The 57343-nt window shown below is 72.7% G+C and carries 47 protein-coding genes (1 of these 47 cut by a window edge); 19 read left to right on the forward strand and 28 right to left on the reverse strand.

Annotated elements, in window-relative coordinates; genetic code table 11:
- Together ABH931_RS26145 and ABH931_RS26150 are read right to left on the reverse strand one after the other, a co-directional pair.
- The coding region (locus tag ABH931_RS26145; protein WP_370117935.1) for a glycoside hydrolase family 18 protein at positions 1-1952 on the reverse strand (1952 nt) is incomplete at its 3' end.
- A gap of 110 nt (positions 1953-2062) precedes the next feature.
- The gene (locus ABH931_RS26150) at positions 2063-2395 is read right to left on the reverse strand and encodes a tetratricopeptide repeat protein (RefSeq protein ID WP_370117938.1); all 333 of its coding nucleotides are present in this window, start codon (positions 2393-2395) and stop codon (positions 2063-2065) included.
- A gap of 245 nt (positions 2396-2640) precedes the next feature.
- Between ABH931_RS26150 and ABH931_RS26155 the strand changes: the two genes are divergently transcribed.
- Positions 2641-3621, forward strand: coding sequence for an isopenicillin N synthase family dioxygenase (locus ABH931_RS26155; RefSeq protein WP_370117940.1), 981 nt, complete (start codon positions 2641-2643; stop codon positions 3619-3621).
- Between the two features lie 71 nt (positions 3622-3692).
- Here the strand turns inward: ABH931_RS26155 and ABH931_RS26160 are convergent, their stop codons facing one another.
- Complete coding sequence (locus tag ABH931_RS26160; RefSeq protein ID WP_370117943.1) at positions 3693-4415, reverse strand: MgtC/SapB family protein; 723 nt, start codon at positions 4413-4415, stop codon at positions 3693-3695.
- Between the two features lie 88 nt (positions 4416-4503).
- Complete coding sequence (locus ABH931_RS26165; RefSeq protein ID WP_370117946.1) at positions 4504-4863, reverse strand: ArsR/SmtB family transcription factor; 360 nt, start codon at positions 4861-4863, stop codon at positions 4504-4506.
- 100 nt (positions 4864-4963) lie between these two features.
- Between ABH931_RS26165 and ABH931_RS26170 the strand changes: the two genes are divergently transcribed.
- A complete protein-coding gene (locus tag ABH931_RS26170; protein WP_370117949.1) occupies positions 4964-5803 on the forward strand; it encodes a hypothetical protein in 840 nt (279 codons plus the stop codon).
- Between the two features lie 83 nt (positions 5804-5886).
- Complete coding sequence (locus tag ABH931_RS26175; RefSeq protein WP_370117951.1) at positions 5887-6660, forward strand: CDP-alcohol phosphatidyltransferase family protein; 774 nt, start codon at positions 5887-5889, stop codon at positions 6658-6660.
- Positions 6661-6991: 331 nt separating this feature from the next.
- Here ABH931_RS26175 and ABH931_RS26180 read toward each other — a convergent pair whose 3' ends face one another.
- Both ABH931_RS26180 and ABH931_RS26185 read right to left on the reverse strand, forming a co-directional pair.
- Entirely contained in the window at positions 6992-7960 is a 969-nt protein-coding gene (locus ABH931_RS26180; RefSeq protein ID WP_370117954.1) for a pirin family protein, read from the reverse strand.
- A gap of 37 nt (positions 7961-7997) precedes the next feature.
- Positions 7998-8933, reverse strand: coding sequence for a LysR substrate-binding domain-containing protein (locus ABH931_RS26185; protein WP_370118230.1), 936 nt, complete (start codon positions 8931-8933; stop codon positions 7998-8000).
- A gap of 109 nt (positions 8934-9042) precedes the next feature.
- On the opposite strand from ABH931_RS26185, the gene ABH931_RS26190 reads away from it, so the two are divergent.
- Both ABH931_RS26190 and ABH931_RS26195 read left to right on the forward strand, forming a co-directional pair.
- Entirely contained in the window at positions 9043-9597 is a 555-nt protein-coding gene (locus ABH931_RS26190; protein ID WP_370117957.1) for a peroxiredoxin, read from the forward strand.
- Positions 9598-9601: 4 nt separating this feature from the next.
- Positions 9602-10132 carry an alkyl hydroperoxide reductase gene (locus ABH931_RS26195; RefSeq protein WP_370117960.1) on the forward strand — a complete coding sequence of 177 codons (531 nt, stop codon included), beginning with the start codon at positions 9602-9604 and terminating at the stop codon, positions 10130-10132.
- Positions 10133-10373: 241 nt separating this feature from the next.
- On the opposite strand, the gene ABH931_RS26200 is transcribed toward ABH931_RS26195, so the two are convergent.
- From ABH931_RS26200 to ABH931_RS26210, 3 genes are all read right to left on the reverse strand, one after another.
- Positions 10374-11684 carry an AI-2E family transporter gene (locus ABH931_RS26200; RefSeq protein ID WP_370117963.1) on the reverse strand — a complete coding sequence of 437 codons (1311 nt, stop codon included), beginning with the start codon at positions 11682-11684 and terminating at the stop codon, positions 10374-10376.
- 329 nt (positions 11685-12013) lie between these two features.
- The gene (locus tag ABH931_RS26205) at positions 12014-12649 is read right to left on the reverse strand and encodes a transglycosylase SLT domain-containing protein (RefSeq protein WP_370117966.1); all 636 of its coding nucleotides are present in this window, start codon (positions 12647-12649) and stop codon (positions 12014-12016) included.
- Between the two features lie 388 nt (positions 12650-13037).
- Positions 13038-14360 (reverse strand): PhoH family protein, encoded by a 1323-nt coding sequence (locus ABH931_RS26210; RefSeq protein ID WP_370117969.1) that lies wholly within the window; start codon positions 14358-14360, stop codon positions 13038-13040.
- A gap of 212 nt (positions 14361-14572) precedes the next feature.
- Between ABH931_RS26210 and ABH931_RS26215 the strand changes: the two genes are divergently transcribed.
- Positions 14573-15088, forward strand: coding sequence for a SigE family RNA polymerase sigma factor (locus tag ABH931_RS26215; RefSeq protein WP_370117972.1), 516 nt, complete (start codon positions 14573-14575; stop codon positions 15086-15088).
- A complete protein-coding gene (locus ABH931_RS26220; RefSeq protein ID WP_370117975.1) occupies positions 15085-15831 on the forward strand; it encodes a hypothetical protein in 747 nt (248 codons plus the stop codon). The genes ABH931_RS26215 and ABH931_RS26220 overlap by 4 nt, the downstream gene beginning before the upstream one ends.
- 7 nt (positions 15832-15838) lie before the next feature.
- Here ABH931_RS26220 and ABH931_RS26225 read toward each other — a convergent pair whose 3' ends face one another.
- Positions 15839-16630 carry an isoprenyl transferase gene (locus tag ABH931_RS26225; protein WP_370117979.1) on the reverse strand — a complete coding sequence of 264 codons (792 nt, stop codon included), beginning with the start codon at positions 16628-16630 and terminating at the stop codon, positions 15839-15841.
- A gap of 118 nt (positions 16631-16748) precedes the next feature.
- Between ABH931_RS26225 and mgrA the strand changes: the two genes are divergently transcribed.
- The 4 genes from mgrA to ABH931_RS26245 all read left to right on the forward strand — a co-directional run bounded on the left by mgrA (position 16749) and on the right by ABH931_RS26245 (position 22499).
- The gene (mgrA, locus tag ABH931_RS26230; RefSeq protein ID WP_370117982.1) at positions 16749-17789 is read left to right on the forward strand and encodes an L-glyceraldehyde 3-phosphate reductase; all 1041 of its coding nucleotides are present in this window, start codon (positions 16749-16751) and stop codon (positions 17787-17789) included.
- A 160-nt stretch (positions 17790-17949) separates the two neighbouring features.
- Positions 17950-19521 carry a chitinase gene (locus tag ABH931_RS26235; protein WP_370117985.1) on the forward strand — a complete coding sequence of 524 codons (1572 nt, stop codon included), beginning with the start codon at positions 17950-17952 and terminating at the stop codon, positions 19519-19521.
- 120 nt (positions 19522-19641) lie between these two features.
- Positions 19642-20901, forward strand: a complete 1260-nt coding sequence (locus ABH931_RS26240; protein WP_370117987.1) for an amino acid deaminase — start codon at positions 19642-19644, stop codon at positions 20899-20901.
- On the forward strand, positions 20901-22499 hold the full coding sequence (locus tag ABH931_RS26245; protein ID WP_370117990.1) for an amidohydrolase family protein: 1599 nt from the start codon (positions 20901-20903) through the stop codon (positions 22497-22499). Before ABH931_RS26240 ends, ABH931_RS26245 begins: the two co-directional genes overlap by 1 nt.
- A 16-nt stretch (positions 22500-22515) precedes the next feature.
- On the opposite strand, the gene ABH931_RS26250 is transcribed toward ABH931_RS26245, so the two are convergent.
- Positions 22516-23979, reverse strand: a complete 1464-nt coding sequence (locus ABH931_RS26250) for a hypothetical protein (RefSeq protein ID WP_370117993.1) — start codon at positions 23977-23979, stop codon at positions 22516-22518.
- 109 nt (positions 23980-24088) lie between these two features.
- Here ABH931_RS26250 and ABH931_RS26255 point away from each other — a divergent pair, with 109 nt between their 5' ends.
- The 3 genes from ABH931_RS26255 (at position 24089) to ABH931_RS26265 (ending at position 26396) form a co-directional block, all read left to right on the forward strand.
- A complete protein-coding gene (locus tag ABH931_RS26255) occupies positions 24089-24625 on the forward strand; it encodes a hypothetical protein (protein ID WP_370117994.1) in 537 nt (178 codons plus the stop codon).
- Positions 24626-24744: 119 nt separating this feature from the next.
- The gene (locus ABH931_RS26260) at positions 24745-25959 is read left to right on the forward strand and encodes a pyridoxal phosphate-dependent aminotransferase (RefSeq protein WP_370117997.1); all 1215 of its coding nucleotides are present in this window, start codon (positions 24745-24747) and stop codon (positions 25957-25959) included.
- Positions 25960-26003: 44 nt separating this feature from the next.
- On the forward strand, positions 26004-26396 hold the full coding sequence (locus tag ABH931_RS26265) for a hypothetical protein (protein ID WP_370118000.1): 393 nt from the start codon (positions 26004-26006) through the stop codon (positions 26394-26396).
- A 5-nt stretch (positions 26397-26401) separates the two neighbouring features.
- On the opposite strand, the gene ABH931_RS26270 is transcribed toward ABH931_RS26265, so the two are convergent.
- Complete coding sequence (locus ABH931_RS26270; RefSeq protein WP_370118003.1) at positions 26402-28237, reverse strand: phosphoenolpyruvate carboxykinase (GTP); 1836 nt, start codon at positions 28235-28237, stop codon at positions 26402-26404.
- Between the two features lie 199 nt (positions 28238-28436).
- On the opposite strand from ABH931_RS26270, the gene ABH931_RS26275 reads away from it, so the two are divergent.
- From ABH931_RS26275 to ABH931_RS26290, 4 genes are all read left to right on the forward strand, one after another.
- A complete protein-coding gene (locus tag ABH931_RS26275) occupies positions 28437-29129 on the forward strand; it encodes a hemolysin III family protein (RefSeq protein ID WP_370118006.1) in 693 nt (230 codons plus the stop codon).
- 61 nt (positions 29130-29190) lie between these two features.
- A complete protein-coding gene (locus ABH931_RS26280; RefSeq protein WP_370118009.1) occupies positions 29191-30747 on the forward strand; it encodes an MFS transporter in 1557 nt (518 codons plus the stop codon).
- On the forward strand, positions 30744-31391 hold the full coding sequence (locus tag ABH931_RS26285) for a TetR family transcriptional regulator (RefSeq protein ID WP_370118013.1): 648 nt from the start codon (positions 30744-30746) through the stop codon (positions 31389-31391). Before ABH931_RS26280 ends, ABH931_RS26285 begins: the two co-directional genes overlap by 4 nt.
- 198 nt (positions 31392-31589) lie before the next feature.
- Positions 31590-33374 (forward strand): BTAD domain-containing putative transcriptional regulator, encoded by a 1785-nt coding sequence (locus tag ABH931_RS26290; protein WP_370118016.1) that lies wholly within the window; start codon positions 31590-31592, stop codon positions 33372-33374.
- Between the two features lie 225 nt (positions 33375-33599).
- On the opposite strand, the gene ABH931_RS26295 is transcribed toward ABH931_RS26290, so the two are convergent.
- Together ABH931_RS26295 and ABH931_RS26300 are read right to left on the reverse strand one after the other, a co-directional pair.
- Complete coding sequence (locus ABH931_RS26295; RefSeq protein WP_370118018.1) at positions 33600-34100, reverse strand: hypothetical protein; 501 nt, start codon at positions 34098-34100, stop codon at positions 33600-33602.
- Positions 34101-34198: 98 nt separating this feature from the next.
- Positions 34199-34960 carry a 4'-phosphopantetheinyl transferase superfamily protein gene (locus tag ABH931_RS26300; RefSeq protein WP_370118021.1) on the reverse strand — a complete coding sequence of 254 codons (762 nt, stop codon included), beginning with the start codon at positions 34958-34960 and terminating at the stop codon, positions 34199-34201.
- Between the two features lie 191 nt (positions 34961-35151).
- Here ABH931_RS26300 and ABH931_RS26305 point away from each other — a divergent pair, with 191 nt between their 5' ends.
- Positions 35152-36135 (forward strand): TauD/TfdA family dioxygenase, encoded by a 984-nt coding sequence (locus tag ABH931_RS26305; protein WP_370118024.1) that lies wholly within the window; start codon positions 35152-35154, stop codon positions 36133-36135.
- Positions 36136-36264: 129 nt separating this feature from the next.
- Here the strand turns inward: ABH931_RS26305 and ABH931_RS26310 are convergent, their stop codons facing one another.
- The 14 genes from ABH931_RS26310 to ABH931_RS26375 form a co-directional block, all read right to left on the reverse strand.
- Complete coding sequence (locus ABH931_RS26310) at positions 36265-38808, reverse strand: ABC transporter permease (RefSeq protein WP_370118027.1); 2544 nt, start codon at positions 38806-38808, stop codon at positions 36265-36267.
- Positions 38808-39617, reverse strand: a complete 810-nt coding sequence (locus ABH931_RS26315) for an ABC transporter ATP-binding protein (protein WP_370118030.1) — start codon at positions 39615-39617, stop codon at positions 38808-38810. Before ABH931_RS26315 ends, ABH931_RS26310 begins: the two co-directional genes overlap by 1 nt.
- A 289-nt stretch (positions 39618-39906) precedes the next feature.
- Complete coding sequence (locus ABH931_RS26320; protein WP_370118033.1) at positions 39907-40752, reverse strand: 4'-phosphopantetheinyl transferase superfamily protein; 846 nt, start codon at positions 40750-40752, stop codon at positions 39907-39909.
- 124 nt (positions 40753-40876) lie between these two features.
- Positions 40877-42259, reverse strand: a complete 1383-nt coding sequence (locus ABH931_RS26325) for an alkaline phosphatase family protein (protein WP_370118036.1) — start codon at positions 42257-42259, stop codon at positions 40877-40879.
- Positions 42256-43425, reverse strand: coding sequence for a metabolite traffic protein EboE (eboE, locus tag ABH931_RS26330; RefSeq protein WP_370118039.1), 1170 nt, complete (start codon positions 43423-43425; stop codon positions 42256-42258). Before eboE ends, ABH931_RS26325 begins: the two co-directional genes overlap by 4 nt.
- 17 nt (positions 43426-43442) lie before the next feature.
- Positions 43443-44300, reverse strand: coding sequence for a TatD family hydrolase (locus ABH931_RS26335; protein ID WP_370118042.1), 858 nt, complete (start codon positions 44298-44300; stop codon positions 43443-43445).
- 118 nt (positions 44301-44418) lie between these two features.
- A complete protein-coding gene (locus ABH931_RS26340) occupies positions 44419-45099 on the reverse strand; it encodes an EboA domain-containing protein (protein ID WP_370118045.1) in 681 nt (226 codons plus the stop codon).
- The gene (locus ABH931_RS26345; RefSeq protein ID WP_370118047.1) at positions 45096-46049 is read right to left on the reverse strand and encodes a sugar phosphate isomerase/epimerase family protein; all 954 of its coding nucleotides are present in this window, start codon (positions 46047-46049) and stop codon (positions 45096-45098) included. Before ABH931_RS26345 ends, ABH931_RS26340 begins: the two co-directional genes overlap by 4 nt.
- Positions 46050-46137: 88 nt before the next feature.
- The gene (locus tag ABH931_RS26350; protein WP_370118050.1) at positions 46138-47610 is read right to left on the reverse strand and encodes an SCO3242 family prenyltransferase; all 1473 of its coding nucleotides are present in this window, start codon (positions 47608-47610) and stop codon (positions 46138-46140) included.
- Positions 47607-48821, reverse strand: a complete 1215-nt coding sequence (locus ABH931_RS26355; protein WP_370118053.1) for an inositol-3-phosphate synthase — start codon at positions 48819-48821, stop codon at positions 47607-47609. The genes ABH931_RS26350 and ABH931_RS26355 overlap by 4 nt, the downstream gene beginning before the upstream one ends.
- A gap of 33 nt (positions 48822-48854) precedes the next feature.
- Complete coding sequence (locus tag ABH931_RS26360; RefSeq protein ID WP_370118055.1) at positions 48855-49655, reverse strand: Tat pathway signal sequence domain protein; 801 nt, start codon at positions 49653-49655, stop codon at positions 48855-48857.
- 564 nt (positions 49656-50219) lie between these two features.
- Entirely contained in the window at positions 50220-51671 is a 1452-nt protein-coding gene (locus ABH931_RS26365; RefSeq protein ID WP_370118058.1) for an MFS transporter, read from the reverse strand.
- Positions 51668-52645: an ornithine carbamoyltransferase gene (locus ABH931_RS26370; RefSeq protein ID WP_370118061.1), complete on the reverse strand. Its 978-nt coding sequence runs from the start codon at positions 52643-52645 to the stop codon at positions 51668-51670. The genes ABH931_RS26365 and ABH931_RS26370 overlap by 4 nt, the downstream gene beginning before the upstream one ends.
- A gap of 1 nt (position 52646) precedes the next feature.
- Positions 52647-57343, reverse strand: the 3' portion of a protein-coding gene (locus ABH931_RS26375; protein WP_370118064.1) for an amino acid adenylation domain-containing protein. It continues 1963 nt past the right edge of the window; only the last 4697 of its 6660 coding nucleotides appear in the window; its start codon lies beyond the right edge, outside the window — the gene reads right to left on this strand; it ends in the stop codon at positions 52647-52649.

The following is a 57343-nucleotide window of genomic DNA, read 5'->3' on the forward strand; positions in this document are numbered from 1 at the left end:
GCGCTGGGCGTACCGGAGATCAGACCGGACGAGGAGATGCTCAGCCCCGCCGGGAGGCCCGTCGCCGAGTACGTCAGCGACTTGCCCGCCGAGTCAGACCCGGACACCTGCACCGACGCCGCCGTCCCCACCGTCCCCGTCTGGTTGCCCGGGTTGGTGACCGACACCGACTCCGCGCCCTGGGTGTTCACGGTCCAGGTGAAGGAGGTCGAGCCGGACGCGGTACCGGAGGAGGCGGTCACCGTCACGCTGGAGGTGCCCGCCGCGCTGGGCGTACCGGAGATCAGACCGGACGAGGAGATGCTCAGCCCCGCCGGGAGGCCCGTCGCCGAGTACGTCAGCGACTTGCCCGCCGAGTCGGACCCGGACACCTGCACCGACGCCGCCGTCCCCACCGTCCCCGTCTGGTTGCCCGGGTTGGTGACCGACACCGACTCGGTCGGCGTTCCGGTCGGGCTGCCCGAAGGCGAGGGGCAGGTGCTCGCCGAGCCGTTGATGTCGTTGACGGCGTCGTTGAACAGCGTCGCCGACGGGTCGAGGTCGTAGAGCGAGAACATCATGAACCCGCCGAGGCCGTTGCAGTGCGCGTAGTCGGCGCGGGCCTGGATGGACTGGGCGGATTCGCCGCCGTAGAAGTTGTTGCCGTCGTAGAAGTAGGCGGAGTCGGTGACCGGATCCCAGAACGTGTCGGACGCGTTGTTCACGACGCCGCTCAGTTCCTTGTACATGGCCACGCCCGGCACGTTGCCGGAGTCCGTCTGCCCTGGCGAACCGGCGGTCGCCGTCTGGTAGAGACCGTGGTTCGCACCGGCCGCCACACCCGTCCAGCCCCGGTAGTAGAACGGGATGCCGACGGTCAGCTTGCTCGCCGGGAACCCGCCCGGGATGCCGTACGCGCTGTCACCGACGGTCCAGGCGCGGATCGCGTTGTCGATGCTGTACGTCTCGTTGCCGGGAGCGATCTTCGACTCCGGCGAGTTCGGGTTCGCGTAGAGCGGGTCCTGCTCGTCCGTCGGCCCGGTGGCGTTCCACGCGCCGTACATGTCGTACGTCATCGCGTCGGCGAAGTTCAGGTACTGGCCGATCTGGTTGGTCTGGATCTTGCTGATCTTGTCCTGGCCCGACGGCACCGCCGCGGACAGCGAGTAGGTGTGGCCGTCGGCCGCGCCCTGGGCGGTGAGCTCGTTGCGGAACTCGGCGAGCAGCGCGGTGTAGTTCGCGGTGTCGTTGGCCGAGTAGTGGTTGCCGAGGTGGCCGGGCGCGCCCGGGTACTCCCAGTCGATGTCGAAACCGTCGAAGATGCCGGCCCCGGTGCCGGTGCCGCCGTAGCCGCCCTGCGAGGGCAGGTTGCCCTTGATGAACATGTCGATGCAGGAGGAGACGAACTTCTTCCGCGACGCGTCGGTCGCGGCCACGTCCGAGAAGTACTTGGAGTAGGTCCACCCGCCCAGCGAGAGAATGATCTTGAGGTTCGGGTACTTCTTCTTCAGCTCCTGGAGCTGGTGGAAGTTGCCGGCGATGGGCTGGTTGTACACGTCCGAGGTGCCGTCGACGCTGATGCTGGAGTCGAAGCTCTTCTGGTAGTCGGCGAAGGAGTCCTCGGCGCCGTCACCCGCGTTCGGGTCGTTCTCGCCCGCGGGATCGGGGTCGGTGGCCTTGGTCGCCTCGAAGCAGGTGAGGTTGGTCGGATCGATGTTCTCGAAGTCGTAGATCAGGTAGTTCAGCTTCCCCGCGAGCCCCTCGGTGTCGAGGTTCTTCAGGTAGAAGGCGTTCTGGTAGATCGACCACTGGTCGAAGTAGGCGACCTTGATCCCTCCACTGGTCGCCGCGGCGCCCGTGCTGTTACCCACGGCCGCTGCACCGGCGGTACCGCCGAGCAGCGAGGCGGCCAGGCCGAGCAAGGCCGTGGCCGCCCCCGCGAGTGTGAGTCCGAGCCGTCTGGAGCGTGGCATGTGCAACCTCCGTGTGGACGTGTACCCGACACCCCATCACGTTGGTACGTACCAATGCTTCCGTCAAGGGTCTGGACCAATTTGACCTGACGTTAAGTCAGAGTTAGGGCCTAGACGAGGCTTTGGCCCAGCGCCTCGGCGAGACGCAGCTGGGTCGCAGCCTCCTCGGCGCGGCCGCCCTGGCGCTCCAGGGTCCGGCCCAGCATCAGCCGGGCGTAGCCGTCCACCGGGTCGGCGTCGACGACACGACGCAGCTCCTCCTCCGCGCGGCGCAGCTGGGCGGAGTGGTAGTAGGAACGCGCCAGCAGAAGGCGGGCGGCACCGTGGCCCGGCTCGGCCTCGACGATCGGAGCCAGGATCAGCGCGGCGTCGCTGTAGGCCTTGGAGTCGAAGAAGAGCAGTGCGCGGCCGTACTCCTCGGCAAGGTTCTGGATCACGGGCATCCCCTTTCGATAGTTGGGCCCGTTTCTGCTGTCGGCCGCTGTAACGCAGGCTCCGGGCCGGACATTCCCTCCGAAGTGTCGGCTTGCTCACGGTTGCCGACGTGGATCGCCGAGTTACGCTCGATACATGGTCATGCTCGTCTCCCGTCGCCACGTGGACTTCGTCCGCGTCACGAGCATGTCCTGTCGCGCCGAGGCCTGACCCCAGCGTCCCACCCCTCCGCCGCGCCACCCGAAGGACCACCATGTCCGTCGCCACCACCATCGAAGCCCTCCCCGTCATCGATCTCGCGCACGTCGACCGCGAGGCGCTGCACCGCGCCGCCCGTGACGTCGGCTTTTTCCAGCTCACCGGCCACGGCGTCAGCCAGGCCGAGATGGACGAGCTGCTGCGCGTCTCGCGCGCGTTCTTCGCCCTGCCCGAGGCCGACCGCCTGGCCCTGGACAACCGCAACTCCCCGCACTACCGCGGGTACACCCGTGTCGGCACCGAGCTGACCCGGGGCACCCGCGACTGGCGCGACCAGCTGGACATCGGCGAGGAGCTGCCGCCGCACGTGCCCGGCGCCGACGAGCCGGCGTACTGGTGGCTCGAGGGCCCGAACCAGTGGCCCGCCGTCCTGCCGGAGCTGCGCACGACCGCGCTCGACTGGATCGCCCGGCTCAGCACGATCGCCGACCACCTGCTCCACGAGCTGCTGACCGCGATCGGCGCGCCGCCGGACTTCTACGACGACGCCTTCGCCGGCCACCCGCGCAGCCAGCTGAAGCTGATCCGGTACCCGGGACGGCCGGACGTCCACGACGACCAGGGCGTGGGCATCCACAAGGACTACGGCTTCCTGACCCTGCTGCTGACCGACGGTGTGAGCGGACTGCAGGTGGAGGACCCGTCCGGCGAGGGCTACCTCGACGTGCCGCACATCCCCGGCGCCTTCGTCGTGAACCTGGGCGAGCTGCTCGAGGTGGCCACGAACGGGTATCTGAAGGCCACCAACCACCGCGTCGTCGGCACGCCGGGCGAGCGGTACTCGGCACCGTTCTTCTACAACCCGCGCCTGGACGCACGCATCGAGCCGGTTCCCTTCCCGCATGCCGCGCAGGCGACCGGCGTCACCCAGGACCCGAAGAACCCGCTGCACGCGGAGTTCGGCTTCAACGAGCTGAAGGGATGGGTGCGCGCGCATCCGGAGGTCACCTCCAGGCACCACCCCGAGCTGCTGTGAACCCAGGGGCGGGGACCGGGCAGGTCCCGGCCAGGGCGGCCCAGGCCGCCAGGAGGCTCAGGCCAGGAGGCTCAGGCGAGAGAGGCCTGAGCCTCCTCGCCGTCCTCGGTGTGCCAGTGCAGGTCGCGCACGCCCGGCTCCAGGGAGAGCCGGGTGACGACCGCCTCCAACGCCTTGCCCACCTCGCCGTCGACGTCCACGGTGGCGCGCAGGCTGGTCGTGTCCTCCCCCTCCCGGCTGGCCCGCAGCCCCGTCGGGGTGAAGCCGGCCGCAGCCAGGGCCTGGAGCAGCAGCGCCCGGATGTGGGCCTCGTCGCGGCGGCCGCAGCGCAGGTGGATGGTGGCGCGGACGCTGCTGTCCGGGTCGCTGCCCGCAGCGGGCGCCCGGTCGAGCAGGCGCCCGGCCGGCCGCAGCACCAGATGCACGACCAGGACGGCCAGCGCGCCGAGCCAGGCGAGCTGCAGGCGCCCACTGGCCGCCATCACCCCCACCGCGGCCGAGCACCACAGCGTCGCGGCGGTGTTGAGCCCGCGCACGCCGCCACGGTCGCGCAGGATGACCCCACCGCCGAGGAAGCCGATGCCGGAGACCACGTAGGACGCGACACGCGTGGTGCTGCTGTCCCCCGCCGAGACGCTGTACAGGACGAAGAGCGTGGCACCCGTCGCCACCAGCGCGTTCGTCCGCAGGCCCGCCATCCTGGCGCGCCACTGGCGTTCGACGCCGATCAGCGCGCCGCAGCCGACGCCGGTGGCGAGGCGGATCAGGAAGTCGGCGGTGGTCAGGGTCTGCACGGCGCAGTCCTCCTCAGCTGTTCACAGGATGTGCGGGCACCAGCCTCTCGCGCCTTTGTGAACAAACCGGGCAGCGTGAACAGACGACTCAGGCGTGGGGCGGCAGGCCGCGCAGCGTGTGGTCCGCGTGCGCGACGACCTCGTCGAGGAGCCGCCGCAGGTGCGCGCCGCGCAGGCGGTAGAGCCGTGCCCGCCCCTGGGCGCGCTGGTCGACCAGGCCGCTGATCCTCAGCTTGGACAGGTGCTGGCTCGCGGCGGTGGGCGAGCAGCCGGCCGCCTCAGCGAGCGCCGTCACGCCGAGCTCGCCCTCGCGCAGGGCCCACAGCAACCGCAGCCGGGTGGGCTCGGCGAGCATCGCCAGCGCCGCGACGGCCGTCCCCACCTGTGCGTCCGCCAGCGGTTCGCCGGGCGCGGCGTGGCGGTGGGCGGCCTGGTCGATCGGGTCCATGGGCGTCATCCTCCCATCTGCGAAGAGGTGGCAGGTGGGAAGCCAGGGCGTTTGCCTTCCCATCTTCACGCATGCGCAGATGGGACTGTACGGTGAAGGCGTGAACTCGCTCCCCGCGCTCCTGCTCGCCGCCGCAGGCGTCGGCATCGGCCACGCCGTGATGCCCGACCACTGGCTGCCCCTCGCGGTCCTCGCCCGCACCCGGAAGTACCGCACGGGCCGCGTCGTCCGCCTCTCGCTGGCCGCGGGCCTGAGCCACGTCGCGGTCTCCGTGCTGCTCGGCGGCGTGCTGATGTTGGTCGGCCTGCAGTTCCGCGCCACCGTCGCCCGCCACACCGACCTGATCGTCGGCGGTCTGCTACTGGTGACCGGCCTGGTCTTCCTGGCCCTGGACCTGGCAGGCAGGGGCCACGGGCACTCCCACGACGGCGGCGACGGCCACACGCACGGGCACGGCCATGCGCACGGGCATGAACAGGCACACACGCACGGCCACCCGCACGGGCAGGGGCACGCGCACGACCACCCGCACGCGCACCCGCACCCGCACCCGCACCCGCAGGATGTCGAGCACGAGCACCACGGCCACACCCACGCCGCCGCCACCGCCGTGCTGGACCGGCCCCGGACGGCGACAGCGCCGCACGAGGGCCGTGCCCGGCGGCTGGCCGGGCTGCTCATCCCCTTCGGCGCCGCCGCCTCGCCCGATCTCACGATCCTGCCGGTGTTTCTCGCGGCCGGCGCCCTCGGCGCCACGCCCGCGCTGGGCTCGCTCGCCGCCTTCGCCGTGGCGACGGTCGGCACGATGGTCGGCCTGACGACCGCCACAGCCCTCGGGGCACGCCTGTTCACGGCGCCCTGGATCGACCGGCGTGCGAACCTGATCACCGCGCTCACCCTGACGGCGATCGGTGCCCTGGTGGCGGCCGGGATCGTCTGACCACCCCCCGAAGGAGCGGCGACCCCCTCCGGACGAGTACGCTCACGCCCTTGTCGGACAGGACGATTCGAGAAGGGCCCCCCATGCCGGTCGCCACCCCCACGCTGGCCGAGCTGCGCGACGTCTGCCAGCCCCAGGCCAAGCTCCAGAGCCGCAACGGCGAACACTGGGCAGGGCGCCTCTACATGCGCGAGCTTTCACTGCGCGCGACGCGTCATCTCGTCCGCACTTCCGTCACCCCCAACACGCTGACCTGGCTGATGGTCGTGGCCGGGGTGGGCGCCGGTGCGGCGCTGCTGATCCCCGGAGTGGCCGGTGCGCTGCTGGCCGCGCTGCTGTTCCAGGGGTTCCTCTTCTTCGACTGCGTCGACGGCGAGGTCGCCCGCTGGAAGCGGCAGTTCAGCGCGGTGGGCGTGTACGTGGACCGGCTGGGCGCCTACCTCGCCGACGCGGCGCTGCTGGTCGGTGCGGGCTTCCGGGTGGCCGAGACGGCCTCGGTCGCCTGGGTCTCCGTCGGCCTGGCCGCCGCCCTGGGCATTGTGCTGCTCAAGGCCTCGACCGATCTGGTCGACGTGGCCCGCACCCGTGGCGGGCTGGGCACGGCGGCGACGGAGGAGTCCACGGAGATCCGCTCGGCGCGTGTGAACGGCGTGCGTCGCCTGGCGGCCGCGTTCAAGATCCACCGCATCACCAACGGCATCGAGGCATCACTGCTGTTCCTGGTCGCCGCGCTGGTCGAGCTGGGCACGGGCGGCCACGCGCCGACCCAGATCGCCGTGGCGGCCGTCGCCGTCGTCTCCTGGCTGATGGTGCCCGCCCACCTCTTCTCGATCCTCTCCTCCTCGCGCCTGCGCTGAACCCTTCTGAAAAAGTGACCTCCCGGCCGCCGGAGAAGGCCCCGTCCGGGGCTCCGGCGGCCTCGCCGTCATGATCTGACGGTGGCTCGCAAAGCCCCGCGCCACCGTCGTCCCGGCAGGCGGCCACCGCCCCGCAGGCGCCCTTGGCAAACCGGGGCTGAGCTGGAGTTTTCCCCTCCAGCACCTAAGATGTGGACGTCCGTCAGGCATTGCGGGAGGGGACCGCGTGAGCACGGAAGCCACCGGCTGGCTGGACGCCGACCCCGGGCGGGCGACGCTGCTGGCCCGCCTCCGGGGCACTGAGTCGCGCGGCTGAGCAGCGCCGACCGCCTCAGCGCTCCCGGCCGCGCGGCTTGAGCCGCAGGCCGGGCAGCTCCGGGGCCGGGATGGGAGCACCGTCGAAGCCGTGGACCTCACCGAAGCGGTCGCCGGTCATCCAGGCCTCGCGGGCATCGGCGATCTCCTCGTGGGTGCGGCCGACGAAGTTCCACCACATCACCAGCTGCTCGGCGAAGGGCTCGCCGCCGAGCAGCATGACCTGGGCCGGACCGTCGTCGGCACGCAGCGGGAGTTCCCGGCGTCCGCAGCCCAGGTAGAGCAGCGAGCCGACCTCCACGCGGACCCCGTCGACGGTCGCGGCGCCGCTCATGGCGAGCGCGGCGTACTCGAAGTCCGGGTGCAGCGGCAGCCTGGCATCGGCTCCAGCGGCGAGCGAGAGGTCCGCGCCGACCAGCGGGGTGAAGGTCCGCCCCGGGGAGGCCGCCCCGTCGAGGCTGCCGAGGATGACCGTCGCGTCGACGCCCTGGCCCTGGACGCGCGGCAGTTCCGCGTGGTGCTCGAAGGCCGGATCGGTGAACCGGTGCTCGTCGGGCAGGGCGACCCACAGCTGCGCGCCGTGCAGCCACTTGCCGTGGGAGCGCGGGGACTGCTCGGAGTGGGAGATGGCCCGGCCCGAGGTCATCAGCCCGAGCTCGCGTGGGCGGACCGTCTGGAGCGTGCCGAGACTGTCGCGGTGCTCGACGAAACCGTCGTGCAGCCAGCTGACCGTCTGCAGGCCCATGTGCGGATGCGGCGCGACCTGCATCCCGGCCTCGGTCTCGATGTCGTCCGGGCCGTAGTGGTCGACGAAGCACCAGGCGCCGACCATCCGGCGCCCCAGGTTCGGCAGCAGCCGCCGCACCAGCGTGCTCTCCCCCAGCTGCACGTCGCGGCCGGTCAGCAGCTGCCGCACCGGTTCGGCGGAGACACCCTCCCGGCCTCCGCAGACGCTCGGCTGGGGCTTCAGGTCCAGGTTGCTCATGCCCGCCAGCGTAGGACCCGTCGGGCCGTACCGCGGTTCACACACCCACGATGTGTACCGGGAGTTCACAGACCGCTTCGCGCAGCGAGTCGGCGAAGCGCTGGTACTCGGCCGTCCGCGGCGAGGAGGGCCGGTGTGCGAGGCCGACGCGGCGGCCCGGCGCCGGGTCGGCGAAGCGGGTGACGGAGAGGGCGGAGGCCCGGCTCGCCTCGACCGGGACGGCGGTGGCCGGCAGGAGTGTGATCCCCAGTCCGCCCGCGACCAGCTGCACCAAGGTGGAGAGCCCCGCCGCACGCGTGGCGCCCGGCTCCGCGCCGACCTCGCGGCACAGGTCCAGCGCCTGGTCGCGCAGGCAGTGACCCTCTTCCAGCAGCAGCACGTCCAGGTCCAGCAGCACGTCCCTGGGCACGTCCGTGCACCCGGCGAGCTCGTGCTCGGGCGGGGTGACCAGGACGAAGTCCTCGTCGTAGAGGGGAATGCCGACAAGCCCACCACCCGCCGGCAGCGCGAGCAGCAGCAGGTCCAGGCGCCCGGTGCCGAGGCCGTCCAGCAGCTGGTGGGTGCGCTCCTCGTGGACGTGCAGTTCCAGGTCCGGGTACCGGTCCCGGGCCAGCCGCAGCACCGTCGGCAGCAGGTAGGGTGCGATCGTCGGAATGACCCCGAGGTGCAGCGGGCCGGTGAACGGCCGCCGGGAGGCCTCCACCTCCTCGGTCAGCGCGTGCAGCGCGCCCAGCACGGAACGGGCGTGGTCCGCGACCCGCTCGCCGACCGGCGTCAGCAGCACCTTGCGCGTCGTCCGCTCCACCAGCCTGACGTCCAGCGACTCCTCCAGCGCGGCGACGGCGCCGGAGAGCGCCGGCTGGCTGACCCGGAGGGCCGCGGCCGCCTCCCGGAAGTGCAGGTGCTCGGCGACGGCGGTGAAGGCCCGAAGCTGGGCGACGCTGGGAGTGCGGGTGGTGCGGGCCTTACTGATAACTTCCTCCGATCAACTGCTGCGATTGTAGCTATTTCACTGATCAATGTCCGACATGCGAGATTGACCGTGCACACCGCACGTACCCGGATCTCGGAGGACACCCCTCATGCTCACCATCGGTGACCAGTTCCCCGCCTACAAGCTCGCCGGTGTCACCGGCCCGTCCGCCGACAAGCTGGAGATCAAGGACTTCTCCAGCGAGGACGTGAAGGGTTGGTCGGTCGTCTTCTTCTGGCCGATGGACTTCACCTTCGTCTGCCCGACCGAGATCGCCGCCTTCGGCAAGCTGAACGAGGAGTTCGCGGACCGCGACGCCCAGGTCTTCGGCGTCTCCGGCGACTCCGAGTACGTGCACCACGCCTGGCGCCGGGACCACAAGGACCTGGCCGACCTGCCCTTCCCGATGCTGGCCGACATCAAGCACGACCTGATGCGCGCCTGCGGCGTCGAGAACGCGGACGGCACCGCGCAGCGCGCCGTCTTCATCGTGGACCCGAACAACGAGGTCCAGTTCGCGATGGTCACCGCCGGTTCCGTGGGCCGCAACCCCAAGGAGGTCCTGCGGGTCCTCGACGCCCTGCAGACCGACGAGCTGTGCCCGTGCAACTGGAACAAGGGCGAGGCGACGCTGGACGCCGACTCGCTGCTCTCGGGCGAGTGATCGCATGGCTCTCGACGCACTGAAGGCGGCGCTGCCGGAGTACGCCAAGGACCTCAAGCTCAACCTGGGCTCGGTCATCGGCAACTCCGAGCTCCCGCAGCAGCAGCTCTGGGGCACGGTCCTGGCCTGCGCGATCGCCTCGCGCAGCGAGCGGGTCCTCGCGGAGCTGGAGCCGGAGGCCCGTGCCAACCTCAAGCCCGAGGCGTACGACGCGGCGAAGGCCGCGGCGGCGATCATGGCGATGAACAACGTCTACTACCGGACGCTGCACCTGCTCTCCGACAAGGAGTACGGGACGCTGCGGGCCGGTCTGCGGATGAACGTCATCGGCAACCCGGGCGTGGACAAGGTCGACTTCGAGCTCTGGTCCCTGGCGGTCTCCGCGATCAACGGCTGCGGCCAGTGCCTGGACTCCCACGAGCAGGTGCTGCGCAAGGCCGGCGTGGACCGCGAGGTCATCCAGTCCGCGTTCAAGATCGCCGCGATCGTCCAGGCCGTCGGCGTCACGCTGGAGGCCGAAGGCCGCCTGGCCTGAGGCTTCGCTCCCGCAGGTAGGTGCAGCACGTCAGGGGCGCGGGGCCCTGCTCGACACGCGGCTCCTCCCCCAGCCTTCGGCCGGGAGGCGCCCCTGCGTGGGCGCGGCAAGCCACCCACGTGGTGAGCCGCCCAGCGAGCAGGCCATCCGCCCTGGGTGGTTGCTCGCGCGGTTCCCCGCGCCCGTGACGCTTGCAAGGGGCTGTGGCACCACATCGAACCGGCTCGCGCCCCTGTTGTGGCTACTCGCCTGCCGACGCCGCCGTCAACGCCGCGCGGACGTCCTCGTCGACCGCGTGCCGTGCGCGGAGGTAGCCGACCACGGTGTTGGTGACGGCGACGAGCGGGACCGCGACCACCGCGCCGCCGATGCCGCCGATGATCGAGCCGCAGGCGACGGCGAGGATCACCGCGAGGGGGTGGACCCGGACCGCCCGGCCGAGGATCAGCGGCTGCAGCAGGTGGCCCTCGATCTGCTGGACGCCCAGCAGCACCGCGAGTACCAGCAGAGCCGTGACCGGCCCGTGCGTGACCAGGCCGATGAGGACCGCGATCGTGCCGGTGAAGAGCGCGCCCACCAGCGGGACGAACGCGCCCAGGAAGATGATCACCGCGATCGGCGTGGCCAGCGGCACGCCCAGCAGGTAGATGCCGATGCCGATCGACACCGAGTCGATGAAGGCGACCAGCACGGTGCCGCGCACGTATGCCGTGAGCGTGGTCCAGGCGCGCGGACCCGCGCCCGCCGCGGAGATGCGGGAACGGACGGGGAGCAGCCGCAGGCACCAGCCCCAGATCCGCTCGCCGTCGTAGAGCAGGAAGAACGTGCAGAATGCGGCCAGGAACACCCCGGTGACGATCTCCACGACCACGCCGACCGTGGAGAAGCCGAAGGACGTGATCTGGTCGCTGTTGGTACCGATCACCTTGGTCAGTTCACCGGAGAACTGGTTGATCTGCGTGTCCGTGAGGTGCATCGGACCCGTCTCCAGCCAGTTCTTGATCTGGCGGATGCCGTTGTTGACCTGGCTGGTGACCTCGTTGAGGTGGGTGTTGACCTGCCAGACCACGAACCAGGCGACCAGCGCGATACCGAGCAGGCCGGCCAGGAAAGTCAGGGCCGTGGCCAGGCCGCGCGGGACGCCGTGGCGCCTGAGCCAGGAGACGGTCGGCTGCAGCAGCGCGCTGATCAGCAGGGCCGCGACGAAGGCCAGGGCGACGATCCTCAGCGTGCCGACGATCTGCAGCAGCACCCAGATGCCCGCGCCGACCAGCAGCAGCCGCCACATGCCCTCCGCGGCCACCCGCAGCGTCCACGGGACCGCGTCGGCCGGGTGCGCGGGTCGCGCCGGATAGGGCGGCGTCTCGGTCCGGACGGCAGGGACGGCAGGGACGACCGGGGTGGCCTGCGGGGGCACGGTCGGTGGCGGTGCGACGGGCTGCGGCGGCTCGGGGACGTGCACGACCGGCTCCGGCGCCGCTGCCGCGGCGGCCTCGGCGCGCCGGGCCATCCACCCGCGCCACTGTGCCCATGCGTTGCCCACGCCCGCCATGCCGTCCGCCCTCGCCTCTCCCGCAACAGGTCCGGCCCCCGTCGGGTCCGGCTGTGAACTCAGGTCCGGCTGTGAACGCTACCTGCTGGCCGTGACCTCCGGGCCCGCCAGGGCCGGAATCCTTGCAGGTCCGCCACGGGAGGTATCAGATTTTTTTGGGCAAATCAGCAGAAACAGGTTTAGTGCCGGGAGCGCCCGGGGACCGTTCACCACGAGGCCGTCCCGCACACGCGGCCTCTCCGTGGGAGAAGTAGGAAGCCCCCGATCGGACAGGGATCGGGGGCTTCCGCGCGTTCGAGTGCCCGCCTTGGGCGGGCGGCACAGCAGACTCAGTAGTAGTTGTGGGTCTGCCAGAACGCCCAGGCATCACAGGGGCTGCCGTAGCGGGAGTTCATGTAGTTGAGGCCCCACTTTATCTGCGTGGCCGGGTTGGTACGCCAGTCGGCACCGACCGAGGCCATCTTCGAGCCGGGCAGGGCCTGGACCAGGCCGTAGGCCCCGGAGCTCGGGTTGGTCGCGGTGTAGCTCCAGCCGCTCTCGCGCGTGACGATGTGGCTGAAGCAGGAGAACTGGGTGGCGTTCCCGATGATCGACGCGGCCAGGGCCTGCACCGAACCGGGACTGTAGGAAACCAGCTGCTGGCGCTGCTGCGCGGCGGCGGCACGCGAGGCGGCCTCCTGCTTGGCGCGCTGCTCGGCCGCGGCCTTGGCGTGCGCGGCGTCGGCGGCCTTGGTGCGGGCGGCCTGGGCGGCTGCCTTCTGCGCGGTGACCAGTGCGGCGGACTGCTGCGCGTCGCTCTGGCGGACCAGGTTGTCCGCAACCGTCTGCGCCGATCCGCCCGTGGGGACTTCGGCAAGAAGGGTCGAGCCTGCGACATCGGCCTGCTGCGTCGGCTTGGCCTCACCCGAGGCAACACCGACAACGGCACCGACGGCAGTCACGGCGGTGGCGGAGGCCACTGCCATCCCCCGAACCGAGATCCGGTTCACATGGTTTCCTTCCAGCGTCGCCCGCATGATGACCGAACGGACGAACCCCGCCCCTGACGCTGGCCTCCCCCATGCTCTGGTCACGGAAGACGCGGGCCCGCTGCGCCCCGGTCTCCCGGAACGCGTTCTGACCGGGCGGCGTGCGACTCCTTTCGGTGCCACACGCAGGGCCTGACAGACCCCACACACTGCCGCACGCCGATACGCAAGCGCAATTCCCCCTTGCGTGGCGAAGCTCACACAGCCCATCCGGCCGCCGATTCTCGCCAGTCGCTCGCCTATCGTCTGACGAATCGTTACGATGCTGTGCCCTCCCGCGCCGTGAGGCGGCGGGAGGGCACAGATCGAGGCGATTTAGTCCGGTTCAGGCGTGGATGTCCTCCAGCATCTCGGTCACCAGTGCGGCGATCGGAGACCGCTCCGAACGGTTGAGGGTCACGTGGGCGAAGAGCGGATGGCCCTTCAGCTTCTCGACCACCGCGACCACGCCGTCGTACCGACCGACCCTCAGGTTGTCGCGCTGGGCGATGTCGTGGGTCAGCACGACCCGCGAACCCTGGCCGATCCGGGACAGAACGGTCAGCAGCACGTTGCGCTCCAGCGACTGCGCCTCGTCGACGATCACGAAGGCGTCGTGCAGCGAGCGGCCGCGGATGTGGGTGAGCGGCAGCACCTCCAGCATCCCGCGGGAGAGCACCTCCTCGATGACGTCCGGGGTGGTCACCGCGGAGAGGGTGTCGAAGACGGCCTGGGCCCAGGGGCCCATCTTCTCCGCCTCGCTGCCCGGCAGGTAGCCCAACTCCTGCCCGCCCACCGCGTAGAGCGGCCGGAACACCATCACCTTGCGGTGCTGGCGCCGCTCCAGCACGGCCTCCAGCCCCGCGCAGAGCGCGAGCGCCGACTTTCCGGTGCCGGCCCGCCCGCCGAGCGAGACGATGCCGACCTCCTGATCGAGCAGGAGGTCCAGCGCGACCCGCTGTTCGGCGCTGCGCCCGCGCAGCCCGAAGGCCTCACGGTCGCCGCGCACCAGTCGGACCCGTCCGTCGGCGGTGACCCGGCCGAGTGCACGGCCGCGCTCCGAGGTCAGCACGAGCCCGGTGTGAACCGGGAAGTCCCGCGCCTCGGCGATGTTCACGAAGTCACCTGTGAACAGGCCGTCAACCTCCTCGGCACTGACGGCCAGTTCCGACATTCCGGTCCAACCGGACGTGATCGCCAACTCGGCCCGGTACTCCTCGGCCAGCAGGCCGACGGAGGAGGCCTTGACCCGCAGCGGCAGGTCCTTGGAGACGACGGTGACGTCGTACCCCTCGGCCTGCAGGTTCCTGGCCACCGCCAGGATCCGGGTGTCGGCGTCGCCCAGCCGGTAACCGGCCGGAAGGACGGAGAGATCGGTGTGGTTCAGCTCGACCCTGATCGTGCCGCCCAGCTCGCCCACGGGGATGGGCGCGTCGAGCCGGCCGTAACGGACCCGGTAGTCGTCCAGCAGCCGCAAGGCCTGCCGGGCGAAGTAGCCGAGCTCCGGGTGGTGTCGCTTGGCCTCCAACTCGGTCACCACGACCACGGGCAGCACGACCTCGTGCTCCTCGAACCTGGTCATGGCGCTCGGGTCAGCCAGCAGGACACTGGTGTCGAGGACGTACGTGCGCCGGTCGTGCAAACTCCGGCGGCTCTTGGAACTGACCACAGGGCCTCCCGGGCAGGTGGCCCGGTGCCACCCGCGCTCGCCGCGCCCCACGGCCCCGATGGCCGAGGTCACGGTCTGAATCGGATATTCCCCAGGCGTCCCATTCCATGCAGACGTTGCCAAGGCGACGACCAAGATTCATCTTTCGGTGACCGTTCAGGTCGGCCTCCCACCAGGGCAACCTTTCCGCGGAATCCGCACTCTGGAGAGGCATGAACCCCGACCACCCACCGGACTTCCACGAGTTCGCGGCCTCCCGCTGGCCCCGGCTGTTCCGGCTCGCGCTGCTGTTGACCGACGATCAGGGCCTGGCCGAGGACCTCGCCCAGAGCGCGCTGACGGCCGTGTACGCCTCCTGGAACCGCGTCAGGCGGGCCGACGACCCGGACGCCTACGCGCGCCGCATCCTGCTCAACACCCATCTGGGCCGTTTCCGCCGGAAACGCCCCAAGGAGATACCCCTCGTGGCCGAGGACGGTCCCGCCGTTCCCGATCCCGCCGGGGCCGTGGACACCCGCCTCGCCCTGAACGCCGCCCTCGCCTCGCTGCCGCCCCGGCAGCGCGCGGTGGTGGTGCTGCGCTACTGGTCGGACCTGACCGAGGAGCAGACCGCGGCCAGCCTCGGCTGCTCCGTCGGCACGGTCAAGAGCCAGGCCTCGAAGGCGATGGCCAAACTGCGCGTCCACCCGGCGCTCGCGCACGCTCCCGAGGAGGTCCACAGCCGATGAACGCGTTCGACGAAGCCGTCCTGCACGAGGCGCTCGAGGAGCGGGTCGCCCCGGTCCTGGTGCCACCGCTCCCCTTGGAGTCGATCGTCGGCGCCGGCACGCGCCGCCGCCGGGCCCGTCGCGCCCTGGGGAGCGCCTGCGTGGCCATGGCTGCGGCAGCGGTCTGCGTCCTCTCGGTGACGGCCGGCTCCACGCCCTCCCAGGTGGTCACGCCACCTGCCCGTACGCTCCCGGCCTCCCCGGTGCCCGGTGCATTGGCCTCGGGGGTGCTGCGCGGATCCTCGTGGTCGGTCCGGCTCGACAACTACGCGACCAACGGTGGGTACTGCTCGTACTGGCAGCTGGTCGTGGACGGCCGGACGAATCCGACGGCGGCCGGCGGCTGCGAGCCCCATGCCGCGTCACAGAGCGACCTGTCCTTCGAGGAGGCCGAGGTACTGCGCGATCCCGCCAACTTCTCCTCCCCGCAGATCGGCGTGCTGTTCCTCGGAGCCGGGGCGCCGGACGGCGCGGTGGCCCTGCGCGCCCGGTGGGCAGGCGGCTCCGTCGAGGCTCAGGTCTTCCACCTGCGCGGCGACAGGCGGGGCTACTTCGTCCTCGCCGTGCCGTTCGTCCCGGGACACCCCAAGAGCTACTACGTCACCACCCTGGACTTCCTGAACGCGAGCGGCCACGTGCTGCCGGGCGGTTTCGACAACCCGCCCTTCCCGTGGCACATCGACTACGGGCGGGCCAAGAAGTGACCGGCGGCTAGCCGCCGTAGCGGCGGTTGCGGGCGGCGTAGTCGCGCAGGGCACGCAGGAAGTCGACCTTGCGGAAGGCGGGCCAGTAGGCCTCGCAGAAGTAGAACTCCGAGTGGGCGGACTGCCACAGCAGGAAGCCGGAGAGGCGCTGCTCGCCCGAGGTGCGGATGACCAGGTCCGGGTCCGGCTGGCCGGAGGTGTAGAGGTGGCGGGAGATCTGCTCGATGTCGATCATCTCGGCGACCTGCTCCACCGGCTTGCCGGCCGCGCCCTGCTCGCGCAGCAGCTTGCGGACGGCCTCCACGATCTCGTGCCGGCCGCCGTAGCCGACGGCGACGTTGACGAGGAGTCCGGGGTTGTCCGCGGTGGCCTGGTCGGCCTCCTTGAGGACGGCGGCGGTCGAGGCCGGCAGCAGGTCGAGCGCGCCGACGGGGTGGACCCGCCACTGGCCGTGCGCCGCCAGGCCGCGGACGGCCTGCTCGATGATGCCGAGCAGCGGCACCAGCTCCTCAGCGGGGCGGGTCAGGTTGTCGGTCGAGAGCAGCCACAGGGTGACCACCTCGACTCCGGTCTCCTCGCACCAGCCGAGGAACTCGGGGATCTTGTCCGCGCCGGTCTGGTGACCGTCCTTGGTGGACATGCCCGCCGCGCGGGCCCAACGCCGGTTGCCGTCCAGCATGACGCCGACGTGCCGGGGCACGCGGGCGCGGTCGAGGTGTGCCTCGACCCGATAGCCGTAGAGGCCGTATACGGCGCTCCGGAGCAGCGGCGTACGCCGGACCAACTTCCCGATGTCCATGACGACGGCCCCTCCTGTGCTCGCACGTGCGGGGGCCACCCTACTCCCCGCCGGTTAATGTTCAGTGTGGAGACAAAACCCGGGCTCCACCCCTGACCCACTCTCTGGAGAGCTCCCCGTGATCCCAGCCCCCTACCAGCCTGCCGAGACCCGTTACGACGGCTCGATGCGCTACCGCCGCACCGGGCGCAGCGGGCTGAAGCTGCCCGAGATCTCCCTCGGGCTGTGGCACAACTTCGGCGACGACCGGACGCTGGACGTGCAGCGGGCCATCCTGCGCCGGGCGTTCGACCTGGGCGTCACGCACTTCGACCTCGCCAACAACTACGGTCCGCCGTACGGCGCGGCGGAGGCGAACTTCGGCCGCCACCTGGCGGCCGACTTCCGGCCGTTCCGGGACGAGCTGGTCATCTCGACCAAGGCCGGCTACGACATGTGGCCCGGTCCGTACGGCGAGTGGGGCTCGCGCAAGTACCTGACCGCGAGCCTGGACCAGTCGCTGACGCGGATGGGCCTGGAGTACGTCGACATCTTCTACTCGCACCGGTTCGACCCGGAGACCCCGCTGGAGGAGACCATGGGCGCGCTCGCGTCCGCGGTCCGGCAGGGCAAGGCGCTGTACGCCGGCGTCTCCTCCTACAGTGCGGAGAAGACCCGCGAGGCGGCGGCGATCCTGCGTGACCTGGGCGTTCCGCTGCTGATCCACCAGCCGTCCTACTCGATGCTGAACCGCTGGATCGAGGACGACTCCCTGCTGGACGTGCTGGAGGCGGAGGGCGCCGGCTGCATCGGCTTCGCCCCGCTCGCGCAGGGCATCCTCACCGACCGCTACCTGAACGGCATTCCGGCCGACTCCCGGGCGGCGCAGGGCAAGTCGCTCGACCCGAACTCGATCGACGAGCGGACGCTCGGCAAGCTGCGGGGCCTGAACGAGATCGCCGCCTCGCGCGGCCAGTCGCTGGCACAGCTGGCGCTGTCCTGGCTGCTGCGCGACCCGCGGATGACCTCGGCGCTGATCGGGGCCTCGTCGGTGGCTCAGCTGGAGTCCAACGTGGCTGCCGTCCAGGGCGCCCCCCTGACCGAGGACGAGCTGACCGAGATCGACCGGTTCGCGACCGACGCGGACCTCAACCTCTGGGCGAAGTCCAGCGAGGACTGAGGCAGTTGGGTGCTGCCGTGGTCTGGACCACGGCAGCACCTTAACCAGGCATTAAGGCGCGGGCCACCCCCTTGACACCGCGAATGGTCTAGTCCAACTTGTGTGGCGGGCTTCACTTTCCGTCTCTCCCCGCTTCCCCCACAGTTGGAGACAGACCCCTATGCCTTCCCCGCGTACCGTCAACGCCGCGCTGGCCTCCGTGGCCGCGCTCGGCCTCGGCCTCACCGGCATCGTCGCCTTCAGTGGCGGCGCCAGCGCCGACACGACGAATCTCGTGGTCAACCCCGGTTTCGAGACCGGCTCCCTGGCCAACTGGACCTGTGACGCCGGCACCGCGACGGTCTCCTCGTCGACCGTCCACTCCGGCTCCTACGCGCTCGCCGCCACCCCCACCAGCGGCGACGACGCGCAGTGCACGCAGACCATCAGCGTGCAGCCGAACTCCTCCTACACGCTGAGCTCCTGGGTCAACGGCCCGTACGTCTACCTCGGCACCTCGGGCGACGGCACCACGGACGTCAGCACCTGGTCCTCGCAGAGCTCCTGGAACCAGCTGAGCACCAGCTTCAAGACCGGCGCCTCGACCACCAGCGTCACGATCTACCTGCACGGCTGGTACGGGCAGTCCACCTACTACGCCGACGACGTGACGCTGAGCGGCGCGGCCGGCTCCAGCCCGAGCCCGACGCAGAGCAGCTCGGCCTCGCCGAGCGCCAGCGCCTCCGCCTCGGCATCCGCCTCGCCGACGCAGAGCAGCACCCCCACCCAGAGCAGCTCGCCCACGCAGAGCGCCTCCCCCACGGCCACCTCGACCGGCGGCACCGGCGGCGGCAGCAACCCGAAGCACTGGGTGACCGGCTACTGGCAGGACTTCGACAACGGCGCGACCGACCAGAAGATCAGCGACGTCAACTCGCAGTACAACCTGATCGCGGTCGCCTTCGCCAACGCCGACTCCGCCGGTGACGGCGGCATCACCTTCTCGCTCGACCCGACCCTGCAGAGCAAGCTCGGCGGTTACACCGACGCGCAGTTCAAGGCGGACATCGCCGCCAAGCAGGCGCAGGGCAAGAAGGTGATCCTCTCGATCGGCGGCCAGAACGGCACGATCTCGATCACCAGCGCGGCGCAGGCCACCGCCTTCGCCAACAGCGCGTACTCGATCATCCAGCAGTACGGCTTCAACGGCGTGGACATCGACCTGGAGAACGGGATCAACCCGACCTACATGTCCTCCGCGCTGCACCAGCTGGCGTCCAAGGTCGGCTCGGGCTTCATCCTGACCATGGCCCCGCAGACCATCGACGTGCTGAGCGCCTCGTCCGACTACCTGGCCACCGCGCTGCAGGTGAAGGACATCCTCACGATCATGAACACCCAGTTCTACAACTCGGGTTCCATGAACGGCTGCGACGGCGGCGTCTACAGCGAGGGCAACGTCGACTTCATCACCAGCATCGCCTGCACCGCCATCCAGGCGGGCCTGAGCCCGAACCAGGTCGGCATCGGCGTCCCGGCCTCGGCCAGCGCGGCCGGCAGCGGCTACGTCTCCCCCACCGTGGTCGAGAACGCGCTGAACTGCCTGGCCAAGGGCACCGGCTGCGGCACCTTCAAGCCCAGCACCACCTGGCCGACCATCGGCGGCGTGATGACCTGGTCCACCGCCTGGGACGCCAGCAACGGCAACCAGTTCGCCAACAACGAGGGCGCCTTCACCAACGCGATGCCGTAGGACCGCACGACTGAGGGTCCGGCGCTCCGACCAGGAGCACCGGACCTTTCCGCGTCCCCGGCGCACTGGCAGGATGAGCAACGAACGTTGCAGGTCACGCAACCGATGAGGAGCCGATCCATGGACAAGGCCGCACTCGGCGCGCTCGGCGAGACCGTCGTCGACTGGCGCTTCAAGGGCATGCCGATGGGCGGCAGCGCCACCGTGGACGAGCTGCGGGCCGAGCCGCTGGGCCTGTTCGACGGCGATTTCGTGACGCCGCTGCTCACCCTGGACGCGCACGCGCTGAACCACAACCTCGAGCTGATGGCCTCCTGGGCCCGGCGCCACGGCCTCGCCCACGCACCGCACGGCAAGACCCCCCTCGCACCTCAGCTGTTCCAGCGCCAGCTGGACCTCGGCGCCTGGGGCATCACGGCGGCGACCCCGAGCCATGTGCAGATGTACCGGCACTTCGGTGTGAACCGGATCTTCCTCGGCAACGAGCTGGTCGACGCCGCGGCACTGCGCTGGCTGAGCGCCGAGCTCACAGCTGATCCCGAGTTCCGCTTCGTCTGTTATGTGGACTCGGTTCACGGGGTCGAGCTGATGGACGCCGCGCTCACGCACCAGGTCGACGTCGTCGTCGAGCTCGGAGCGGTGGGTTCACGCACCGGTGTCCGCTCCTCGGTGGAGGCGGACGAGGTCGCGCGGGCCGTCCGTGGCTCGCAGTGGCTGCGGCTGGTCGGCGTCGCCGGTTACGAGGGCACCCTGGCGGATGTCGACGAGACGCGGAGCGCGGTCCGGGACTGGCTGCGCGAGCTGGTGGACACCGCCCGCCGCTTCGACGCGAGCGGCTACTTCACCGACGCGGACGAGATCGTGGTCAGTGCGGGCGGCAGTGAGCACTTCGACCTGGTCGCGGAGGCCCTGACCGAGAGGGCACTGGAGCTGTCGCGCCCCGTGCTCCGACTGCTGCGAGCCGGTGCCTACGTCACGCACGACCACCTGCACTACGCGAGGATCACCCCGCTGACCGAGGAGACGGAGCACTTCCTCCCCGCCCTGAAGCTGTGGGCCCAGGTCGTCTCCCGTCCGGAGCGCGGGCTGGCTCTGGTGAACGCGGGCAAGCGGGACGTCCCGTACGACCTGGGTCTCCCGCTGCCGCTGGAGATCCGCGAGGAACGGAGCGGCCAGGTCCGAGCCGCCGAGGGCCTGAGCGTCACCAAGCTCTCCGACCAGCACGCCTTCGTCGCCCTCGCGCCCGAGGCCGAGGTGGAGGTCGGCGACTGGATCGGCTTCGGCCTCTCCCACCCCTGCACGGCGCTGGAGAAATGGCAGTTGATCCCGGAGGTCGGCGCGGACGACCGGGTCGTCGACTACATCCGCACCTTCTTCTGATGAGAACCGTCCTGCGGGGCGCGCTCGTGGTCGACGGCAGCGGCGGCGCGCCCTACCGCGCCGACGCCGTCCTCGGCGGTGGCCGGATCGTCACCCTGCACCGCGAGGGCGACCCCGGCCCCAGGCCCGGCGGCGGATGGGTGCTGGACGCGGACGGACTGGTCCTCGCCCCCGGCTTCGTCGACATGCACGCCCACTCCGACCTGGCGCTGCTGACCGACCCCGCGCACGAGGCCAAGGTCGCCCAGGGCGTGACGCTGGAGGTGCTCGGCCAGGACGGCCTCTCCTACGCGCCCGTCGACGACACGACCTCGGCCGGCCTGCGCCGGCAGCTCGCCGGCTGGAACGGCGACCCGTCCGACGCGGACTTCGACTGGAACTGGCGCAGCGTCGGCGACTACCTCGCCCGGCTCGACGCCCAGGGCATCGCGGTCAACGCCGCGTACCTCGTGCCGCAGGGCACGCTGCGCGCCCTCGTCATGGGCTGGGAGGACCGGCCCGCGACAGCCGCCGAGCTGGACCGGATGCGGCAGGTGCTGGCGCAGAGCCTGGCCGAGGGCGCGGTCGGCATGTCCTCGGGGCTCACCTACACCCCCGGCATGTACGCCGACACCGCCGAACTGACCGCCCTGTGCGAGGTGGTGGCCGCCCACGGCGGCTACTGGTGCCCGCACCACCGCTCGTACGGAGCGGGCGCGCTGGAGGCGTACGCCGAGGTGGTCGGCATCGCGCGCACCGCCGGCTGCGCCCTGCACCTCGCCCACGCGACGATGAACTTCGAGGTCAACCGGGGCCGCGCGGGCGAGCTCCTCGCGCTGGTCGACACCGCCCTCGCCGACGGCGTCGACCTCACCCTCGACACCTACCCCTACCTCCCCGGCTCGACCACGCTCGCCGCACTGCTGCCCGGCTGGGCGGCGGCGGGCGGCCCGGCCGAGACGCTGCGCCGCCTCGCCGACCCCGCCGCGCGGGCCCGCATCCGCGCCGACCTGGAGGTCCACGGGTCCGACGGCTGCCACGGCGTCGTGGCCGACTGGGACACCGTGCAGATCAGCGGCGTGCGCGAGCCCGCGCTGCGCCCGGCCGTGGGCCTGACGGTCCGCCGGCTGGCACGCCGCGACGGGGTCGAGCCGTTCGAGGCGTTCACCCGCCTGCTGGTCGAGGACGGCCTCGGCACGACGATCCTGCAGCACGTGGGCCACGAGGAGAACGTCCGCGCCGTCATGCGCCACGACGTGCACTGCGGCGGCAGCGACGGTCTGCTCGTCGGCGACCGCCCCCACCCCCGCGCCTGGGGCACGTTCCCCCGCTACCTCGGCACCTACGTCCGCGAGCTGGGCGTCCTCTCACTCCCCGAGGCGGTCCGCCACCTCTCGGCGACCCCGGCGCGACGGCTCGGCCTGCGCGATCGGGGTCAGGTCCGCGAGGGCTGGGTGGCCGACCTGGTCCTGTTCGACCCGGAGACGGTCGCCGAGGAGGCGAGCTTCGCGCAGCCCCGGCGCCTGCCGCGCGGGATTCCCCACGTGTTCGTCAACGGCGTCGCCGTGATGGACGACGGACGCAGGACGACCGCCCTGCCCGGGCGCGCGATCACCTGACGCGGGGGCCTGCGGCTCACCCGATGTTCGACGCCGGCGCCGCCGGGGTCAGATGCAGGGTGTGCAGGGTTCCCGGCACCGGGTGGGAGACCGTCAGGGAGAGGATGTGGGTGGCCGGGTCCCACACGGTGGTGTCCTCCGCGTCGAAGTCGATCTGCGGTCCCGCCGGGAAGTCCGCGGGCGGGAGGTAGACGTCCGTCGCACCGACGACGCCCGCCACGTCGCGGAACTGGAGGGTGAAGACCAGGGTGCCCTTGTCGTAGTCGAACTCCACCGGAGCCCCCGCGACCACGCGCGGGTAGGCGGTGTCGAGCACCGACGCGATGTCCGCGGCCTTTCCGGAGAGCTGCCAGGGCGACCAGGCGCCCGGCGCCGCGGCACAGCAGGCCGAACCGGCCATCAGGCCGTCCACCAGTTCCTGGACGTGGTCCACGTACAGGTGTGCGCCGGGGGCGGTCAGGTCCGTGCCCCAACCTCCGATCAGCAGGGGAGCGTTCAGGCGCTTGGCAGTGCGTACGGCTTGTATCGCCCAGGAGTTGAGGAAGCGGTCGGTCCAGAAGACGCCGTTGCCGGTGTAGCTGCCGTCCGGGTCCAGCGGCGCGGGGTAGAGCTGGGGGGCGTAGCCGATGCGGGCGGTGCCGTGGCGCGGGTCCGGCAGGTAGGGCAGGGCGCTGGGCAGGCCGGTGTCCGTCGCGTCGGCCTCGGGCTGGACGAAGAGCCAGTGGTTCGGGTCGACCGCGCGGATCCGTGCGACGACCCGGTCGTAGAAGCCGGCCAGCGGGCCCGTCTCGAAGGCGGGGCCCTGCACGGATCCGCCCCAGGGGCGGTCCAGCAGGTCGAAGCCGACGAGCGCGTCCGCGGGGCTGAGCGGGCCGGGGGCGTGGGCGAGGTGCGCGGTCAGGTAGCGCGCGACGTACACCCAGGCGGCGGCGTAGCGGTCCTGCAGGTCGGGGGCGTCGCCGCGGGTGTGCCAGAACTCGTCCGCGGCGGTGATCCGGGCCGCGTCGACCGCTGTCGGCGCGGCCGCCGTGCCGGGCGGTGGGCCGTAGCCGTCCTGCGTCATGGCGAGCACCACGTGGTCGCCCGCGGCCGCGTAGCGGTCGACGCGCAGGACCAGGTCGGCGAGGTAGGCGTCGTCGTAGTGGCCGGGGCTCGGCTCGACGCGGCTCCAGTGCAGCAGGATCCGGGCGAAGTCGTCACCGAGCAGCGCCGTTTCGGCGCCCGGCGCCGGCACGGCGGCGGGCTTCCCCCTGCCTGCCGCCGTCCGCGTCCCGGCGGCGGCCGGTCCGGTGTCGTCCACGTTCAGGCCGTAGAGGATCAGGGCGCGCCCCTGGGCGTCCGTCAGGAACCGTGGCACGGTCGCGCCGGCCGCCGCCGGTGTGCCGAGGTTCAGCAGCACACCCCCGGCGCAGGCCAGCACCACCAAGCCCGCGAGCCACCCCCACAGACGTCCCCGCACCCGCCACCCCCCTGCAGCCATGGTGATCGTAGATCGCCGGGCTGGGAGCTCGCAGGGAGTCGATGTCCTGATTCTGTATCAACATCGCCGGCGCCCTCACCGGGCTGGTGCGTACGGATACAGTCCGCCCATGACCCCGCCGCTGGACCGCCCGCGCACCGTGCTGCTGACGGGCGTGGCCGCCACGCTCGCACTGGTGCTGGCGCTCGGAACGGACTCCGTGTGGTTGCGGCTGACACAGGACTTCCCGGCGCTGCTGCACACGCAGGCGCTGGGCGTACCGCCGTTCCTGCCGGGGCTGCGGCCCGATCCGCGCGGCGACGGCACCTGGGCGTTCACCTGGTCGGAGGATTTCGCGGCGCTGCTGCTGCTCGGCACCGTCGCGGCGCTGCTGCGGCGCCACGTCGTGCACCACCCGTACGCGGGCGGCCTGCGGCGGCTGCGCGCGGGCTGGGTCGCGGTGGTCGCGGGCGGGGCGCTCGCCGGTGCCTTCCGGGGGCTGGCCCTGGCGCGGATGACGGACGCGGCCCCGCTGGGCTGGACCGTTCACCCGTTGGCCGGCGCCGTCGCCGGGGCGGGCTGGGGTCTCGCGCTCGGCTGGACGGTCGGCCTGGCCGTCGCGCTGGTCGGCGTGCGCCGCCGGCCCGCCCTCGCGCCCGGCCGCTGATCCGCCGCCGGCCGGCCGGAGAAGAGCCCGGCACGGAGTGCTACCGCAGCTCCCGTCAATGTCCCACATGGCGAAAATCACCGGGCGCCTGCTATGCCGAGGCGTTAGGGTGCATCGGTATGCAGGTGATCCAGTCCAGCAAGCTCGCCAACGTCTGTTACGACATCCGCGGCCCGATCCTCGACGAGGCCATGCGGCTCGAGGACGCGGGGCACCGGATCCTGAAGCTGAACACCGGCAACCCGGCACCGTTCGGCTTCGAGGCGCCGCCGGAGATCCTGCAGGACATCGTCCGCAACCTAGCCGGGGCCCACGGCTACGGCGACTCCAAGGGCCTGCTCTCCGCCCGCCGCGCCGTGGTGATGCACTACGAGGAGCGCGGCCTGCACGGGCTCACCGTCGATGACGTCTACATCGGCAACGGCGTCTCCGAGCTGATCCAGATGGCCATGCAGGCGCTGCTGGACGACGGCGACGAGATCCTCGTGCCCTCCCCCGACTACCCGCTGTGGACGGCGTCGATCAGCCTCTCGGGCGGGACGGCGGTGCACTACCGCTGCGACGAGCAGTCCGACTGGTACCCGGACCTCGCGGACATCGAGTCGAAGATCACCGACCGCACCCGCGGCATCGTGATCATCAACCCGAACAACCCGACCGGTGCGGTCTACCCGGTCGAGCTGCTGGAGGGCCTGGTCGAGATCGCCCGTCGGCACGACCTGATCGTGTACTCGGACGAGATCTACGACAAGATCCTCTACGACGACGCCGAGCACACCTCCACCGCCGTGCTCGCCCCGGACCTGCTCTGCCTGACCTTCAACGGCATGTCCAAGGCCTACCGGGTGGCCGGCTTCCGCAGCGGCTGGATGACCATCTCCGGCCCGAAGGAGGAGGCCCGCAGCTACATCGAGGGCCTCACCACCCTCGCCACCATGCGTCTGTGCGCCAACATGCCCTCGCAGCACGCGATCGCGGCCGCGCTCGGCGGGCGCCAGTCGGTCAAGGACCTGATCCTGCCCGGCGGGCGCCTGCGCGAGCAGCGCGACATCGCCTGGAAGATGCTCAACGACATCCCCGGTGTCTCCTGCGTCAAGCCGCGCGGCGCGCTCTACGCCTTCCCGCGGCTGGACCCGAAGGTCTACAAGATCAAGGACGACGCCCAGATGGTGCTGGACCTGCTCAAGCAGCAGCACATCTACGTCGTCCAGGGCACCGGCTTCAACTGGTCGGAGCCGGACCACTTCCGTCTGGTCACGCTGCCGCGCGCGGAGGACCTGACCGAGGCGATCGAGAAGATCGGCGTCTTCCTGTCGACCTATTCTCAGCCCTAGAGACAGAGACTTGTTTTAGACAAAGTCCAAGTTAGGCTGTTCCCATGTACGAGCAGCCGAAGATCCGACCTGTCCGCAAGCCGGTCCGGACCGCGCACGCTCCCACCCCTCCCGTGAGCGGGCTGCGCGGACAGCTGGCCGGTCATCTCGCCGCGCTGCTGTCTGTCACGCGCGAGCTCCACGCGCGGACCGGCGACCCCGCGCTGGAGGACGCCGCCGCGGCGATCGGCGCCCGGATCGCCGAGTTGGGCACCCGGCTGCCGCCGCGCGCGGCCGTGGCCTATCCGTCCGACCTCGCGGTGCTCCACGCGCACGCCTTCGACCTGGCCGGCCGCGTGCTGGTCGTGGCGGCGTCCCAGCAGGACACCAGGACGGCGATACTCGCGTGCCGCCGTATGGACGTCCATACGGCGGCACGCGAGTCACTGACTGCCTAGGGGAATCAGCCCAGGCGCTGGGTCAGCTTCTCGTACTCGTCCCACAGGGCCTTCGGCGTGTGCTCGCCGAACAGCTCCAGGTGCTCGGGGATGAGCGCGGCCTCCTGCTTCCAGATGTCGCGGTCGACGGAGAGCAGCAGGTCGAGGTCGGCCTGGTCGATGCTGAGACCGGCGAGGTCCAGCGCGTCCTGGGTGGGCAGGACACCGATCGGGGACTCGACGCCCTCGCCGGTGCCCTCCAGACGCTCGACGATCCACTTGAGCACGCGGCTGTTCTCGCCGAAGCCCGGCCAGACGAACTTGCCGTCGGCGTTCTTGCGGAACCAGTTCACGTAGTAGATCTTCGGCAGCTTGGCGGCGTCGGCGTTCTCGCCGATCTCCAGCCAGTGGGCGAAGTAGTCACCCATGTTGTAGCCGCAGAACGGCAGCATCGCGAACGGGTCGCGGCGCAGCTTGCCGACCGTGCCCTCGGCGGCGGCGGTCTGCTCCGAGGCGACGTTCGCGCCCAGGAAGACGCCGTGCTGCCAGTCGAAGGACTCCGTCACCAGCGGAACCGCGCTCGCGCGGCGACCGCCGAAGAGGATGGCCGAGATCGGCACACCCGCCGGGTCCTCCCACTCCGGGGCGATGGTCGGGCACTGGCTGGCCGGGACGGTGAACCGGGCGTTGGGGTGCGCCGCCGGGGTCTCCGACTCGGGGGTCCAGTCGTTGCCCTTCCAGTCGATCAGGTGGGCGGGCTTCTCCTCGGTCATGCCCTCCCACCACACGTCGCCGTCGTCGGTGAGCGCCACGTTGGTGAAGACCGTGTTGGCGTACATCGAGTCGATGGCGTTGGCGTTGGTGTCACGACCGGTGCCGGGGGCGACGCCGAAGAAGCCGGCCTCCGGGTTGATCGCGTAGAGGCGGCCGTCCGCACCGAACCGCATCCAGGCGATGTCGTCGCCGATCGTCTCGACCTTCCAGCCCGGAATGGTGGGCTGGAGCATGGCCAGGTTGGTCTTGCCGCAGGCGCTGGGGAACGCCGCCGCGACGTACTTGGCCTCGCCGGACGGCGGGGTGAGCTTGAGCACCAGCATGTGCTCGGCCAGCCAGCCCTCGTCGCGGGCCATGGTCGAGGCGATGCGCAGCGCGTAGCACTTCTTGCCGAGCAGGGCGTTGCCGCCGTAGCCCGAGCCGAAGGACCAGATCTCCCTGGTCTCCGGGAAGTGCGAGATGTACTTGGTCTCGTTGCACGGCCAGGCGACGTCCGCCTCGCCCTCGGCCAGCGGGGCGCCCAGGGTGTGCACGGCCTTGACGAAGTCGCCGTCCTCGCCGAGGTAGTCGAGCACGGCCTGTCCCATACGGGTCATGGTGCGCATCGACACGGCGACATAGGCGGAGTCGGTGATCTCCACGCCGTAGGCGGCCAGCGGAGAGCCCACGGGACCCATGGAGAACGGCACCACGTACATGGTGCGGCCCTTCATGGAACCCTGGAAGATGTCACCGAAGATGGCCCGCATCTCGGCGGGAGCCTTCCAGTGGTTGGTCGGACCGGCGTCCTTCTCCTGCTCGGAGCAGATGAACGTGCGGTCCTCGACGCGCGCGACGTCGCGCGGGTCCGAGGCGGCGTAGTAGGAGTTCGGCCGCTTCTCGTCGTTCAGCTTGCGGAAGGTGCCCTTCTCGACAAGCAGGTCGCACAGGCGCTGGTACTCGGCTTCCGAGCCGTCGCACCACTCGATCCGATCCGGCTGGGTGAGCTCTGCGATCTCCTGCACCCACGCCAGCAGCTTCTTGTGCCGGGTCGGGACAGCATTGACCAGGGCAGAGTTCTCGTTCGGCACGATCGCTCCGTTTCCCATCCGGTCGTCCTTGAACGGATGGTGAGGGGTTGAGGGTCTTCGCAGCGTATCTCCGATGTCGGCCGAGTGACACACCGCGGGCCTGTGAGAACGACAACACCGCAGGTCAGCGTCAGTTTGACGAGAATTCCAGCAGACCTACTGGTAGGTAACCTACGGCACCGTAGGTATGCTCTGCCGTATGAGCGCAGGGGCGGAAATGACAGAACCGAACTCCGGACAGCACGCGAAGCAGAACGCGGAGCTCAGTACCGAACAGAACACGGCACGAAAGCCCGCACTGCGCGGCTGGTTGCACGCGGGAATGTTCCCGGCGACGGTCGCCGCCGGGATCGTGCTCATCTGCCTGGCCACGACCACCGCGGCGCGGGTGGCCTGCACGGTCTACGCGATCAGCGCCTGGCTGCTGTTCGGCGTCAGCGCGCTCTACCACCGCTTCACCTGGGGTCCGCGCGGCGAGGCGATCCTGCGGCGACTGGACCACAGCAACATCTTCCTGATCATCGCGGGCACCTACACGCCCGTGACGATCCTGCTGCTGCGCGGGGCGCAGCAAGAGGTGCTGCTCTGGCTGGTCTGGGCGGGCGCGCTGGCCGGGATCGCCTTCCGGGTCTTCTGGGTCGGCGCGCCGCGCTGGCTCTACACCCCCTGCTACCTGGCCCTCGGCTGGGCGGCGGTCTTCTACCTGCCCGACTTCTTTCGCAACGGCGGCGTCGCCGTGGCGGTCCTGATCATCGTCGGCGGCCTGCTCTACAGCGCCGGCGGCGTGATCTACGGGCTGAAGCGGCCCAACCCCTCGCCGCGTTGGTTCGGTTTCCACGAGGTCTTCCACGCCTGCACCCTCGCGGCGTTCACGGTCCAGTTCGTGGGGGTCTCGCTCGTCGCCATGTGATTGACAGCTCCTAGCTTTTGAGAGTTACTGTCAGAAGACAGTAACTCTCTTGGGGGCTGCCATGACCACGGACGCGACCGTGAGCACCACCGCACCATCGGACTCCGCACCGCCCGACCGGAAGCGCTGGTGGGCGCTGGCCGCCGTCTGCCTCAGCGTGCTCGTGCTCGGCTTCGACGGCACGATCCTCAACGTCGCCCTGCCCGACATGGCGGTCCAGCTGCACGCCACCACCGGCCAGCTCCAGTGGATCGTCGACGCCTACCTCGTCGTCTTCGCCGCCGCGATGCTCCCCGCCGGGCTGCTCGGCGACCGCTTCGGACGCCGCCGGCTGCTCGTCGGCGGGCTGGTGCTCTTCGGCATCGCCTCGCTGGTGGGCACCCTCGCCGACTCGCCGGCCACCCTGATCGCGGTCCGCGCGGTGATGGGCCTGGGCGGCGCGTTCATCATGCCGCTGGGCATCGCCATCCTGCCGAGCCTCTTCGCACCCGCCGAGCGACCGCGCGCTGTCGCCGTGATGACCGCGGGCATGGCCGTCGGCATGCCGCTCGGCCCGATGCTCGGCGGGCTGCTGCTGAACCACTTCTGGTGGGGCTCGATCTTCCTGGTCAACGTCCCGCTGATCGCGGTCGGCATCGTCGCCTGCCTGTGGCTCGTGCCCGAGTCGACCGACCCGTCCGTGCCGCGCATCGACGTGCTCGGCGCGGTCGTCGGCGTGCTGGGCCTGGCCGCGCTCACCTTCGGGATCATCCAGGGCCCGACCGACGGCTGGGGCTCGGCGCAGGTGCTCGCCTCCCTCGGGGCGGCCGTCGTGCTGCTCGGCGGACTGGTCCGGCGCGAACGCTCCCAGCCGCACCCCATGGTCGACTTCACCCTGCTCGCCGACCGCGTCTACCGGTGGAGCACGGTGGCCTCGGTGCTGGTCTCCTTCGTCATGATGGGCGGCCTGTTCGTACTGCCGCAGTACCTCCAGTCGGTGCTCGGCTACGACGCCCTCGGCACCGGTGTCCGGCTGATGCCGCTGATGGCGGGCCTGCTGGTGGCCGCGCGGGCCGCGGAGCGGCTGGTGGCCCGGCTGTCGGTCCGCTGGGTCGTCGCCGTCGGCATGCTGGTCGTCGCCGCGTCCATGCTGCTCGGCGCGTCCACCGCCACCGGCGACGGCTACGGCCGCACCGCGATCTGGCTGGGCCTGCTCGGCGTCGGGATGGGCTTCACCATGGTCCCCGCCATGGGCGCCGCGATGGCCGCGCTGCCCGAGGAACGCGCGGGCGTCGGCTCCGGCCTGCTGCAGACGCTGCGTCAGTCCGCCAGCGCGATCGGCGTCGCGCTGCTCGGCAGCCTGCTGGCGAGCGCCTACACCGCCCGCCTGGACACCGGTCCGCTCCCCGCATCCGCGGCGCACGTCGCCCGCGGCTCGGTCTCGGCGGCCCAGGCGCTCGCCACGCAGCTGCACGACACCGCCCTCGCGGCGTCCGCCCACGCCGCGTTCGTCCACGGCATGGACCTGGTGCTGCTGACCTGCGGCATCGGCGCCGCCCTCTCCGCCGCGCTGATCGCCTGGCGGATGCCGGGCAGAACGCCGGACGGGGCGCGCGGTGCGGCAGAATCCGAAGCATGACCCCCGGCAACTCCCCCACCCGAACCCCCGCCGGCTCCGAGCTCGAGGAACTCCTCGCCGCTCCGCTGGGCCTGCGGGAACGCAAGAAGCTGAAGACCCGCCGGGCAATCCGCTCGGCGGCCTTCGGCCTCTTCCGGGACCAGGGCTACGAGGCCACCACCGTCGACCAGATCGCGGCCGCGGCGGACGTCTCCCCCAGCACCTTCTTCCGGTACTTCCCCACCAAGGAAGACCTGGTCATCAGCGACGACTACGACCCGCTGATGGAGTCCGGGCTGCGGGCCAGGCCCGCGGGCGAGCCCCTGGTCGCCTCCGTCCGCGAGGCGATGGTCGGCCCGCTGCGGCAGATCCTCGCGGCGGAGCGCGACGAGGTGCTGCTGCGCATGCAGCTGTACCGGGAGGTCCCGGCGATCCGGGCCCGCGCGCTGGTCGAGATGCAGCGCAGCAGCGCGATGATGTGCGAGCTGCTGGCCGAGCGCACCGGTCTGCCCGCCGACGGCCTGGAGCTGCGCGCCCTGGTCGCGGCGGTGATGGCCGTGTCGAGCGAGACCGTGCAGTTCTGGGCGGAGCGCGGCGGCGAGGCCGACCTGGCCGACCTGCTCGCCGACGCGATCGGCTCCGTCGGCCGTTCGTTCGCCCAGTGAACATGCCTTTTCCGGCGGCCCCTTCCCCGATTGCCTCCCGATAATCCGCGGATAAGCGCCCTCCCTACTGTCTGGGGGTATTCAGGACATCCAGGCAGACCAGAAGGGGGCACCGGAATGGACTTCCGGATTCTCGGTCCTGTGGAAGCAAGAAAAGACGGCGAGAGAATCAAGCTGTCGGGATCCAAGGTCCACACCGTGCTCGCCACGATGCTGCTGGCGCACGGCAAGGTGGTGCCGGACTCCCGGCTCACGGCGATGCTGTGGGGCTGGGATCCACCGGCGACGGCCAACGCCCAGATCTACACCTACATGTCGAGGCTGCGGCGGTACCTGGGCCTGGACGTCGAGATCTCCCGGCGTCCACCCGGCTACGTGCTGACCGCGCCCGGCGCCAGCATCGACCTCCAGGAGTTCGAGCGGCTGGACCGGCTGGGCCGCGAGGCCCTCAAGCAGCGCCGGTTCCCGGACGCGCAGCGGCTGCTGCGTCAGGCGCTGGACCTGTGGCACGGCTCGGCGCTGGCCAACGTCACCGAGTACATGCAGGACGTCGAGCTGCCACGGCTGGACGAGGCGCGGATGCTGACCCTGGAGAGCAGGATCGAGGCCGATCTGGCCCTCGGCCTGCACGAGCAGGTCACCGCCGAGCTGACCAGCCTCGTGGCCGAGTACCCGGTCCGGGAGCGGCTGCGCGCGCAGCTGATGACCGCGCTCTACCGGGGCGGTCGCCAGGCGGACGCGCTGCGGGTCTACTACGAGGGCCGGGCGGTCCTCGCGGAGCAGCTGGGCGTGGACCCGGGCGAGGCGCTCGGCTCCACGTACCAGGCGATCCTGGTCGGCGGCATCGGCCGCCCGGAGGCGGAGCCCGAGCCGGGTGCGGCGGGGGCGCCCGGCCCGAGTGCGGTCCGCGCGTCCGCGCCGGTCACGGGTCCGGTCTCCGTGCCCGTCTCTGTTCCGGCGGTGACCAGCACGCTGCCCGGCGAGGACCGTGAGTTCGTGGGCCGGGAGGAGGAGCTGAACGAGCTGGTCCGGCGGCTGATGACGCCGACCGGCCGGCCGCGTCGTCTGCTGGTCACCGGGATGCCCGGGGTCGGCAAGACCGCGCTGGCCGTGCGGGCGGCATCGGAGGGGGCCGAGTGCTTCCCCGACGGCGTGCTGTTCGCCGAGCTGTGCCACCCCGACGGCACCCCGAAGCCGCCGGCCGCGGTGCTGCGCGGCCTGCTGCGGGCGCTGGGCGACCAGGCCGTGGACACCTCCGAGGAGCTGGACGACCTGGTCCGCCGCTACCGGACGCTGACCTCGGGCCGCCGGGTCCTGGTGGTCCTCGACGACGCCGTGGGCGACCTCCAGTTGGCTCCCCTCCTGCCCAGCGGCACGCAGGCGGCGGCCCTGGTCACCAGCCGCAGCCGGCTGAGCCGGGTGGGCGGCGCGGACACCGTGACGCTGCCGCCGATGACCGACGACGAGGCGCTGGAGCTGCTGGCCGGCTCCGCGGGGCACGACCGGCTCGCCGACGACCCCGACGCGACGGACGACCTGATCGCCTACTGCGCGGGCCTGCCGCTCGCGTTGACGATCGTCGCCGCGAAGCTGGCGGCCCGTCACCACTGGCCCCTGGCCCGGTTCGCGGCGCGTCTCGCGGATCCGGCGCACCGGCTGGCGGAACTGAGCTTCGGCGACGCCGACCTGCGCCGCGCGATCCTGCCCTCGGTCCGCCGCCTGGACCACCCCGCGCTGGTGGCCCTGGCGGGCCTCTCCGCCGCCGGCACCGAGCCCTTCGCCGCGGCCGACGCCGCGGTGTGGACCGGCCTGGACGAGCACGAGGCCGAGGCGGCGCTGGAAGCGCTGGTCGACGCCGCCCTGCTCGACCTCGACGCGCTGGACGCGCAGGACCGCGTCCTGTACCGCTGCCACGAGGCGGTCTCGCTCTTCGCCACGTGGATGACCGAATCCGACGCCCTCGCCCTGGCCGCCGGCGCGTAGCGCCGCAGAGGGCGCGGGCTCCCACGGGCAGTTGCACTCCCCAGGGGCGCGGGGAACTGCGCGAGCACCCACCGGCGTGCGGATGGCCCTGAACGTTGAGGACCATCCGCACGCCGGTGGCTTGCCGCGCAGTTCCCCGCGCCCCTGGGGAGTGCGACGGACTCGTCGCGCAGAAGTCCCGCGCCCCTGGTGGTGCACCCACAGGCGGGAGCGTCGGTGCCGTCGCTACCAGCGGAAGGGCCCGCGGGGGAGGGGTTCGCGGACGGGGGCGAGGAGTTCGCGGACGAGGCCCCAGACGTCGCGGACGACCTGCTCGCGCGGGGGGCGCGGGTTGTGGGCGAGGGCGTCGGCGGTGATCTCCCACATCGTGGCGACCGCCGCGACCGCGCGGGCCTGGCCGGAGGGGCCGGCCGGCCGGGCGCGCAGCAGGCCGACGTCGAGGCGGTGGGCGAGCTCCGCCGCCTGGTCGCGGCGCATCTCGGCGGTGGGCGCGGTGAGCGCCGACGGGCCCAGCTCGTGGTCGTACATCTGCCGGACCCACGTGGAGACGCGGAGGCGTTCCCGCTGCTCCCAGCCGCCCGGCGCGCCCGGCCCCGGATCGGCCGACTCCACGTGCGCGGCCACGGCCTGGTACAGGGCGTCGAGGGCGACTCGCTCGGAGCGCGCCGGGGCGGCCTCGGCTCGCCGGATCGGCCTGGTCGGCGCGGGGGCGAGAGTGTGCGACATGGTCTGCGTCCTTCCCGTGAACGGTGAGGGTGGGCGACAAGCGGTGAACGCTGAACGGTGAACGGGCGGGCCCGTAGGCGGGACACGAACGGCCGGGGTCAGCCGCCGACATGGACGCGCAGCTCGACCGGCAGCGCGGGGCCCGCGGGACGGGCCACCGCCGCCGCGAGATCGGGGGCCAGGTCCAGGTCCTGGACCAGCCACAGTGAGGGGCGCTCCGGATCGGGGTTGCGGACCATGACCGGGCCGGGCAGCTCGGGGCGGGTCTCCAGCCGGGCCAGGTCGGTACCGATCAGGCCCACCCCGACGGCCTTGACGACCGCCTCCTTGCGGGTCCAGATCCGGTGGAACGCCGCGTCGCGGTCCGCGCCCGGGGGGAGGGCGCGCAGGTGGGCGCGCTCGTGCTCGGTGAGGACGGTGTCGAACAGCGCCGCCTCGCGGACCGGGCGGATCGCCTCCGCGTCGATGCCGACGGATGGGTCCATCGAGACCACCAGCAGACCGTGGCCCTCCGTGCGGGAGAGGCTGATCGATAGCTGCGCCGGCGGCTCGACCAGGCGCGGCCGGCCGTGGCTGTCGTCACCGCAGCCCCCGCAGGTGTGCCGGCCGATCACGATCGACTCCGGCGCCACCCCGAGCAGTTCGCCCAGAACCCGGCGGGTGCCGCCGTGGGTGCGGGCGAAGGCAGCGGCGTCGCGCTCGGCCAGCATGCACAGCGCCCGACGCAGCTCGTCGGTGTCGAGCAGGGCGAGGTCCTGCGGATCGCTGCGCTCGGGCGGCCGCCACCACCAGATGTGGACCACCGAGGGGGCGGCTGCGAGCTCCGACCCGAGGGACTGTTCCCCGGACTCCCAGAACATTGGATCACCTCCGTTGCGCTGCGGTTATCTCGACCGGTTATCGCCTGGTTATCGCTGTTGGAACCGAGCATCCGGCGACTCCCTATGCCCTCCCTATAAAAGCGGTTCATAGGACCGCGATAGCGCGCGTTTCGAGACTCGAGGGGCCACGGCTTTTCGAATCGATATCGGAACGTCAGCGAGGGATATCCATGTCACAGACCCAAGCACTCGCCCACCTCTACGAGCTGGAGCTCACCGACGCCGAGCAGGCACAGGTGCTGCACGCCGCGGAACGGCTCGCCCGCGCCGAGCCGGGTGTCATCGACGACCCGGTCTGGGTGGAGGCGGTGCTGGACGCGGGCGCGGTGCTGCCGGCCCGACTGCTGCGGACACTGCGCCGGTTCCGGCACGATCCGGGACCGAACGGGGCTCTGCTGCTGCGGAACCTGCCGGTCGTGGGCGCGGTGCCGCTGCCGGTCACTCCGTGCCGACCGGGCTCGGTCGAGCGGACGCCGTCGGTCGCGGCCGGGGTGCTCGCGGCCGTCATGGCCCAGCTGGGCGAGATCATCGCGTTCCGCGCGGAGAAGACCGGCGCGCTGGTGCAGAACGTCGTGCCGGTGCCCGGCAGCGAGGCCTCCCAGTCCAACGCGGGCTCGGTGCTGCTGGAACTGCACACCGAGAACGCCTTCCACCCGAACCGGCCCGACTACGTGGGCCTGGTCTGCCTGCGCGAGGACCCGACGGGCGACGCCCGGCTGTGCACCTCCTCGATCCGGCAGGCTCTGCCGCTGCTCCCTCCGGAGACGGTCGGCGTGCTGTGGGAGCCGCGCTTCCTGACGGAGGCTCCGCCGTCGTTCGGGTCGCCGGACGGGGTCGCCCCCGCGCACGCGCTCCTGCGCGGCGCGCCGGAGGACCCCGACGTGCTGGTGGACTTCGCGGCCACGCACCCGCTGGACGAGGGCGCGGAACGGGCGATGGCCGAGCTCCGGGAGGCCTTCGTGGAGACGATGGACATGCTGGCGCTGCGCCCGGGCGAGCTGGCGGTGGTCGACAACCGGATGGCCGTGCACGGCCGGACCTCGTTCGTCCCGTCCTACGACGGCAACGACCGCTGGCTCCAGCGGGTCTACGCCCACCTGGACGGCCGGCGCACCCGCCCCGACCGGACCGGCGGCGGCCCGGTGCTGGACTGAGCCCGGTCCGGGCTGGGCCCCGAAACCGGGCTCAGCCCTGGCACCGGTCCGAGCCCCCGGGCACGCGGACGGGGCGTGGCACGGTCGAGACCGTGCCACGCCCCGTCATCGGGAGAACATGACCGTTCGTTACTGGCGGGCGCCGATCACGTCCGCCGGACGGTTGGTCAGGGCCACCCGTCCCGGGATGATCGTGGCCAGCAGCGCGAGAGCGGCCGCGAAGCCCACGACACCCAGGTAGCGCCAGGGCGCGATGGACGGCGTGGCGGAACCGGTCATCCCGACGCTGAACGCGGTGAGCACGGCCAGCGCGATACCGGTGCCGAGTACCGCCGCCACGAGCACCACCAGGACCGACTCCAGGCGCAGCATCCGCATGACCTGGCGCCGGGTGGTGCCGACCAGGCGCAGCAGCGCGAACTCGCGGATGCGCTCGGAGACCGTCATCGCCAGCGTGTTGACCGCGGCGATCGCCGTGAAGGCGATGATCAGGCCCATCGCGGTGTAGTTGACCGCCGCGTTGGACTGCTCCGCCGTGGTGGCCAGTTGGTCCACCTGTCCGCGGTCCAGGACCGCGACGCCGGGGAAGCCGCGCAGCGCCGCGGCGAGCGCCGCGCGGTCGGCACCCTTGACCAGGACGGAGCCGGCCAGCGGGTCGTCCACGTGCTTGGCCAGCAGGTCGCGGGAGACCGTCAGGTCCCCGAAGCCCAGCCCGCGCTGGTAGACGGCGTCCACGGTGAGCGTGACCGGGGTTCCGTCGCCGAGGGTCAGTTGCAGGGTGTCGCCCGGCTTCTTCCCGAGGCCGGACGCGGCCACCTTGCTGAGCGCCACGCTGCCGTCACCGAAGCCGTCCAGACTGCCGGAGGTGACGCCGGGGTCGAAGGTCTGCGTGAGTCCCTGGGCGGAGAGCCCCTCGACGGTGTACTTGTCGACGCCCACCCGGACGGAGCTGTGCAGCACCTCCGTCGCGGCGGTGACGCCCGGCGTCTGCCGCAGGGCCTGGACGGCCTGCTCGGGAACGCCGGGGGTGGCCGCGGCCACGACCCAGTCGGCCTTGTTGCCGGCCCGCGCCTGCGCCTGCGACGCGTCACCCATCGTGGTCGCCACGAAGAAGACCGTGCAGGCCATGGCGATCAGCAGGGCCAGCGGCGTGATCGCCGCCGCCACCCGCTTGGCGCCCGCACGGGTGTTGGCCGCGGCGAGGTAGCCGCCGACGCCGGCCAGGCGCAGCGGGGCGCCGAGCACCGTGACGGCGATCCGCGCGATCACCGGGCCCAGCAGCGAGACGGCGACGGCCAGCACGACCACCGTGAGGAAGGTGACCGGCGAGGACGCGGGCTCGGTGTCGAGGACGCTCAGCACCGCCAGCAGCACGACGCCGCCCGCCAGCACGAGGAGGCCGGCCAGCAGCCGCCCCCAGCCCAGACGGCGCTCGACGGCGGCCTCGGCCAGCGCCTCCGCCGGACGGATCCGGGCGGTGCGGCGGCCCGAGATGCGCGCCGCCGCCCAGGCGCCGAGCAGCGCCGCGCCGATGGCCGCGAAGAACGGGAAGACGCTGAAGGTCACCTGGAGGGTGTCCGGGATGGCCTTGAGCGCCACGAACCGGTCGTGCAGCCAGTAGGCGACGGGCAGACCCGCGACGGCTCCGGTCACCCCGGCGACGCCGCCGACGAGCAGCGCCTCCCGGCCGATCAGCTTGCGCACCTGCTTCGGTGTGGCGGCGATCGCGCGGAGCAACGCCAGCTCGCGGTAGCGCTGCTGGATGGAGAGGGCGAAGGTGCCGACCACCACGAGGATCGCGACGAGCAGCGAGGTGCCGCCGATCGCGCCACCCATCGACACCAGCTTGATCCGCGCGTTCGAGGCGTCGAGGAACTCCATGGGACCGAGGTCGCCGCCGGTGTGGACCTGGGCGGTGGTGCCCGCCAGGGCCTGGCGGGCCTCGGCGGCCAGGGTGTCCGCGGAGACCCCGGACGCGGCGACGATGCCGACCGCACTGACCTGGCCCGGGTGGCCGGCCAGCGTGGCCGCCTCGTCGTCCGAGAAGAAGAGCGAGCTCTGCTGGGTGAGGTCGCCGCCACGGGGTGCGGCGACGCCGGAGACGGTGAACCGCTGCGGCCCGAGGCCGGACTCGACGGTGAGCGCGCTGCCGGCGTGGAGACCGAGGCTCCCGGCCAGTTCACGGTCGACGACGACCTGGTCCGGGCCCTGCGGCGCGGAGCCCTGGACGAGTGTGAACGGGGTCAACACAGCGGAGGTCCAGGCGTGCCCGTAGCTGGGCTTGCCGTCGATCCCCGAGGTCGGCTGTCCGTGCGCGTTCACGGCGTAGGCGGTGAAGGTGAGCTCCGGGACGACCCGCGCGGCGCCCTGGATCCCGGAGAGCTTGTCCACCGTGTCGGCGGGCAGCCACACCCGCTCCGAGAGGGGCTTGGACTTGGTCTTGGTCTTCGTCTTCCCCTTCTTCTCCGACGTGGTCGTCTCGTGGACCTGCTGGTCGCCACCGACCACGACGGCCGTGCCGGCGTAGCGCTCGGTGGCGATGGCGCCGGACAGGCCCGTCTCCAGCAGGATCCCGCAGGCCGTGACGAGCATCGCCGCGCAGAACAGCGCCAGGAAGGCGCCGATGAAGCCGCCCTTGCGGGCGCGCAGGGTCTGCAGCGTGTAGCGGAACATCAGGCCCACGCTCCCAGCCGGGTCATCCGGTCGGCGACCTGGTCGGCGTTGGGGTGGTCGAGCTGGCCGGCGATCCGGCCGTCGGCCAGGAAGAGCACGGTGTCCGCGTAGGACGCGGCCACCGGGTCGTGCGTGACCATGACAACCGTCTGCCCGGTCTCGTCGACGCACGAGCGCAGCAGGGAAAGGATCTGACGGGCGGTCACGGTGTCGAGGGCGCCTGTCGGCTCGTCACCGAAAATGACGTCGGGGCGGGTGATCAGCGCGCGGGCGATCGCGACGCGCTGCTGCTGGCCACCCGACAGCTCCGCCGGACGGTGACCCGCACGCCCCTCCAGGCCGACCCGGGCCAGGATCTCGTCCTGCCAGCGCCGGTCCAGCCGCTCGCCGGACAGGCGCAGCGGCAGCTCGACGTTCTGCCGCACGGAGAGGGCGGGGATCAGGTTGAAGGCCTGGAAGACGAAGCCGATGCGCTGCCGGCGCAGCTCCGTCAGCTGGGTCTCGTTCATGCCGTCGAGGGAGGTGTCGCCGATGTGCACGCGCCCGGAGGTCGGGCGGTCCAGACCGGCGGCGCAGTGCAGGAACGTGGACTTGCCGGAACCCGAGGGTCCCATCACGGCGGTGAACGAACCCCGTGCGACGCCGAGGGTGATCCCGTCGAGCGCGCGCACGCCGCGTCCACCGCGGCCGTACTCCTTGGTCACGCCCTCCAGCCGGAGGGCCGCGGCCGCGCCGATCGCCTGGTCGTCGGACGGACGCCCGCGCACGAACTCACCGCGGGCCTGGTCGATGCTGGGGCGGGTCCTCATTGGACGGTCCTCTCCAGTGGTCAGCTGCTGTCGTCCTGACGCGCCGACCGGGCTGTGGACCGCAGTGAACGCATCGGTCCAAGCGTCCCTGCACGATCTATACCGGGGCTATGCGGCACTCCCCCGACCCGCCGCGGGCACACCCCCGCAGGCGGGGTGGGGCCCTCCCCCCTCCATCGGCGCCGAGCTGCGGTTCCGCCGGCGGCGCGGCCGCATGGGCGCAGGCCCCGGCCCCGCGCGCTCGGGGGAAGCGCGCGGGGCCGGGACCGGTCGAAGCGGTGGGGGTCGGTCAGGAGCCCTCCACCGGGTGGTGGGTGTGGAGCGGGCCGAGCCGTGCGCCGCCGTCCAGGGGACGGGCGATCGCCGCGGCCCACTGGTCGCGCAGGTTGATGTCCTCGACCCACCAGCGGGTGTGCTCGCCCTTGTGGACGTGCAGCACCTCCACCGGGCCCTCCTGGGCCGGGTTCACGTCGAGCGCGTTCAGCTCCATGCCCAGCAGGCCCAGGCCGACCGCCTTGACCACCGCCTCCTTCCGGGTCCAGGCCCGGTGGAAGGCCAGCGTCCGCTCCCAGTCGGACTCCAGCGAGAGCAGGTGGTTCCGCTCCCGCGCCGTCAGCACCAGCTCGGCCAGGGCCCGCGACTCGACGGGCCGCAGCGCCTCGACGTCCACCCCGACCCAGTCGCCGGCGCGCAGCGCCAGGACGCCGCAGCCGAGCGTCCGGGAGAGGCTGACGGCCAGCGGCACCGGCGGGCGGACCACGGCCGGCGGGCCGTGCTCCTTGTCGCCGCAGCCGGGGCAGACCCTGCGGCCGATGGTGACGTCCTCCGGGTCGACGCCGAGCAGGGCGGCCACCGCACGCCGCGCACCCGCACGGGTGCGGGCGAACGCCGCGGCGTCCCGCTCGGCGTGGAAGCGGCGCGCCCGGCCGCGTTCGACGGCGTCCAGCAGCGCGTCGTCGGCCGGGTCGGACAGCTCCGGCAGCGGCCACCACCACACGTGTCCCTCGCCGCTGGCCTGCAGTTCCGCGACCGCCTTGCGAGCGGTCCACGGCACGTACACCTCGGCGATGTCAGCCACGTGGTCGATGTGCAGCGGCGCCACCGGGGTGTCCGTCGGTGTCGTCACGTATGCCATCGTCACCCTCCTCCCCTTGGATGGGGTTCTCTCGGTTACCTGTCGGTTGTCGCGTGTCAGTCGTGTTCGGTCGGGCTCGGTTGTTCCGGTCGGGCTCGGTTGTTCCGGTCGTGTCCGGTCGAGCTCAGACCAGGCCGCCCAGTCGCAGCAGCAGTTGCTTGACCTCGGTGGCGTGGTAGCGGTCGCGCTCCGCCTCCGGAGCCGAGCAGAGCAGGATCGGAGCATCCCGGTCGTCGTCGGGCAGACGGCCGTGGCTGCCCCGGACGCAGCCCGGGTCGAGCGGGACCACGCGCAGTGGCGCCCGCATCCCGGCCTTCTTCCGGGCCAGGGACCAGGCCGCCTTCGCCTTGACCAACGGGTCGGACGGGTCGAAGAAGAGCTCCGCCGGGTCGTACCCGGGCTTGCGGTGGATCTCCACGCCGCGGGCGAAGTCGGGGGCGCGCTCGTCGTCGAGCCAGTAGTAGTAGGTGAACCAGGCGTCCGGCTCCGCCACCGCGACGAGCTCGCCGGCGTTGGCGTGCCCGATCCCGTGGTCGGCCTGCTCCGTGCGGTCCCACAGCTCGTCCACCCCGGGCAGGGACTTGAGCACGTCCCTGACCCTGGGCACGTCCTGCGGGTCGGCCACGTAGACGTGGGCCGCCTGGTGGTCGGCCACCGCGAAGGCGCGGGAGGCCGCCGGGTCCAGGTACTCCATGCCGCGCTGGGTGGTGACCGAGAGCAGCCCCTCCCGGCGCAGCGCGCGGTTGAGGTCGACCGGGCGGGAGACGGACGAGATGCCGTACTCGCTCAGCGCCACCACCGTGGTGCCGCGGTCGCGCAGGTCCGCCAGGAGCGGGGCGAGCGCGGCGTCCGCCACGCGCGCCGCGTGGGCGGCCTCGGAGCCGTCGGGGCCGAAGCGTTGCAGGTCGTAGTCGAGATGGGGCAGATAGACGAAGGTCAGGTCGGGCCCGCGCTGCTCGACCACGTACCGCGCCGCCTGCGCGACCCACCGGCTGGACTCGATCGAGGCCGTCGGACCCCAGTACTGGAACAGCGGGAACTCGCCCTGTCTGGCCGTGAGTTCGTCACGGAGCCCGGCCGGCCTGGTGTAGCAGTCCGGGGACTTGCGTCCGTCGTAGTGGTAGACCGGGCGGGGCGTGAGCACGGTGTCGACGTCGGCGCCCATCGCCCACCACCAGCACAGGTAGGCGGTGCGGTGGTCCGGGTCGATCCGGCGGGCGGCCTGCCACACCTTCTCGCCCTGGACCAGAGCGTTGTGCTGGCGCCACATCATGACCTCGCCGTGGTCGCGGAAGTACCAGCCGTTGCCGACGGCGCCGTGCTCGGCGGGCAGCAGACCGGTGGTCAGCGTCGCCTGGACGCTCGCGGTGACGGCGGGGAACACGGTGTCGAGCGAGGCCGCGAAACCCTGCTCACCGATCGCGCGCAGATGGGGCATGTACCCGAGCAGCCGACGGGTCAGGCCGACGACGCAGATCACCGCCACCGGGCGGCGCTCCGCGCTCATCCCTGCTCCCGCAGGCCGAGCGCGAGCAACTCGCGGCGGGCCCAGTCCAGTTCGGCGGCCAGACCCTCCACGAGACCGGCGCCGTCGGCCGGGCGGCTCCGCTCCGGGAGCACCGACCAGGTGTAGGTCTCCACCTCGATGTGGTCGGTCAGCGCCCGGGGACCGCCGAACAGCAGTCGCAGCGTCTCCCTGAGCGTGTCGACGGTGCTGTCCAGGGGCGCGTCCGGGCGTTGGTACAAGGGCACGTGGTAGTGGATCCGCCAGGGCGCGCGGGCCGGCAGGCCGCCCGCGAGCGCCGGGCCGAGGTCGTCCGCGCCGAGGACGACGCCGTCGGCGGCGGCCTCCCTGGTCTGGTGCAGGAAGCGCGGCTCGGCGAACGGGCGCAGCGCCTCCTGGACCTCCGGGGCGCCGGGGCGGGACGCCTCCAGCGCCGCGGACGCCTGCAGCTTGACCACGGCCACCGCGGCCTCGGCCAGGTGCGCCACGGCCTGTGCCGGATCCTCGTGGGTGACGGCCAGATGGCAGGCGTCCAGGCAGACGCCGACCCAGTCGCGGTCCACGCCGGTGAGCGCCGCGACCGCCTGCTCGACGGTCTCGGCCACGCAGCCCGGCTCGGGCTCCATGGCGACCCGGACCTTGCGTCCGGTCTCGGCCTCGATCACCTTCAGGCCGACCACCAGTTCGTCCAGGTGCCGGGCGGCGGCCACCCGCTGTGCGCGGGTCCAGGCGGTGCGCCAGGCCAGCGGCAGCGTGGACACCGAACCGCGGGTGACGTCCTGCGGCATCAGCGCGACCAGCACCCGGGCCAGGTTCAGCGTGTACTCCAGCCGGGCCGGCTGGGCCCAGTCGGGCACGTAGACGGCCCGCTTGACCACGGGGGCGTGGAAGCCGCGGTACGGGAAGCCGTTGAGGGTGAACACCTCCAGACCGAGCCCGTCGAGCTCGCCGCGCAGCCGGGCGACGGCCTGCGGTTCGGCGACCAGTCGCGCGGCCAGGTCGGCCGCCAGCCAGAGCCCGACGCCGAGGCGCGGCACACCGAGCCGGTGTCGGGCCGGACCGGCGAACTGCGCCAGTTGCTCGACGATCCCGTCGAGGGTCTCGGCCGGGTGGACGTTCGTGCAGTACGCGAGATGGACGGTGGTGCCGTCCGGGTGGAGAAATCGCATCGGATTCGCTCGCTTCCTCAGCTTCCGCCGCGCGCGATGGAGTTGCCCGCGAAGAGGCCCGCGGTGGCGGCCTCGTCCGGGTCGTCGAGGTCCAGTCGTCCGGACTGCCCGTAGAAGGCCACGGGATTGCGCCACAGGACCCGGTCCACCTCGTCCTCGTCGAAGCCGGCGTCGAGCATGGCCTCGGCGGTGGTCCGGGTGAGCAGGGGGTCGCTGTGGCCCCAGTCGGCCGCGGAGTTGACCAGCATCCGCTCGGTGCCGTGGTTCCGCAGGATCGCGACCATGCGCTGCGGCGTCATCTTGGTGTCCGGGTAGATCGAGAACCCCATCCAGCAGCCGGAGTCGGCCACCTCGCCGACGGTCACCTCGTTGAGGTGGTCGAGGACGACGGCGCCGGGGTCGATGCCCGACTCGCGGACGACCGCGAGCGAGCGGCTGGTGCCGCCCGCCTTGTCGCGGTGCGGGGTGTGCACCAGGGCGGGCAGCCCGTGCTCCACCGCCAGGCCGAGCTGCACCGAGAAGGCGTGGTCCTCGGCCGGCGTCACGTTGTCGTAGCCGATCTCGCCGACCGCGACGACACCGTCCTTGACGAGGTAGCGGGGCAGCTCGTCCAGCACCGGCAGGCAGCGCGGGTCGTTGGCCTCCTTCGGGTTCAGGCCGATCGTGCAGTGGTGGCGGATGCCGAACTGCGACGCGCGATAGGGCTCCCAGCCCAGCAGGGAGTCGAAGTAGTCGGTGAAGGAGGCCGGATGGGTGCGCGGCTGGCCCAGCCAGAAGGCCGGCTCGACCAGCGCACGCACACCGGCTCTGCGCATCGCCTGGTAGTCGTCCGTGGTGCGGGACGTCATGTGGATGTGCGGATCGAAGATGCGCATGGGTCCGGACTCCGGATCGAGAGGGGATGCAGGGATCGGCGGGACGGGCGGGACGGGCGGGACGGGCGGGATGAGCGGGATGGGCGGGATGGGCGGGACCGGCCGGGCCGGGGAACGCCTAGGCCGCCTGGTGCGGTAGGAGCGACCAGAGGTCCTCGGGGATCGGGCGGCCGGCGGCCTCCCGCTCGGTGGCGAACCCGGTTGCCATCCGGGCCAGTTCGGCGTCGCGGCGCTCGGCCAGCCCGGCCACGCGACTCAACGGGACACCGGTAAAAAGACACTTGAGCACAGCCTGGCGCCAACGGTCCTGCGGAAGCAGGGCGCCCGCGTAGGGGCCGAGTGCGGCGGTGATCAGGCGCACGTCGTTGGTCCGCAGCGCGTCGTCCACCAACGGCAGCGCCAGCGCGCCGACCGTGAGGAACGGCAGCGCCCGCAGCACGCCGCGGCGTTCGGCCGCGTTGCCCTCGCGGTAGCGGGCCTCCGCCGCCGCGGCCAGGGCGGCGCCCCGCAGTGGCAGCGCGCGCAGCAGCAGGGTGCGCACCGCGTCGTCGAGGTGCCAGCCACCCCAGCCGGGCAGCGGACCTCGGCCGAACCGGCGTCCGGCTCCGGGGAACAGTGCGGCGAGCGCCTCCTCGCCGCGGGCGGCGACGTCGGACAGGTCGGCGGCGAGCCGGGCGCGGTGCTCGGCGTCCAGCGCGGAGCGCAGGCAGGTGTCCAGGGTGCGCGCGGTGAGCGCGTCCAGCACGGCGTTCTCCGCCGTGAGGTCCGCGTCGACGGACCGGAAAGCCATCGTCGTCATGACAGAACCGCCTCCTGACGGATCGGTGCGGTGCGGGCGGGCGCACCCGGGAGGGACGGGACGGCGCTCCCCGCCGAGGCGGCCGCCGCGCGCAGGTGGGCCAGGGAGCTCTCCGCGAGAGCCGGGGCCGCGTGGCTGTGCCGGGGCAGCTCCACGGAGACGAGGCCGCGGTAGCCGGCCCGGTCCAGTGCGGCCAGTGCCGACGGCACGTCCAGCTCCCCCTCGCCGAAGGGCAGGTGCTCGTGCACACCGCGCCGCATGTCCTCGATCTGGACGTGCGCGATCCGCGACGCGACCGCACGCACGCAGGCGTCGACCGGCTCGGGTTCGACGCAGAGGCAGTGGCCCAGGTCGAGGGTCAGCCGGAACCGCTCCGGGGAGCCGAGAGCGCGGTCCAGGTCGCGGTAGCCGGCCAGGTCGCCGACGAGCATGCCGGGTTCGGGCTCGAAGGCGAGGTCGACACCCGCCTGCTCGGCCCGGCCGAGCAGGTGCGCGCAGCCCTCGACCAGCCGGCTCCAGGCGCTCTGCGCCGTGACGCCCGGTTCGGCCGTGCCGCTCCAGAGGTGCACCGCCTCGGCGCCGAGTTCGGCGCCGATGTCGACCGCGCGACGCAGCAGGCCCAGCCGCAGGGCGCGACCGGACGGGTCGGCCGAGAGCAGCGTCGGGTGGTGCTTGCGCCGCGGATCGAGCAGGTAGCGGGCGCCGGTCTCGACCACCACGGCCAGCCCGGTCCGGGCCAGGGCGCGGTGCACCCGGTTCAGCCGATGGCGCAGGTCGGGCGCGTAGGGGTCCAGGTGCGCGTGGTCCAGGGTGAGCGCGACGCCCTCGTAGCCGAGGTCGGCGAGCACCAGCAGAGCGTCGTCGAGCCGGTGGTCGGCGAAGCCGTTGGTGCCGTACGCGAAACGCGGCAGGGCCGGGCCGTCGACGCCGACGGGTGCGGGCGGGTTCATGACCGGTGCTCCAGGTGGTCGTCGCGGCCCCCGCCGGGCGGGAACGCCGCGACGACGGCGTCGGGAACCTGGTACGCGGGCGTCTCCGTCATGTCGGTGCCACCTTCCGGGCGAGACGGCCGGCCACGGGACGGGCCAGCAGGAGCGGTAGGGCGAGCCGGGGGTTCCCGGCCCGGGCGAGCAGGGCCGCCTGGAGCGGCAGCAGCGCGTGGATCCCCGCGCCGACGGCGGCGCGGACGTCGTCGGCCGAGCGGGAGCGCTCGGCGTCCAGCTGGGCCGGGAGCAGGTCGGCCGCGTACTGGGCAGCCGAGAAGCGGGCAGCCGCGAGGTGGGTGGCCGAGAGGTGGGCAGCCGCGAGGTGGGTGGCCGAGAACCGGGCGGCCGCGAGGTGGGCGGCGGGCCCCGCCGCGAGCGGACGGGCCGCCAGGCCCGCCGCCAGGCCCGCCGCCAGGACGGCGGTCGTGGCGAGCGCACGGCGCGGCTCCGCGGAGCTCTCGGCGCCGTGGACCTCCAGCCGGCTCAGCCGCGTCAGTATCAGCGTGTGCAGGGCGACGGCGCCGGCCGGGGCCGCGGCGGGACGGACGCGGTCCGCACCGTGCAGGACGTCCAGCGCGCGGGCGGCGGCCATCGCCGCCGGCCCGAACCGGGTCCGGCGCAGACCCAGGTCGTAGGCCCAGACGGAGGCCGCGAGCGGGAGCGTGCGCAGCAGCAGGCCGCGGCGTCCGCCGCCCAGCGCGCCGAGGCCGAGCCCGGTGGCCGTCAGGCCGACGGCCACGCCGAGGGCGGCGGGCGCGGAGATCCGGCCGGAGGGGATCGGCCGCTCGGGCCGCTCGACCGCGTCCTCGTCGCGGTCGGCCCAGTCGTTGAGCGCCATTCCGGCCCAGTAGAGCGCGACGGACGCACCGGCCACGGCCGCGACCCGCGGTCCCGGCCGACGCCCGGACGCGACCGCGCCGACGAGCACGTCCCCGGGCACGGTCAGTGCGGCGGGAGCGCGCACGAGCTGCGCGAGCACCTCCCATCTCCCGGCCCGCCGCGCCTCTCCCGCCGCGTCGGCCGCCGGTGCGGCCGGCTGCGCGGACGCCGCACGGACCAGGCGCAGCCTGGGGCTCCGCCCGGCGGGTCGCGGCGCACCAGGCGGCGATGCCGCCGCCCCCACCCACCGCCCGGTCGCCGGACGGCCGGTGGGCTCCCCCACGCCCCGCGTCCGCCGCGCGGAGGACGCCAGGGGTGCGGGCGCGTGGTCATCGAGGAGGCCAGACGACGACGCTCCGCGCTCCCCCGCCACGCCCCGGCCCCCCGGACGCGCGGAGGCGTCCTGGGCGTCGGGATCGGCGAGAGGCCGCGAAGTGCGAGCGGTCGCGGGCGCCGTGGCAGCGGCGTCCCCGGCGTCGGGCGCGGCGAAGGGCCGCGCCGGGCGGTGTGTGGCCGCCGCTGCGGAGGCGACGGTGGCGGCGGTGATGTCGAGGGGAAGCTGCGGGGAGCCGTACGCCCAGGGCCAGGCGGACTCGCGGCCCTCGGTCGCGAGATCGGTGGACAGGCGGCGCGGCGTGGTGGTCATGACGCCGCCTCCGTCAGCACCTCGGCCGGGTGCAGCGCCCAGGTGCGCAGGGCCTCGAACTGGAGCGAGAGGTTGTGCTGCTGCGAGTCCACCGGGTCCTTGAAGAAGAAGCCGAGCGCCCGCAGCGGTCCGCTCTCGCCCCGGCGGCAGGCCAGCGCGGCGAGCCGGGCCAGGTCCAGGACGAGCGGCGCGGCGAGCGCCGAGTCGCAGCCCTCCCAGGTGAACTGCATGGTCATCCGCACGCCGAGGAAGCCCTCGAAGCGGATGTGGTCCCACGCGGTCTTCCACTCCCCCAGCGCCGGCACGTTGTCGATGTGCACCTGCCCGGGGACGGGCGCGCCGACCAGCTCCTCGAGCACCCGCTGCTTGGACTCGGTCTTGCTGAGCGCCGCCTGGGGATCGGCGAGCGTCGCGCCGTCGCCGCCGCCCAGCAGGTTGGTGCCGGACCAGGCGTTCAGGGTCAGCCCGCGCTGCAGGAACATCGGCGCGAGCGCGCTCTTGACCAGCGTCTCGCCGGTCTTTCCGTCCCGTCCCGCGTGCGGAACCCGGTGGCGCCGGGCCAGCTGCCACAGCGCGGGCAGCCGCGCGCCCGTGGACGGCGTGAAGTTGACGTAGGCGGCGCCGGCCGAGAAGGCCGCGTAGGCGTACAGCGAGCTGGGCGGCAGCACGCTGCTGCCGGGCTCCGCCATGGCCGCCTCCAGCGCCTCCAGGTCCAGGAAGGCCGGCGAGGGCTCGGGGGACGGCTCGGTGGAAGCCACGTTGACCACCACCACGTGCTCCAGCAGGTGCCGGTTGCGGAAGGCGCGGATGTCCGCGGCGAGCCGCGCCACGGTCTCGGCCTGGGACTCGCCGGGCCGGGCGGAGCCGTCGCGCAGCTCCTCCTCGGCCGCGGCCAGTCCCGGGGCCGCGGCCCGCAGCACCGCCGCCGGCAGGACGCCGGCCTCGACGAGCAGGCCCGCCCTGGCCGACAGCGACGTCTCGACGACGTCGTGGCCGCCGAACACGAGGTCGGCGAGGGCCGGCAGGGAGGCGTCGGCGAAGGCGGGGAGCTCCGTGACGCAGCCCTGGGCGGAGGCCAGGCCCGCGGCGATCGCCGCGGCGCCCGCGACGGCGGTCGTGGCGACCGATCCGCGCGCGCCGACGAGCCAGACCCCGATCCTGCTGCCGGAGCCGTGAGGGTAGTCACCGGTCGTGATGGGTGTGCCGGGCATGTCGGAAAGCCTCCGGTCCGTCTCTTGGTCGGGCTACTTGCCCATGTCCGCCGGGTAGGGGAAGACGTCGAACATCGCGTCGATCTCGTCCTGGTCGCGGCGCAGCCACTTGTCGGTGATGTGGTCGACGAGGTGGCGCGGCAGGTGCGGGTTGTCGGGCGAGTCGATCGCGGGCCACGCGATGGACTGCAGCTCCCAGGCGATGCCGACCAGCGGGTGCACGCGCCGCCAGTAGTGGCGGTCGATGTCCAGCAGCGCGAAGCCGGCGAAGACGGGCTGCCAGGCGTGGTAGTCGTGGGTGGGCTGCGGCGGCGTGTAGTTCATCATGTGCACCTTGTTGCCGACCGGACGGCGCGGGTCGAACAGGGTGCCCTGGCCGAACTCCTGGAAGGCGAAGGTGAGGCCGTCCAGGTCGTGGCGGTAGTAGGTGTCGAAGACCTGGCGCTGCGCCTGGGAGACGAACTCGAAGGCGGCGCGGTTGGGTTCGATCAGCTCCAGGAAGCTCTGCGGGTAGCCGCCCTGGCGGCAGGCCTCGTAGCCGTCGTAGAGCTTGCTGAACCCGCCGAAGGGCGCGACGATCGCGCCGACCGCCGCCTTCATCTCCGCCGACGGCGCGAAGTAGGACACCTGGTCGAACTGGTACCAGAGCTCGTTGGCGCGACGGTCCCCCCGCATGCCCGGAACGGGCGGCAGCGAGGGCGTCGCCCCCGGCGAGAGGGCGGCGACCGGCGCGGCACCGAGCAACGTCGCCGTGGCGGCGACGCCTACGGCCGCCCCCGCGATGCCCAGGGCGCCCTTGAGCACTCCCCGGCGATTGACGGCTGGCTGGGACATGGTTCGGACTCCTCGTTCGGTAGGGATGGAGGGTTGGGCGGATGTGTTCGAACCGACGCCATCACTGTCGTTCCCCGCGCTATCCAGCCCCTATACGGCGTCACCGCTTCCGCGCCGCCTCCGCGCGGAGCGCGAAAAGGGGCGCGGGGCTCTGCCGATATGCGGCTCCGCCGCGTGGGCGCGAGCAACCTACCGGGGCGGATGGCCCTCAACGTGCAGGGCCATCCGCCCCGGTAGGTTGCTCGCGCACGCAGTTGATTGAGCAGGGCCCCGCGGCCCTGGGGGTTGCAGCTGGCTCTTCGTGCAGGGCCATCCGCCTCAGGTGGTTGCCCGCGCACGCCGTTGATTGAGCAGGGCCCGCGGCCCTGGGGGTTGCAGCTGGCTCTTCGTGCAGGGCCATCCGCCTCAGGTGGTTGCCCGCGCACGCCGTTGATTGAGCAGGGCCCGCGCCCCTGGGGATGCAACTGGCCCTTCGAGCAGGGCCATCCGCCTCAGGTGGTTGCCCGCGCACGCCGTTGATTGAGCAGGTCCCGCGCCCCTGGGGGTTGCAGCTGGCTCTTCGGCCTATGCGCTGCGGCGGAAGGAGGGGCTGAGGAGGGTGGTGAGGGTGGTGACGGCCATCGCGGTGGCGAGGGAGAGGATGACGGGGCCAGGGCCCCAGTGGCCCAAGGCCACGCCCGCGGCGACGGGGCCCGCGGCCATCGCGCCGGAGCCGACGAGCATGGCCACGGAGTTCGCGCGGCCGCGCATCGCGTCGGGGGCGATGGAGACGAGGTAGACGCCGCCGGCGACGTTGAAGACCCCGCCGACGAAGCCGCTCGCGGCGAACAGCGGGCCGAGCGCGCCCGCGCCGTGGAGGAAGGCGACCGGGGGCAGCAGCAGGCTCCAGACCAGGAGGCCGCCGCGGACCAGCGCGCGCAGCGAGAACCTGCGGTTCCACCAGCCGCCGGTGAGCGCGCCGAGGAGTCCGCCCACGCCGCTGAGCGACAGCACGAGACCGGCTTGGAACGGCGACCCGCCGGCCTGGCGGATGCCGTCCATGACGGCCAGGTTGAGGGCCTGGAACAGGACGTTGGTGACGGCGACGGCCGCCATGACCGCGCGCAGCAGCGGCTGCCGCCACATCCAGACCAGGCCCTCGCGGACCTCGGCCACCAACCCGGGGCGCGGGCCCGGGCGTTGCTCCTGGAGGTCGCCGCGGACGCCCAGCAGGCAGAGCACGGAGGCGAGCTGCGCCGCGACCGCGGCCACGTAGGGCAGCGACTGCGCGACGGCCAGCAGTCCGCTGCCGAGCGGCTGGCCGGCGATGGACGCGGCCCTGGTCCTGGCCTCGTTGCCGCCGAGCGCCGTGCCCAGCTGCGACGGCGGGACCACCGACGGGACGGCCGCCCGCTCGGCGAGCTGGTGCAGCACCGCGAGCGCCCCCTCGACGAACGCGGACAACAGCATCGCCCACAGCCAGAAGTGATGTGTCGCCAGCATCGCGGCCACCGCGCCCGCGGCCACCGCCTGGCCGAGTCCGGAGCAGACCATGAGGCGGCGGCGGTCCCACCGGTCGACCAGCGCTCCGCCGGGCAACTGCACCAGCAGTTGCGGCAGCAGCAGCGCCGCGCCGACCAGACCGGCCGCGCCGGGCGAGCGGGTGGCCCACAGGACGGTGAGCGGATAGGCCACAGCGGTGGCCCGGGAGGCCAGGACGGAAAGACCGGCGCCGCCCCACAGCATCCGGAAGTCCCGGTTGGCCCGCAGCGGCGCCAGGGCCGGCTCGGACAGCGTCACCGGCTCGGCCTGACCGGCCTGCTCCGCCGTGTCCTGCGCGGCACCCGCCCCAGCACCCGCCCCGGGAGCCGCCTCGGGAGCCGGGGCGGCAGGCAGCGGCTCCGCCTCGGCCGGCACCGGCGCTGCGGACGCCGCCAGGCGGACCCGGACGCTGCGGTCGGCGTTCCCCGTGAGCAGCAGCCAGGAGACCTCGGCGGGATCCGACGGAACGGGCGGCGGCGCCGTGGGCGCGCTCATCGGGTGCCGCCGTGGGTGAACTCCAGGACCGCCATCGCGCTGTTCAGCTTGTTCCGCGCCTGGGTGAAGGCGATGCTGCGGGGTCCGTCCAGCACCTCCGCGACCACCTCCTCGCCGCGGTGGGCGGGCAGGTCGTGCAGGAAGACAGCCATCGGGCTGCGCTCCCAGAGCCCGGCGGTGACCTGGAACGGCGCGAACCGCTCCCGCCAGTCCGCGTGCGGCTTGCTGGTGCCCGTGGTCTGCCACCGTGTCGTGTAGATCGCGTCCAGCCCCTCGGGCAGCTCCGCCATGTCGTGACGCTCGGTCAGGACCGCGCCGGTGCGGGCGCACTGGATCAGTGCGCGGGCCGATACGTCGGCGGTCAGGCCGTACCCGGCGGGGGTGCGCAGGTGGAGCTCGACGCCGGGGTAGCGGGTCAGGGCCAGGGCCAGGGCGGCCGCGGTGTTGTTGCCCTCGCCGACGTAGAGCACCCGCAGACCCTCGATCCGGCCGAAGTGCCCCAGCAGTGTGGTGAGATCGGTGAGCGCCTGGGTCGGGTGCTCCTCGGCGCTCATCGCGTTCACGACCGACATCCGGTCCTGCGCGGCCCAGCCGCGCAGCTCCGCCTCGGGACCGGCGGTGCGGGCCACCAGCAGGTCCAGCATGCCGGCCAGCACCCGGCCGGTGTCCTCCGTCGACTCGCCGGTGTTGAGCTGGAGGTCGCCTGGACCGTAGGTGACGATCGAGGCGCCGAGCCGCAGCGCGCCGGAGGAGAAGGCGGTGCGGGTGCGGGTGGAGGTCTTCGCGAAGTAGATCCCGGCGACCAGGCCTGCCAGGGGCCTGGGCCGCCCGGCGGTGCCGGCCGCGAACTGCGCGCCGCGGGCGGCGAGCCGGAACAGCTCGTCGTCGCTCAGGTCGTCGATGGAGACCAGGTGCCGGACCGGAGCGGCGAACCGGTCGGGCGCCCCGACCTCGGACGTCAGCGTGTCGGACATGTCAGTGCGGTCCTTCCGGGCTCTGTGGACGGGTGGCGGGGGCTGGAACGCCGTGGCTGCTCGCGTCCAGGACGGGGGCGGGGGCGGGAACGCCGTGGCCGCTCGCGTCCAGGGCGGCGGCGATCCGGGCGACGGTGTGGTGCCGCAGCGCGGTGGCCAGGTCGAGCCGGAGCCCCTCCCGCGCCGCGGCGAGCAGCAACGGCGGCACCAGCAGCGAGTCGCCGCCCAGGTCACGGAAGTCGTCGTCGACGCCGACCCGGGACAGACCCAGCACCTCTGCCCAGAGGGAGGCCAGGAGGCGCTCCGTGGCGGTGCGTGGTGCGGTGAAGGGGACGGCCACGGAGGTGGCGGAGCGGTCCGCGACGGAGGTCAGGGCGGCGAGTGCCGCCTTGTCCCGCTTGCCGTGCCCGGTCAGCGGCAGCTCCTCGACCACCCGGACGGTGGACGGCAGCAGGGCGGTGGGCAGCACCGTCCGCAGCCGGTCCCGCAGCGCCGGGACGGACAGCTCGGCGGCACGGGTCCCGGGCAGCGGCACGACCCACGCCGCGAGCCGGCGTCCGCCGTCCGCCGCGTCGACGGCCAGCACCAGGGCGTCGCGCACCTGCGGGTCCGCCGCGAGAGCCGCCTCCACCTCGCCGAGTTCGACGCGGTGGCCGTTGATCTTCAGCTGCTCGTCGGCGCGGCCGGTGAACTCCAGCGCGCCGTCGGCCAGATGCCGGGCCAGGTCGCCGGTGCGGTAGAGACGGGATCCGGGCGGGCCGTAGGGGTCGGGCAGGAACCGGTCCGCCGTCAGCAGCGGCCGGTCGGCGTAGCCACGGGCGAGGCCCGCCCCGCCGAGCCAGACCTCGCCGACGACGCCGTCCGGCACCGGCCGCAGCTCGTCGTCGAGCAGGCGGACCACCGCGCCGGGCAGCGGCCGCCCGAGCGGCACCAGGGCGCGGGCGACGGACTCGGGCACCTCGCAGGCCGTCGCCGCCACCGTCGCCTCGGTCGGGCCGTACTCGGCCGCCAGCCGGAGCCCGGGGGCCCGGCGCCGCAACCGGGCCGCCTGCGCGGCCGGGTACGCGTCGCCCGCACAGACCACCAGGGCGGCCAACGAGTTGAGCTGGTTGTCCGTCAACTGCACCTCCAGCAGGGCCAGCTGCCCCGGGGTGAGCCCGAGGAAGGCGTACGGCGCGCCCTCCAGCAGCCGTGCGCCCAGCTCACCGGGCGGGACGCACGGCGGCAGCAGGTGCACGGACTGCCCGGTCATCAGCGGCGCCCACAGCGCGGCCAGGCCCAGGTCGAAGCCGATCGAGCCGAGGCTCGGCGCCCCGCCCGTGCCGGCCGGGGCGTACTGCCGCACCGCGTGGTCCAGGTAGTGGGCGAGCGCGGCCCTGCTGATCTCCACGCCCTTGGGCGTCCCGGTCGAGCCGGAGGTGTGCAGGACGTAGGCGAGCTGCTCCGGGAGGGTCTCGGGTCGCGTCGCGGCGACCGAGGCGAACGGCAGCCGCTCCACCAGCAGGCGCGGCGCTGCGGGCCGCAGCCGGTCCGCGTGGGCGGCCTGGGTGATCGCCAGGTCGTAACGGAAGCCGCGCAGGCGGGCGTCGGGCGTGGCCGGGTCGACGGGCACCTGTGCGGCGCCCGCCTTCCACACCCCGAGCAGCGCGGCGACCAGCTCCGGACCGCGGTCCAGCAGCACCGCGACGCGGCTCTCCCGGCCGGCGCCCAGCGCGGTCAGCGCCGCGGCGAACCGCTCGGCCCGGGCGTCCAGTTCGGCGTAGGACAGGGCGTCGGCGGCGCCCGCGCCGTAGCGCAGCGCGGTCGCGTCCGGGGTCGCGGCCGCCTGCGCCTCGAAGGCGGCCAGCGGGTCGCGCGGCGCCGCCGGGTGCGGCCTGGCGGGAGCGGCGAGGCGGGCCAGCTCGGCGGCGTCGGGGAAGGCCCCGGTCGCGCCACCGTCCACGCCGGTGGCGACCATGTCGGTGAGCACCGCGCGGTAGAGCTCCATCAGCCGCTCCGCGTGCGCGCGGGTGACCGTGCCGGACCGGGAGGCGAGGGAGAGGTGCCCGCGCACCGGGGTGCCGACGACCAGGCGGAACTCGTTCGGGCTGTCGTCCCGGCTGGCCATGATGTCGATGAGTTCGGTGTCCACCTGGTGGAAGTCCAGGTAGTGGAAGAGCACGTCGATCAGGTGCCGTTCGCCGCCCGGGCGGCGCATGGCCGGCATCGGGAAGCGCCGGTGCGGCCAGAGCTCGATCTCGCGGGTGAAGACCTCGCGGGCCAGCTCCCCCCAGGTCGACGCGGCCCTGCGGTAGGGGAACGGCACGGAGTTGAGGTACATCCCGGAGACCCGCTCGGCGCCGGCCCGCTCGGGCCGGGCGTCGGCGACCATGCCGCCGCGGAAGGCCGAGGCCGGGGTCAGCAGGGAGAGGACCTTGCTGTGCGCGGCGTGCAGCACGCTCTTGTACGGGACCTCGGCGGCCGAGGCGAGCGCCCGCAGGCCGGGCTCCAGATCGCCGAGCGGGAGGTCCAGGCGGTAGCGCTCGTCGGGGTCGCCCCCGCCCGCAGGTCCCGCGACACCGTCCGCGTCGGCGGCCCAGCCGGCGGGGATGGTGAACCGCTCGTGGTCCTCGACCACGCCGCGCCAGAACTCCCGGTCCGCCGGGTCGTCCAGGGAGCGCAGCTCGGCGGCGATGAAGTCGGCGTAGCGCACGGCGGGCGCGGGCGGGGCCGGTTCGGGCGCAAGCCCCCGCACGATCCGGTCGTAGGCGCGCAGCAGCTCCATCAGCTGGGAGTGGTAGCTCCAGCCCTCGATGACGGGGTGGCACTCGGTGATGGAGAGCCACCAGCTCTCCTCGTCGAGCAGATGGACGGCCATCCGCATCAGCGGCGCGCGCTCCAGGTCGAACAGGACCGCCCGGTCCGCGTCGGCGAACTCCCACAGCGCCTGCTCACGACGTCCGCGCGGCAGGCCGCGCAGGTCGTCCACGACGACGGGCATGGAACCGGTCGCATGGACCAGCTGGAGCGGCCGCGCGTACCCGGCGAGGGCGAAGGAGGTGCGCATGACCTCGTGCCGGGCCACGATCAGGTCGGCCGACCGCTGGAAGGCCCCGGGGTCGAAGGCGCGGTCGTCGCGGATCCGGAACGAGGTGATGTTGTGGTACCGGTTCTCGTCGGCGCCGTGCATCTCGACGAGCATCCCGGCCTGGATCAGCGAGACCGGGTAGGCGTCGACGACGCCCGGCGGCAGGGCCGCCCGGTCCTCCGCGCCGATCAGCGCGAACGGCGCGACCGGTGCCTCGGGACCCTGCGGGGCGCCGCCGTCCTCGGCCAGCTCGGCGTTCTCGGTGAGCAGCGCGCCGAGCCTGGCCACCGTCCGGCGGTCGAAGACGTCGCGGACCGTGGTCTCGAAGCCGGCCGCGCGCAGCGCGCCGACCAGGGCCACGGCGCGGATGGAGTCGCCGCCGAGGTCGAAGAAGTTGTCGTGCACCCCGACCTCGTCCAGGCCCAGCACCTCGGCCCAGACGGCGGCCACAGCCGCCTCGGTGGCGTCGCGCGGGGCGACGTGCTCGCCGACGGCGGTGGCGGCGCGGCCGGGCGCGGGCAGCGCCCGGCGGTCGAGCTTGCCGTTGGCGGTCAGCGGGACCACCTCCAGGCGCAGGTAGGCGGAGGGCACCATGTACGAGGGCAGCAGGCCGGTGAGCCGGGCCCGCAGCGCGGCGGGGCCGAGTGCCTGCTTGTCGGCGTCCGGCGCGGCCACCACGTAGGCGACGAGCTGACGGTCGCCGGGGCTGTCTTCGCGGACCAGGGCGACGGCCTCGGCCACCGCCGGGTCGGCGGTCAGCGCGGTCTCGATCTCGCCCAGTTCGATCCGGTAGCCGCGCAGCTTGACCTGGTGGTCGACGCGGGCGACGAAGTCCAGTTCGCCGTCTGGCAGGACGCGGGCCAGGTCACCGGTGCGGTAGAGCCGCGCGCCGGGCGCGCCGTACGGGTCGGGCAGGAACTTCTCGGCGGTCAGGTCCGGGCGTCCGGAGTAGCCGCGGGCCAGGCCGACGCCGCCGATCCACACCTCGCCGACGACGCCGACGGGCAGCGGCCGGAGCCGGTCGTCCAGCACGTACATGGTGGTGTTGGGGATCGCGCGCCCGATCGGGACCAGCTCGGTCGCGACGGGCTCGCGGACGAAGTAGGCCGAGTTGCCGACGGTGATCTCCGTCGGGCCGTACTCGGCGGCCAGCGGCGTCCCGCCCGCCCCGGCGGAGGCGGCCCAGCGCTCGGTGAGCCGGGCGGTGAAGGAGTCACCGGCCGCGATCACCAGCCCGGCCAGCGAGCCGATCTGCTCGTGCGTCAACTGCTGTTGCAGCAGGTCGAGGTGGCCGGGGGTGAGCTTGATGAACGCGTACGGCGCGGCCTCGGCCAGCAGCGCGCCCAGGTCGGCGGTGTCGAAGTCCTGCGGCAGCAGGTGCACCGGCTGGCCGGTGAGCAGCGGGGTGAACAGGTCCGGCACGCCGAGGTCGAAGGCGACCGAGGAGAGCAGCGGCGCCCCGCCCGTCCCGGCGCTCGCGTAGGCGTCGACGGTCCAGCCCAGGTAGTTGGCCAGGCCCCGGTGGGAGATCAGCACGCCCTTGGGCCGCCCGGTCGAGCCGGAGGTGTAGATGACGTAGGCGAGCTGGTCCAGGTCGTGGCGCTGCGGCGGCTCGGCCGTGGCGGCGGCGC

Origin of the sequence: Streptacidiphilus sp. MAP12-33 (assembly GCF_041261265.1) — a bacterium.
Taxonomy (GTDB): Bacteria; Actinomycetota; Actinomycetes; order Streptomycetales; family Streptomycetaceae; genus Streptacidiphilus.

Coding starts and splice junctions, on each gene's coding strand:
- ABH931_RS26150 (WP_370117938.1), bottom strand. CDS start 2,395: ATGCCCGTGATCCAGAACCTTGCCGAGGAGTACGGCCGCGCACTGCTC.
- ABH931_RS26155 (WP_370117940.1), top strand. CDS start 2,641: ATGTCCGTCGCCACCACCATCGAAGCCCTCCCCGTCATCGATCTCGCG.
- ABH931_RS26165 (WP_370117946.1), bottom strand. CDS start 4,863: ATGGACCCGATCGACCAGGCCGCCCACCGCCACGCCGCGCCCGGCGAA.
- ABH931_RS26175 (WP_370117951.1), top strand. CDS start 5,887: ATGCCGGTCGCCACCCCCACGCTGGCCGAGCTGCGCGACGTCTGCCAG.
- ABH931_RS26180 (WP_370117954.1), bottom strand. CDS start 7,960: ATGAGCAACCTGGACCTGAAGCCCCAGCCGAGCGTCTGCGGAGGCCGG.
- ABH931_RS26190 (WP_370117957.1), top strand. CDS start 9,043: ATGCTCACCATCGGTGACCAGTTCCCCGCCTACAAGCTCGCCGGTGTC.
- ABH931_RS26195 (WP_370117960.1), top strand. CDS start 9,602: ATGGCTCTCGACGCACTGAAGGCGGCGCTGCCGGAGTACGCCAAGGAC.
- ABH931_RS26200 (WP_370117963.1), bottom strand. CDS start 11,684: ATGGCGGGCGTGGGCAACGCATGGGCACAGTGGCGCGGGTGGATGGCC.
- ABH931_RS26205 (WP_370117966.1), bottom strand. CDS start 12,649: ATGGCAGTGGCCTCCGCCACCGCCGTGACTGCCGTCGGTGCCGTTGTC.
- ABH931_RS26215 (WP_370117972.1), top strand. CDS start 14,573: ATGAACCCCGACCACCCACCGGACTTCCACGAGTTCGCGGCCTCCCGC.
- ABH931_RS26220 (WP_370117975.1), top strand. CDS start 15,085: ATGAACGCGTTCGACGAAGCCGTCCTGCACGAGGCGCTCGAGGAGCGG.
- ABH931_RS26225 (WP_370117979.1), bottom strand. CDS start 16,630: ATGGACATCGGGAAGTTGGTCCGGCGTACGCCGCTGCTCCGGAGCGCC.
- ABH931_RS26235 (WP_370117985.1), top strand. CDS start 17,950: ATGCCTTCCCCGCGTACCGTCAACGCCGCGCTGGCCTCCGTGGCCGCG.
- ABH931_RS26240 (WP_370117987.1), top strand. CDS start 19,642: ATGGACAAGGCCGCACTCGGCGCGCTCGGCGAGACCGTCGTCGACTGG.
- ABH931_RS26245 (WP_370117990.1), top strand. CDS start 20,901: ATGAGAACCGTCCTGCGGGGCGCGCTCGTGGTCGACGGCAGCGGCGGC.
- ABH931_RS26250 (WP_370117993.1), bottom strand. CDS start 23,979: ATGGCTGCAGGGGGGTGGCGGGTGCGGGGACGTCTGTGGGGGTGGCTC.
- ABH931_RS26255 (WP_370117994.1), top strand. CDS start 24,089: ATGACCCCGCCGCTGGACCGCCCGCGCACCGTGCTGCTGACGGGCGTG.
- ABH931_RS26260 (WP_370117997.1), top strand. CDS start 24,745: ATGCAGGTGATCCAGTCCAGCAAGCTCGCCAACGTCTGTTACGACATC.
- ABH931_RS26265 (WP_370118000.1), top strand. CDS start 26,004: ATGTACGAGCAGCCGAAGATCCGACCTGTCCGCAAGCCGGTCCGGACC.
- ABH931_RS26270 (WP_370118003.1), bottom strand. CDS start 28,237: ATGGGAAACGGAGCGATCGTGCCGAACGAGAACTCTGCCCTGGTCAAT.
- ABH931_RS26275 (WP_370118006.1), top strand. CDS start 28,437: ATGACAGAACCGAACTCCGGACAGCACGCGAAGCAGAACGCGGAGCTC.
- ABH931_RS26280 (WP_370118009.1), top strand. CDS start 29,191: ATGACCACGGACGCGACCGTGAGCACCACCGCACCATCGGACTCCGCA.
- ABH931_RS26285 (WP_370118013.1), top strand. CDS start 30,744: ATGACCCCCGGCAACTCCCCCACCCGAACCCCCGCCGGCTCCGAGCTC.
- ABH931_RS26295 (WP_370118018.1), bottom strand. CDS start 34,100: ATGTCGCACACTCTCGCCCCCGCGCCGACCAGGCCGATCCGGCGAGCC.
- ABH931_RS26300 (WP_370118021.1), bottom strand. CDS start 34,960: ATGTTCTGGGAGTCCGGGGAACAGTCCCTCGGGTCGGAGCTCGCAGCC.
- ABH931_RS26305 (WP_370118024.1), top strand. CDS start 35,152: ATGTCACAGACCCAAGCACTCGCCCACCTCTACGAGCTGGAGCTCACC.
- ABH931_RS26310 (WP_370118027.1), bottom strand. CDS start 38,808: ATGTTCCGCTACACGCTGCAGACCCTGCGCGCCCGCAAGGGCGGCTTC.
- ABH931_RS26315 (WP_370118030.1), bottom strand. CDS start 39,617: ATGAGGACCCGCCCCAGCATCGACCAGGCCCGCGGTGAGTTCGTGCGC.
- ABH931_RS26320 (WP_370118033.1), bottom strand. CDS start 40,752: ATGGCATACGTGACGACACCGACGGACACCCCGGTGGCGCCGCTGCAC.
- ABH931_RS26325 (WP_370118036.1), bottom strand. CDS start 42,259: ATGAGCGCGGAGCGCCGCCCGGTGGCGGTGATCTGCGTCGTCGGCCTG.
- eboE (WP_370118039.1), bottom strand. CDS start 43,425: ATGCGATTTCTCCACCCGGACGGCACCACCGTCCATCTCGCGTACTGC.
- ABH931_RS26335 (WP_370118042.1), bottom strand. CDS start 44,300: ATGCGCATCTTCGATCCGCACATCCACATGACGTCCCGCACCACGGAC.
- ABH931_RS26340 (WP_370118045.1), bottom strand. CDS start 45,099: ATGACGACGATGGCTTTCCGGTCCGTCGACGCGGACCTCACGGCGGAG.
- ABH931_RS26345 (WP_370118047.1), bottom strand. CDS start 46,049: ATGAACCCGCCCGCACCCGTCGGCGTCGACGGCCCGGCCCTGCCGCGT.
- ABH931_RS26350 (WP_370118050.1), bottom strand. CDS start 47,610: ATGACCACCACGCCGCGCCGCCTGTCCACCGATCTCGCGACCGAGGGC.
- ABH931_RS26355 (WP_370118053.1), bottom strand. CDS start 48,821: ATGCCCGGCACACCCATCACGACCGGTGACTACCCTCACGGCTCCGGC.
- ABH931_RS26360 (WP_370118055.1), bottom strand. CDS start 49,655: ATGTCCCAGCCAGCCGTCAATCGCCGGGGAGTGCTCAAGGGCGCCCTG.
- ABH931_RS26365 (WP_370118058.1), bottom strand. CDS start 51,671: ATGAGCGCGCCCACGGCGCCGCCGCCCGTTCCGTCGGATCCCGCCGAG.
- ABH931_RS26370 (WP_370118061.1), bottom strand. CDS start 52,645: ATGTCCGACACGCTGACGTCCGAGGTCGGGGCGCCCGACCGGTTCGCC.